We start from the raw sequence: 54761 nt of genomic DNA, 5'->3' as shown, positions 1-54761 counted from the left end.
CAGATCGGCGCCGTCGTCGGCGCGCAGCCGTTCGGCGGCGAGGGGCTTTCCGGCACCGGGCCGAAGGCCGGCGGGCCACATTATCTCCGGCGCTTCCGCAAGGGGCCGGAGGCCGGCACCCATCTTGCCGAAGGCCGCAAGGTGACTGCGACCGAGCTCGCCGACAATCTGCCGGACCCGGCGTTTGGCGGCTGGTCGACGCGGCCGGATCGCGTCGCCATCCTGAGGAAACATCTGCGCGGCAAGGGCGCCGCGGCCATCGGCGCTGCAGCCGCCGTCGATTTCGGCCAGGTCGACCTGCCCGGGCCGACCGGTGAGGCAAACACGCTGTCGCTGTCGCCCCGCGGGCGCGTGCTCTGCCTCGGTCCCGACGCGGATACGCTGCTTGCCCAGGCGATCCAGGCGCTATCCGCCGGCAATGCGGTGCTCGCCGTCGCGCCCGGCGCGCCGGCAGCGCTGTCGGCGCTGACCGGCAAGGGCCTGCCGCTGGCGGCCATCGACGGTAGACCGGACCCGGTCGAAGCGCGCTCGCTGCGGGTCGATGTCGTGGCCTTTTCTGGCACGCCCGAGGCCGCGCGCATCGTGCGCAAGGTCATCGCCGAGCGCGCCGGCCCGATCGTGCCGCTGGTCAGCGAAGTCTATTATCCGGCCGCCTATGCGCACGAGCGCGCCGTGTGCGTCGACACCACGGCGGCGGGCGGCAATGCCAGCCTGCTGGCTGCGGCCTGAGGGTTTCGCTACGGCTCGCTCATCGCGGGCAGGGGCGGCGCCGACTTTGGTGCCCGCATGAGGACGATCGTTACCTAATACCGAGCGGCACTTCGAACTGCCAGGCCGAGCGACCGGCTCCGTCTGGAATAGGGGGAAACGGAGAAGCCCGGCGGACTGCGTCGAGTGCGGCCTTGTCCAGCGCGGCAACACCCGAACTGCCCGTCAGCCTGGCCGACCGGACGCTGCCGTTCGAGCCGACGGTAAAGGCAACGGTAGCCGTGCCAGTGGCGCGCGTGCGTGTCGAATTGAAGGCCCGCACCAGCTTTGACCGGATCTTGCCGGGATAGTTCGTGACGGCTGCATTGCCGACGCCTGATTTGCCGCCCCTGCTGGCGGTCAGGATCTTGCCGTCCTTCTTGCCGTCGGCCGTGCCGCGCGCGACATCCGTTTCGTCACGGCCGCCGGAGCCGGTCTTTCTCTTCTTGGAATCGGCTTTGGCAAGTGCCTTGGCCGCCTTCTTGCGCAGGGCCGGCTTTTCAGGCTCGTTTGGTTCGGCCTTCTTGGCCGGCTTGTTCTTTGCGGTTGCCTTCTTCGGCTGCTTGGGCTCCGGCCTGTTCGGCTTCGGTTCTTCCGCCGCGCCGACGGTCTCGGTCGTCTGAACTGTTTCGGCTGGCGTCGGATCGGCTGGTGCCGGTGCGCTTGTCTCGGCAGGCTCGGCCGTTTCGGTGGCGCTGACTGGCGGCGGCACGGCATTGTCGTCGGCAGGCACCAGCCTGTCGGTCGCAAGAATGTCGGGCGATGGGTCCTGGCGCGCCGGCTGCGCAGGTGCCGGCTCTGTGCGATCGGCAAGTGCAGTTTCTTTGGCGGCCTCGCTGACCGGCTCGACCACCTCGATGTCCGACGTCTTCGCCGCGTCAGTGACCGGCTGGAGTGTCTCCTCAGCCGCGGTCGCCTGCGCCTCGACCGTTTCGACGGGCTTGGCGTCGAGCATGGTCACCATCGTTACGTTGGCCACTTCCGGGTCGTCTCCGACATCGCCGGCCGCCTGCTGCGGCTCGGCGCCGAGCAGCATTTCGCCTTGCTGGTCGGCACCCTCGATCCTTGGCCGGTCGTCCGGCAGCGTGAGAAAGGCCAGCGCCACGGCTACGTGGAATGCGCAAGAGCAGGCGATCGCGACCGTCCAATTGCGGCGCCGCTGCTTCTGTCGTGCCTGCCGCAATGGCTCCACTGGTACCGCAGTCAAGTCGCCGTCGGCATCGGCGATGTAACTGTCTTCCGGCCTGTCGCGCGGCGAAACACGCGGCGCCCCGCGCGGGATGGCGAAATCCGGATCGTCCGGCTCCGGCGGCAGCAAACCGGCTAGCGGCCACGCCACGGTGTTTCGCGCGAATGCGGGTTCCAGTCCCAAATTCAGACCCCGAAGGCGATGCCGGTCCTGGTCTGCGTCTTCAGCCCGCGCATGCAGGCATTCGGCTCGGCGCCGGCGCATTCCGTGGCGCTGTTGATCAACACGCGGCTAACCTTGCCGCAATCGGTGCCGGCAAGGTCGAAACGCGTCACCTTGGTCTTGCCTGACGGCAGCTCCTTGAAATCGAGCACGGTCAGCCGATCGACGACACCGGCCTCGTTGAACAGCGCGATCTCGAATGCCGCCTTGGACAGACCGGCGCCGAGATTGTTGGTGACCACGAAGGTCAGGCGGCAGCCCTTGTCGGAAGGCTGCGCGCCGTTGAGCTCGAGGAGAAGCGCCGGCGCTTGCTGTTGTGTCCATGCCGGAGGCGCCGCAAGCGATATTGCCAGCACCGCGGCGAACAGACGAAGGGATGCCGTCATGCTTGTCATTGTCGTCAGCCTCCAAACCTCATCGTCGCCGCCAGCTTCAGGGTGACGCCGGGCTCGTAGACGACACTCGTGGTCGACGCGTTCAGCGGGTTGGCATATTTGACGTCGAACAGATTGTCGGCGCGGAAATCGACCTTGAAATTGTCGGACGCCTGATAGCTGGCGAAGGCATTGACCAGCGTATAGTCCTTGGCCACCGCGTTGCCCTGCGGCTTGCCGTTGTATTGCACCTCACCGCCGATGGTCAGCCTGTCCTCGAGGAAGCGAAAGCCGAGTTGCCCGGTGACCTGGGAGGAGGGGACGGTGACTAGGTCCGCCCGTTCGCCTTCATAGGAAATCGTGTGGCCATCGGTGAACGAGGCGGAAAGGCCGGCAAAGCCCCACGCTGCGTCGTAGACGCCCTCCATCTCGAAGCCGTGAATCTTGGCCTTGGCGAAATTCTGATACTGGAAACAGATCGGTATGCCCGGACCGAACGGGCAGCCGCTGGTAGGGTCGAACGCCGATAGAGTTACGCCTCGATGTAATCGTCGACATTGTTGTTGAAATAGGCCGCCTTCAGTCGCAGCGCGTCGTCGGCCTGGATGACGCCGTTGGTGCTGTAGTTGACGCCGAATTCCACGGTCTTGCCGGTTTCGGGCTTGAGATTGGGATTGGGGAGGAACGGGAAGCTGACGCCTGCCGGATGATTGCCGCTGATCAGCGTCTCCGACAGCGACGGAGAACGGTAGCCTTCCGCATAGGTGCCGTAGAATTGCAGCCCGGAAAGGCTGGCGGTTTCGAAGGGCGAAATGCCCACTGTGATGCGTGGCGACAGCCGGTTGCCAGAGGTTTCGCCGACATCGCTGTCGAGCTTGTAGCTATCGTAACGCAGCCCGGCGATGACCTCGAGCCAGTCCCAGGTGAGCTTGTCCTGAACGTAAGCGCCGGAGACGTTTCTATCGCCCGAGGGCGTGTAGAAACTGTCGCCGCCCGCCGTGCCGCCTGTCTCGACATCGTCGGCAACCCAGTCGCCGCCATAGGTCAGCTCATGCGCAATGCCGACGGTCTCGAATCTCGACGTGTTCCAAATGTCGATGCCGGAGGTGCCGATGTCGAACGTCGATTTCGAACCCGCCGGCAGAACCACAGGTAGGCCGGTGACCGGATCAAACCGGTTTTGCGCGACAAGGGTCGTCAGATCGAGCTTGGTCTTGTTGTAGGAGGCGTTGATGTGGAGATCGAGCCAGCTCTTGTCTTCGTCGGTGATGTTGTAGCGGGCCGTGAAGGTATTCGCCTTCAGGTCGGCGTCGTTCACCGGCGCGCTGCCGCTGGTCTCGGTCCATCCGTCGTTCGAGCCGATCCAACCGAGCTTCAGCTCGCTGTTTTCGCTGGGGCGGATGGTCGTCTTGAGCAGGCCGCTCAAGACATCGAAGCCAGTGCCCGCTACAGTGTCGCCGCCGCCATACTTGTAGTCGTCAAAGTCGCGGTAGACGATGTTGCCGAGCACGTCCCAATTCTCGTTTATCCGGTACGCGCCGGTGGCGCTGGTGCTCCAGCCTTCGCCGTTGGTTTCGTAGCGCCCGGTCGCGGATGCCGCCCAGGTCTCGTCCGGCTTGAGGAAATCCTGAGCATCCTTGGTGTCGAAAAAGACGACGCCGCCGATCGCCCCGGAGCCGTAGGTATTGGCGACCGGGCCGCGGATCACATCGATGGATTTGATCAGTTCGGGATCGATGTAGAAGGTCGATTGCGTACCGTGATCCGAGCGCTGAAAATTCTGACGGGCGCCGTCGACGATGACGGAGACGCGGCCGAAATCCTGCAGGCCGCGGATGTTGATGCTGGAACTGACACGCCTTGCGTCGGCCTGGACGGCGACACCCGGCACACCGAACAGCATCTCGTTGGGCGTCGTCGCCATGCGGCGCTCGAGCTGTTCCTCGTCGACATGACTGGCTGAAGCAAGCGACTCGATCGCCGTCTCGCCGGTACGGCTGAGGATCAGGATCTTGTCGAGCAGCGTGGTACCCGCCGGGGCCGGCTTTACCTTTTCGGGCTGTTGAGACGGGTCAGTCTGCTGCTGGTCGGCTGCCGGTTGGGCGGCCTGCTGGGCGCCGGCCGGTGTGGCGAGCAGCGGGATCGCCGCCGCGCCGGCCAGCAACGCGGCCATTTTGCTTGCCATAGACCCCATTTTGCTTGCCGTCGACCAGTGTGCCAGGCCGCTGCCCGCCAGCCGTCCCCAATTCGCCAACCCCATGCTGGAACTCCAAGAATCCATGTTCGATGCTGGCTGGCTTGGGGCTCGCTGGCATTTTTCATCGCGTCCGGCGTCTTAAATGTTGACTCATTTACTCCGGTATTGCACTGCTAGATAACATGACCATTCGAGTCAAGAATTGAATCGGCATTTCACGCAGGCGCCGAGCCAGATGCCCGGCACAAAACAGGGAGCGAACCCATGAACACGCACAATCCCAGCGACTTTCGCTATCGCGTCCGCCGTTCCGACGAAAATTCCGTCCGTTTCGACCGGGTCCAATCGGCCGTGAGAACGCTGTCCAGCAACACGCTGTTCCAGGGCGAGCACGAGATCGGCATCGAGCATCATGGTGCGCTGTACCGGCTGAAGATCACCCGGCAGGGCAAGCTCATCCTCAACAAGTAGGTGGTAGAAATGGACCAGCGCGTAAAACCCGCCCCGCACGAGATCCGGCGGGCACGGGCAGACAATCCGAAAATGCGCGAGCGCGACCTCGCCGCCCAGCTCGGTATTTCGGAGGCCGAACTGGTCGCCGCGCATTGCGGCGACGGCGTCGTGCGCGTCGAGCCGCGTGTCAACGACCTTTTGACTGGCCTCGAAGCTGTCGGTGAGGTGATGGCGCTGACCCGCAACGAAAGCGCGGTGCACGAGAAGATCGGCGTCTACGACAAGGTCGTCACCGGTAATCACAATGCCATGGTGCTCGGCGAAAACATCGACCTGCGTATTTTCCCGAAAGTCTGGGCGCACGGCTTTGCCGTGGAAAAGCGCGACGGCGCCGACATCCGACGCAGCCTGCAGTTCTTCGACACCGCAGGCGAGGCGGTACACAAGGTGCATCTCAGGCCAGCATCCAACCTCTACGCCTATCAGAGGCTGGTGGCCGGGCTGGAATCGCCGAACCAGGAACCGACGGTGGCGATTTCAGCGGGCGTGCCTGACGACGAGACCGAGACTGCGGACAATTCGGCGAGCGTCGACGATCTGCGCGACCGCTGGAGCCAGCTGACCGACGTGCATCAGTTCTTCGGCATGTTGAAGACACTGAAGCTCAGCCGCCGCCAGGCGGTGCGCTTGGTCGGCCAGGATTATGCCTGGCTGGTCGATAAGGATGCGGTGAGCGCCATGTTCAACCACGCCGCTGCTGGCGCCATGCCGATCATGTGCTTTGTCGGCAATCGCGGCTGCATCCAGATCCATTCCGGCCCCGTCGCCTCGATCAAGCCGATGGGACCATGGCTCAATGTGCTCGACGAGACCTTCCATCTGCACCTGCGGACCGATCACATCGATGAGGTCTGGGCCGTGCGCAAGCCGACCAAGGACGGCCATGTCACATCGCTCGAAGTCTATGGCGCCGACGGCAAGATGATCATCCAGTTCTTCGGTAAGCGGCATGAGGGCGAAAGCGAGCGCGAAGACTGGCGCTTTCTGGCCGAAAACCTGCCGCGTATCCCAAGCCCGACCGCAGCCTGAGGAAACGATGATGGTTCTATTCTCCAGGCTGGCATCGGTCTCCAGGTCGGCGCTTGGTCCTGCGGCCGCTGTTTTCCTGGCGTTCGCCGTGCTGATGCCGGCTCAGGCCGCCGAAGGCATCGCGACTTTCGCCGACCGCTCAAGGATCGTGGCCATCGGCGGCTCGATCACCGAGATCGTCTACGCGCTCGGCGAACAGGATCGCCTTGTCGCGCGCGATTCGACCAGCCGCTATCCGCAAGCGGCGGCGGAGCTGCCGGATGTCGGCTACATGCGCCAGCTGTCGCCGGAGGGTGTGCTGTCGGTCAATCCGTCGGGCATATTGGCACTGCACGGCAGCGGACCGAAAGAAGCCGTCGACGTCTTGAAGAAATCAAGCATCCCGTTCATCGAGGTGCCCGAGCGCTATGATAATCAAGGCATTCTGGAAAAGATCCACATCGTCGGCAAGGCGCTCGGCACCGAGGCCAAGGCCGATGCGCTGGCGGTCCAGATCGACGCCAGGCTGAAGGCAGCCGAAAAGCAGACCGCCTCGATCAAGGAGCGCAAGTGCATCCTGTTCGTGCTGTCGATGCAGGGCGGCAAGCTGCTTGCCGCCGGCAGCGACACCGCAGCCGACGGCATCATCAAGCTTGCGGGCGGCATCAACGCCATCGACGGCTTTGCCGGCTACAAGCAATTGTCGGACGAGGCAGTCATCACAGCCAGGCCCGACGCGATCCTGATGATGAACAATGCCGGGCCGGCAACCGCGGATGACGAATTGTTTTCGAACCCTGCCGTGGCTTCGACGCCGGCGGGTGCCGCCCGCAAGCTGATCCGCATGGACGGCGGCTATCTGCTCGGCTTCGGCCCGCGCACGGCCGACGCTATCCACGACCTCGCCGTCTCGCTCTATGGCGGCCAGGTCACGGATTGAGCGCGATGGCGGATCATTCGATCGCTGGTGCGGCGGGAATTATGGTGACGGCCGCCGAGGGTGACCGCTCGCGGCGCGCCCGCCTCGTCATCGTGCTGCTCTGCGTCGGGCTGGCTATCGCCGTGCTGTTGTCGCTGACCTCCGGCGCATCCGATGCCTCGGCCATCGGCGTCATGCACAACTGGCTGTTCGGCGCGTTGCCCGGCGACGCGGCGTTGAGCGCCCGCGACGGCCTGATCATCCATGACATCCGTCTGCCGCGCATCATTCTGGGCGTGCTGATCGGCGCATCGCTTGCCGTCTCCGGTGCCGTCATGCAGGGGCTGTTCCGCAATCCGCTGGCCGACCCCGGCCTGATCGGCGTTTCGGCGGGATCGAGCCTCGGTGCGGTCGCCGTCATCGTGCTTGGCTCGACCATGCTGGCGCCGCTGACTTCGGCGCTCGGCACGATGGCTCTGCCGCTGGCTGCGTTCTGCGGCGGGCTGGCGACGACATTGCTGCTCTATCAGGTCGCGACACGGCAGGGCCGGACCTCGGTCGCCACCATGCTGCTCGCCGGCATCGCGCTGGCGGCGCTTGCCATGGCGCTGACCGGCATCCTGATCTTCATGGCCGACGACCGGCAATTGCGCGACCTGACCTTCTGGCAGCTCGGTTCGCTGGGCGGCGCCACCTGGCAGAAGATCGGCTCGGTCGGACCGGTCATCGTGCTGGCGCTGGCGGCAATGCCGTTCCTGGCGCGCGGCCTCAACGCGCTGGCGCTCGGCGAGGCCACGGCCGGCCATCTCGGCATTCCGGTGCAGCGGCTGAAATACACCGCGATTGTCGGCGTCTCGGCGGCGGTCGGCGCGTCGGTCGCCGTCAGCGGCGGCATCGGCTTCGTCGGCATCGTGGTGCCGCATCTGCTGCGCCTGCTGATCGGCCCCGACAACCGTTACCTGCTGCCGGCATCGGCGCTGCTCGGCGCCGCGCTGCTGCTGTTGGCCGACGCCGTTGCCCGCACCATCGTTGCCCCGGCCGAATTGCCGATTGGCATCGTCACCGCGGTCGCCGGTGCCCCGTTCTTCCTGTGGATCCTGCTGCGCAAGCGCGGCGTCATCGACCTGTAAAAGGGGCTCTTATGATCGAAGCGCGCGATGTCTCGGTGGCGATCGGCGGCAAGCGCATTGTCGCCAATGTCGATTTCGCGGCGCGGCCGGGCGAAATCGCGGCCATCGTCGGCCCCAATGGTTCGAGCAAGACGACCTTCCTCAGAGCACTGTCCGGCGATCTTGCTTATTCGGGAGAGGTCACCGTCAACGGCCGCAATCTATCCGCGATGAAGCCGGTCGAGGCGGCGACGGTGCGCGCGGTGCTGCCGCAGGCGGCGACGCTGTCGTTTCCATTCACGGTGCGCGAGATCGTCAGGCTCGGCCTGGTCGGCGGGCGCTCCGGTGTGCTGCCCGGCGAGGACCAGCGCCTGCCCGAACGCGCGCTGGCGCGCGTCGACCTCGACGGTTTCGCCGGCCGCTTCTACCAGGAGCTGTCCGGCGGCGAGCAGCAGCGCGTGCAGCTTGCCCGCGTGCTGTGCCAGGTGTGGGCGCCGGTGCTCGACGGCAAGCCGCGCTATTTGTTCCTCGACGAGCCGGTGTCCAGCCTCGACATCAAACACCAGCTGATCATCATGGACATCGCGCGTGATTTCGCCAGATGCGGCGGCGGCGTGGTCGCCATCCTGCACGACCTCAATTTGACGGCGATGTATGCCGACCGGATTTTCGTCATGCATCGCGGCAAGCTCGCGGCTACAGGTTCGCCGCAACAGGTGCTCAGCGACGAGCTGATCGAAAAGGTCTTCGATTGCCGGCTGAAGGTCGGCGTGTTGCCGGCCGCAAACATGCCATTCGTATTGCCGCAATCGGCAGCTTAGGCAATCAGAGAAATCAGGCGGCCGGCGCCCTTTGCACCAGCATGTCGATGCCGAGCAGGTGTCGCACATTCGGGCGCGCCGCCACCAGATCGGCGATCGTGTAGCGCGACAGCACGGCGAAGAAGGCGTTGAGCGCTTCGCGCAATGCCGAATTCAAGGCGCAGCTGTCAATCAGCGGGCATTCGGCGGCGTCGTTCTCGAAGCACTCGGCCATGGCAAAGCTTTCCTCCGTCACCCGCACGACATCGAACAGGCTGATTGATTCGGCCGCGCGGCCGAGCCTGACGCCGCCATTCCTGCCGCGCACCGTTTCGATCAGGCCGTTTTCGACCAGCGGCTGCAGGATCTTGAACAGGAAAAGTTCCGAGACCGAATAGGCGGCGGCGATCTCGGGGATGCGGCTCAACCGCTCGGTGTTGGCGGCGCAATACATCAGAATGCGCATGGCGTAGTTGGTCTGACGGGTAAGCCGCATTGTGTCCTCACATAACAGTGGTTGGCGTCAATATGGCCTATAGTTTGGAACAATTCCAGACTGGCGCTGCATAATAGATGAATTCCGGCGTCAAGTTTGCGTGCACGATTGCGCGCACCGGAACCAGCGGCGCGCTTTCTGGGGCAGGCGACACTAGATAAGTTCGCATACACGATCAGGAGCGGCCCATCATGTCACGACCAGCCCCGGCATTTGCATCCGTCGCGTCCGTCCGGTTCGACGCCGATGCCGACGCCAAGCTTTCGGCGCTCAGGCGCACCAAGTTCGTCGCCGCCGCAGCACTTGCGTTTTGCGTGCTGGTCTTTGCGGTGGCGAAATCGCTCGAGAGCCGGCATGCGTGGTTGGGCTTCGTCGCCGCTTTCGCCGAGGCGGCGACGATCGGCGGGCTGGCGGACTGGTATGCGGTGGTGGCGCTGTTTCGGCGGCCGCTTGGCCTGCCGATCCCGCATACGGCCATCATTCCGGAAAACCAGAATCGCATCGCCGACAATCTCGGCCGCTTCATCGAGGTGAATTTCCTGGCGCCGGAACCGGTGCGCGAAAAGCTCGCCGAGGTCGACTTTTCCGCGCTGGTCGCGGACTGGTTGGCCGACCCGAACCGCGCCGCCGACCTGTCGCGCTTCGTCGGCCGGCTGGTGCCGCAGACGCTGGCGGCGGTCGAGCAATCCGGACTGCGCGGCTTCTTCACCAGCCGTATGCTGGAGCAGATCGAGAAGGTGCCGCTGGCGCCGCTCGCCGCCGAGCTGCTGTCGGCGCTGACCGACGACCGTCGCCACCAGAAACTGTTCGACGAGTTCACCAAGGTGGTCGGCCGCTTCTTGAGCGACGAGCAGGCGCTGGCGACGATGCGCGAGAAGATCCGCGAGGAACTGCCGTCGCTGTTCAACCTGTTTCGCGCCGACGCCTATCTGTTGAAGAAGATCGTTGCATCGGCCGGCTCGCTGCTCGATGAAGTGCGCGCCGATCCGCACCATCCGATGCGAGCCGAATTCGACCTTTTCGTCGGGACCTTCGTCGAGCGGTTGAGGACATCCAAACAATATGCCAGGCGCGCCGAAAAGCTGAAGCGCGATTTCCTTGCCCGGCCAGAACTCAGCTCGCTGGCCGGCGATATGTGGGACAGCCTGCGGCTGTTCATCGAACAGGACGCCAAGGCGCCGAATTCGATGATCCGCGACCATCTCGCCACCATGTTCGTCGAGGTCGGCCGCCATCTTGCCGACGACGCGCAGATCAGGGCCGACATGAACCAGGGGTTCATCGTGGCGCTTGCATCCTTCGTCGAAAGCCAGAAGAGCGGCGTGTCCAAATTCATCGCCGACCAGGTCAAGCGCTGGGACCTCGCGCAACTGACAAGGCTGATCGAAATGAACATCGGCAAGGACCTGCAATATATTCGCTTCAACGGCATGATCATCGGTGGCCTTGCCGGGCTCGTGCTCTACACCGCCGAACGGCTGTTTCTCGTCGGCTGACTCGTCCGAATGGACCGCTGAGCTTTGCTGCACTATCTTCCGTGCAGTGGTGGCGTTCACGGCAACAGGGGGAGAGAACCAGCATGGCAAAACGACCGGAGTCCGAGTCCTTCATCGACATGTTCAGCAAGTTCGGCCGCGACCTGAAGCTGCCGAATGTCGACGTCGAGGCGATCCTCGCTCACAACCGCAAAAACTTAGAAGCGCTGGAGAAGTCGGCCCGGGCGAGTGCCGCCGGAGCGTCGGCGCTGTTGTCCAGGCAACGCGAGATGCTGCAGGACACGCTGCGCGAAATCACCGACATGGCACAAAACTACAGGGCGCCCGGCAATCCCCAGGAAATGATGGAGAAGCAGGCGGCGTTCGCCAGGAGATCCTTCGAGACCGCGCTGAAGAATGCCGGCGAGATGGCCGAACTGGCGAGGGCGTCCGGCACCGAATCGATCGAAATCCTGCGCAGCCGCATCAAGGAGGCGATGGAGGAGATCCGCGCCGGCCACAACAAGAAGTAAGCTGTTCCCCGGCAGCACACTTGCCGGCGGCAAAGACCGGCGGCTCGGCCGAAGATTATGCGCTGGAATCGCATTGGCGAATTGACAGGGGCGGCCCGTCGTGGTCCGGAACAGGCAAGCGATCGGGAAAGCAGGAATGACGCAGATACGGCCGAGGACGCCGCCGACCTTCGAGCAACTCAGGGCGATGGCCGGGCAGGAGTTGGGCGTCTCGGACTGGACAGTGGTCGATCAGCACCGCATCGACCAGTTTGCCGAATGCACTGGCGATCATCAATGGATCCACGTCGATCCGGAGCGGGCGAAGCGGCAAAGCCCGTTCCGCACCACCATCGCGCATGGCTATCTGACCCTGTCGATCATCGGCGCGCTGGCGCTCGAGATGGGCATCGTACCCGAAAACACGCAGGCCGCCTTCAATTACGGTTTCGACAAAGTGCGTTTCGTGGCGCCGGTCAGGGTCGGCTCGCGGATCAGGCTGCGCACCACGCTCTTGTCGATGGAAGACAAAGGTCCGGGGCAATATCTGATGAAGGCTGCCAATACGGTCGAGATCGAAGGCGAGCAGAGGCCGGCGCTGACCGCCGAGACGCTCGTCATGCTTTATGCGCGCCGCAAGCGGGCCGGCACCTGAGAGTTCAGCCTCAGTTTTGCGGCAGCGCAATCAACGCGACATCGCGTCTTCAAGCGCCCTGAAAATCCGGTCGCCTCCCGATTGCGCGACGTTGAAGCGCATGTAACGGCTGGCCGACCGGGACAGGCTGAACGCATTGCCCGGCGCAAGCACGACATTGGCCGACAGAGCGTGGCGGGCGACATCTGCGGCATCTATCCCCTCCGGCAGCCTGCACCATAAAAACATGCCGGCCGGCTGATCTATCCATGGCATGATGCCGATCGCCCTGAGGCGGGTGCTGCTTTCTTCCATGGCGCGCGAGAGCCGCGCGCGCAGCAGATCGACGTGCTTGCGATAGAGACCGTCCTTCAGCAGCGCCAGTACCAGTTCGGATGCAAGCCGACCGCTGCCAAACGACGTGGCGATCTTGAGATCGGTCAATCCTTCCATCCAGTCGCGAGGAGCGGCGATGAAGCCGCAGCGCACCGATGCCGACAGCGTCTTGGAAAAGCTTCCGACGTGGATGACCCGGCTGAGCCCGTCGAAGGCCGCCAGCCGGGGCGCGGGCGTGTGTTCGAAATCGGCGAAGATATCGTCCTCGATGATTGTCAGCCCCGACTGGTCGGCGAGCTTCAGCACCCGATGAGCAACGACCGGCGACAATATCGCGCCTGTCGGATTGTGGAGCGCCGAATTGGTAATGTAGAGGCGCGGCCGATGCTCGTTCAGTGCCTGCGCGAACAGCTCGATGTCCGGACCCGAGCGCGTGTAGGGGACGCTGATCACCTTGGCCCGATGGGCGCGCAACAGGGCATGGAAGTTGAAATAGCAGGGATCGTCGACCAACACAGTGTCACCCGGTTCGAGCAGGAACCGGCACAGCAGGTCGATCGCCTGGGTGCCCGACTCCGTCAGCATGATCTGGTCCGGAGAGGCTTCGATGCCGTGCTCGGCCATGCGCCGCGCCAGCAGATGGCGCAGCGCCGGCAACCCGAGCGGCGTGCCGTAGTCGGTCAGCGCGGCATCGTCGGCGCGGGCCATCGTCCGCAGCGCGCGGCGCAATCCGGCCTCGGGCATCCATGACGCCGGCAACCAGCCGCAACCCGGTTTCAGGACGCCGTCGCCGGCTTCCAGCGATTGGCGCGAGACCCACAGCGGGTCGACAGCACGGTCAAGCCTGGGGCCGATCTCGGCCAGCGACAGCGGAGCCAACTGTCCGGCGGCATAGAAACCCGAGCCTGGCCGCGAGCGGATCATGCCTTCCGCCGCTAGACGCTCATAGGCTTCGACCACGGTGGACTTGGAAACCTGCATGGCCTTGGCGAAAGCCCGGATCGAAGGCAGCCGCATTCCCGGTGTCAGGCTGCGCGCGGCGATCCTGTGCCTGATCGTCGCCATGACGCTTTCGACAAGCGTCCGGCTGCCCTCATCTGTTGTCGTCTGCTCATCCATCCGTACTGCTCAGCCTACCATGACGGTTTTGTCAAACTGTACCTCATTGTCTCTGGCGGAGCCATACGCCCGGCCCGATAGAGGGCGAAAACGAGCGGAGCATCAATGGACAAGGCGGCAAGTGGCTGGGCGGCGAGTGGCTGGGTCAACGGGTTCATAGGCGTGCTGATCTTCAGCGGTTCGCTTCCGGCGACGCGCGTGGCGGTGATGGATTTCGATCCGGTGTTCGTAACGGTCGCCCGTGCGGCGTCGGCGGGCATCCTCGGCCTGGCGCTGCTGCTTCTCTTTCGCCAGAAGCGCCCGGAGCGGCGAGATCTGCTCCCGCTGGCGATCGTGGCGCTTGGCGTCGTGGTCGGCTTTCCCCTGCTGACGGCGCTGGCGCTCAAGCACATCAATTCGGCTCACTCGATCATTTTCGTCGGCCTGTTGCCGTTGGCGACCGCGATCTTCGGCGTGGTTCGAGGCGGTGATTGCCCGAAGCCGGCGTTCTGGCTGTTCTCGTGCCTCGGCAGCGTCCTTGTCGCCGGTTTTGCAGTCACCCAAGGCCTGTCGGTCTCGCCGCTCGGCGACATCTTAATGCTGGCCGCCATCATCGTGTGCGGATTGGGCTATGCGGAAGGAGCGGCGCTGTCGCGCAAGCTCGGCGGTTGGCAGGTGATCTCGTGGGCGCTGGTGCTGTCGCTGCCCGTCATGCTGGCGCTGACGTTCATCACCATGCCGCCGTCGCTCGAAAGTGCCGGCAGGGGCGCCTGGATTGGCCTGGCCTATGTCTCGCTGTTCAGCATGCTGATCGGTTTCGTGTTCTGGTATCGCGGCCTGGCGCAAGGCGGCATCGCTGCGGTCGGGCAGTTGCAACTGCTGCAGCCTTTCTTCGGCCTTGGGCTGGCGGCAGCGCTGCTGCATGAGCAGTTCAGTCCCGCCATGATCTCCGTCACCGCCGCCGTCGTGCTTTGCGTCGTCGGTGCCAAGAGATATGCGAGATAGGTGCGCCAGCATACTCTTGAACTCGATACCATCGCGTCCAATTGATACCAAGAGCTGCCGACCTGGCGAAACGACGCCTCTGAGGCGCCGAATCGGCCAGCGTGACGCAAGAAGCGAGGTGGCCTGCATCGGCGTGGAGGAAAGGTACAATTTTGGTGCCTGGGGTCCAGAAGATAGCCTTGTCCTCCGGTGGTGAGGTGGCCGTCCGGACGGCTGGTGACGCTTCCAAGCCCGCGCTCGTGCTGCTGCACGGCTTTCCCAGCTCCTCGCGGACGTTTCGCGACGTGATTGCCCCGCTTTCCGGCAGCGTCTATGTCGTGGCGCCTGACCTGCCGGGCTTCGGCGCGTCCGATCTGCCGCCCGAGCGATCGTTCGACATGCTGGCCCGCGCGATTGACGAGCTGCTCTCGCGTCTCAACGTTGGCCGCAGGTTTCTCTATTTGCATGATTTCGGAGCCCCGGTAGCGCTTCATCTCGCCATGCGCGCGCCGGAACTCGTCGAAGGCCTCGTTATCCAGAATGCCAATGCCCACCGCTCCGGCTTTGGTCCGCAATGGGCAGACACATTGGACTTCTGGGCTGCGCCGAATGCTGCGAACCAGCAGGCCGCCACCGCCCATCTGACCCTCGAGGGAGCCCGCGACCAGTACGTCGCCGGCCTGCCAGCCGAGATCGCGGCGCAGATCGATCCAGGTAATTGGATTGAAGACTGGCGGGTCATGTGTCTGCCGGGACGACTTGATCTGCAGAAGGCGCTCATTGCCGACTACGGCCGATATGTCGACCGGTTCGGGGAAGTGGCTGATTATCTGGCGAAGCATCAGCCCCGAGCGATGCTTTTTTGGGGTCGCCACGATGCCTTCTTCGACGTTGCAGAGGTTCAGTCCTGGCTTATGGATCTTCCCCGGATGGAGGCTCACGTCTTCGACGCAGGCCATTTCCTTCTGGAGACGCATGCGCTCAGGGCTGCTGAACTGATGCTGGAGTTTGTCGCTGGCGGCTCAGCTAAGCGTGCTGGCCGCGGCGATCAGAAATAATCGCAAGGATCAGCGCCGCCACGACCAGGGCCGTCGCGACCTGGAAGGTGACCTGCATGCCGCGTGCGGCTGCCGCAGATGCCAATATCTGCTGACCGGTGCCTTCGCTTCCGCCAGCCGATGCGAAGGCAAACACCGCGCCCATCACCGACGCACCGGTGATCAGGCCGAGATTGCGCGACAGATTGAGCAGGCCGGAGACGACGCCGCGCTGGTCGGATGCCACATCGGTCATCACGGCTGAATTGTTGGAGGTCTGAAACAGGCTGTAGCCGGTACAGACGATGATGATTGGTACGACATAGCCGGCAATACCGAATTCCGCCCGCGACAGAGCAAAGGTACCAATAGCGAGATCGAACAGGCCGACGATCATCATCCGGTGCGCCCCGAAACGATCGACCAGGCGTCCGGCCGGCAGTGCCGCCAATGCGGTAACCAGAGGGCCGGTCGACAGGACCAGCCCGACCATGGCTGCGTTCAACCCAAGTGCGCGCGACAGATAGAATGGCGCGACCACCAGCGTCGCCATCATCACGGTGGCGACGATCAGGTTCATGGCAAGGCTTGCGTTCAAGGCGTGATCGCGGAATCTGGCAGGTTGAATCAAGGGGTTCTCGGCCCTTGTCTGCGCAATGACGAACAGCAGGCCAGCCACGGCGGCGGCAATCAGCAAGCCGACATTGAGAAAACCAAAACTGCCGCGCCCAAGGGTCATGGCGAGCGCATAGGCGGCCAACGTCAGAGCGAGCAAAGCCGTGCCGATCCCGTCGAAACCGCGCCGATCCGGTTCCGCTGTCTTTCTTCCGGCCGGCAGGACGCGCCAGGCGAGCGCGAAGGCCAGCGCTCCCAACGGCAGATTGATGAGGAAGATCGCGCGCCAGCCGAGGCCGGCGATCAGCAGTCCGCCAAGCGAGGGGCCAAGCGTGGTGCCGATCGCCGACATGGCGCCGAGCAGGCCCATGGCGCTGCCGGTTTTTTCCCGGGGAACCGTGTCGGCGATAAAGGCCAGCGTCAGAGCCATCATAACGGCCGCGCCGAGCCCCTGTGCCGCCCTTGCGGCGATCAGCAGCCAGAGCGTCGGCGCGAGCCCGCAAAGCACCGATGCGAAGGTGAACAGGGCAATGCCGCCGAGCAACAGCGGTCGGCGGCCGAATATATCGGCGAGCCGCCCGGCGCTGACGATCAAGGTGGTGATGGCGAGCAGATAAGCCAGGACAACCCATTGCACGAGCTGGAACGATGCGCCGAACGCCTGCATCAGCGATGGCAGCCCGACGCTGGCGATGCTGGTGGCGAGCGACGACAGCAGCGTTGAAAGCGACAGACTTGCCAATGCCCATCGGGCCGAGCGGGCGCTCACCGGGGCAACTTCGTTCCAAGTCTTTTCAGCGATCGATGCCAAGGTGAACTCCTTTGCCGACAGCCCCAGGATCGGAGCTGCCGCAAGCTATTCCCCGGCTTGATGTGGCGGAAGACGCAGCACTTGCATTTTATTCGTGCATTGAACGCCACGTCACGATTGAACTGTGCTACGGTCCCTCCATGTCGTCGCCCGATCTCAATCTGCTTGTCGCCCTCGATGTGCTGCTGACCGAGGGCAGTGTGGCGCGCGCGGCCGGGCGGCTACGCCTCAGTCCCTCGGCGATGAGCCGGACGTTGGCGCGGTTGCGCCAGGCGACAGGCGACCCATTGCTGGTTCGGGCCGGCCGTGGCCTGGTTGCGACGCCGCGCGCACTGGAATTGCAGCAACAGGTAGGCCGCGTCGTTCAGGATGCGGAAGCTCTCCTGAGCCCGGCCAGGCTCCTCGACCTCTCTGCTCTCGACAAAGTCTTCACGCTGCGCGCCAACGAAAGTTTCGTCGAGGAGTTCGCGCCGCGTCTTGTCGCCCGCATCGAAGCGGACGCGCCCGGCGTGCGGCTGCGTTTTGCGCCGAAATCCGACAAGAACGACATGGCGCTGCGCGACGCTGGGATTGATCTTGAAATCGGGGTTGCCGGTGAAACGAGCCCTGAAATGCGCATTCAGGCGCTGTTTCGCGACCGCTTCATCGGTGCGGTGCGAACGGGACATAGACTGAGCGAGGGCCTTGTGACGCCGGAACGCTATGCCGCCGGTCGCCACATCAGCGTTTCGCGGCGTGGCCGCGAAAAGGGCCCGATCGACGAGGCATTGAAGCCGCTGGGCCTCGAGCGGACGATTGCGTGCATGGTTTCCAGCTTCTCGGCCACGCTCGCCATGGCGCGCGCCTCCGATCTGATCGCCAGCGTCCCCGAGCGGCACACGCTGGGCGCGCGCGCATGCATGTACAGCTTCCCGTTGCCGGTCGATGTTGCCGAGGTCACCATCTCAATGCTCTGGCATCCGCGGCTCGATGCCGATCCGGCGCAGCGCTGGCTGCGAGCCTGCGTGCGGGAGGTCTGCGCCTCTTTTCGTTAATCTAGAATCTAGTCACCACGCCGATGCCGATGCCTTCGAAGCCGCCCATCGCCATCAAAGCGGCCGGCGCCTCCTCGAGGCTGATCTTCTTGCCGACCAGCAGTTCGGGTTTGAGCTTGCCGGTGCGGATCATCTCCATCATCGCCTGGTAGCGAAACGCCTGCATGCCGTGGCTGCCGCGGATTTCGAGCTCGAAGGCGATCACCTTGTCCATCGGTATCTGCGGCCTTGCGTGGTCGCCGAGCATCAGGCCGACCTGCACGTGGCGCCCGCGGCGGCGCAGGTTCGCGATCGAATTGAACGAGGTACTGGGGTGGCCGAGCGCGTCCATCGACATATGCGCGCCGCCATTGGTGATCTGCTTGACCGCCTTGACCACGTTCGGCGTCTTTGCCGCGTTGATCGTCGCCACCGCGCCGATCTTTTTGGCGAAGTCCAGCTTCTCGTCGGTGAGGTCGATGGCGACGACATTGGCGCCCATGGCGCTGGCGATCATGATCGCCGACAGGCCGACGCCGCCGCAGCCATGCACGGCCACCCATTCGCCGGGGGTCACGCGGCCCTGATCGACGATGGCGCGGAACGAGGTGACGAAGCGGCAGCCGAGGCTGGCGGCAGTGGCGAATTCCATCTCGTCGGGCAAGCGCACGAGATTGGTGTCGGCATGGTCGATGGCGACATATTCGGCGAACGATCCCCAGGCGCTGAAGCCGGGCTGGAACTGATGCTCGCAGACCTGGTGGTTGCCCGAGGTGCATTCGAAGCAGCGGCCGCAGCCGACGGCAAACGGCACAGTGACGCGCTCGCCGCCCTTCCAGCGGGTCACCTGGCTGCCTGCGGAGACCACGACGCCGGCCAGTTCGTGGCCCGGCACATGCGGCAGGCGGATGCCGTCGTCGTGGCCCATCCAGCCATGCCAGTCGCTGCGGCAGAGGCCAGTCGCCTCGACCTTGATGACGACGCCTTCCGGTGCCGGCTCCGGATCGGGAACGGTCTGGATCGTTGGCGTTTCGCCGAACTTTTCGAAGACGACGGCTTTCATGACAAGGCTTTCATAAGTTTCAATTCAATAACGGCGCATTGGTCAGGCGGTTGTTCGGAGTTAGCTTGATGCCGGCGGCGTGTCGAGAAGCGGTTGCCGCTTTCGAAACCACTCGCTCGCTTCAGGATCCCACGGCCAGATGCCTTCGGTCGTAGGATAGATAAGCTGCATAACCCGGAAGCCCAGGCCGTCGTAGAACCAGATGTCCCAACCGAAATGTTCAGGGTAGTGCTCCACATGGACCGAGCCGAACTGACAGTCGAAGCCGCCTATGAAACCAGACGATCGCTGCCCGATGCGGAAAATCTCGCCGTTGCACACCCGTCTGCAGTATTGGTTGATGACAGACTGGGAAAGCTCTGGCTTCAGCCCGACAACGACCAGTTCAGGAGCATTGAAATTGTGCTCTATCCCCACCGAGTAGCTGAAAGGCGGATGCTCGCCTTCTTCCAGCACATACAGAATGTGGCAGCCATATTCTTCGATGTCGGCGAGCGTTTTCGCTTCATCTGGATCTTTGGCTTCTCTATTCGGCATCGATCTGGTTCTCCGGCGCGGCCTTCTGGAACGCCGGCAGCGCCATGCAGGCGGCATGGATGCGCGAGATAGTCGGGTAGGGCGTCATGTCGACGCCGAAACGGGCATTGCTGGTGACCTGCGCGACCAGGCAGATGTCGGCCAGCCCCGGCGTGTCGCCGTGGCAGAATGTCTTGGTCTCGGGCGAGGAAGCCAGAATCTTTTCAAGCGGCTGGAAGCCTTCGTTGACCCAGTGCCGGAACCAGTTGACGACATCCTGGTCGCCGGCGCCGAACAGTGTGCGCAGCGAGGTCAGCACGCGCAGATTGTTCACCGGATGAATGTCGCAGGCGATCATCTGCGCCAGCATCCTGACGCGAGCCCGGCCGGGTGCATCCTTGGGCAGCAGCGGCGGCTCTGGCGTGGTCTCGTCGAGAAATTCGATGATTGCCAGCGACTGCGTCAGCAGCGTGCCGTCGCCCAGGATCAGCGCCGGCACCAGCCCTTGCGGATTAACCGCGAGGTAGGCGGGATCCAGATGCTCGCCGTGGCGCAAATGATGCGGCACGTACTCGTAGGCCAGGCCCTTCATCTCCAGCGCGATCCGCACCCGGTAAGAGGTCGAGGAACGGTAGTAGTTGTGAAGGATGAGGTCGCTCATCGGATCACGGGCCCGGTTGGCCAATAGTCAGTTCGATTTCGCCGATGCCGTCGACGCCGCCGGTGATCTTTTCGCCCGGCCCAATGGCGCCGACGCCAGCTGGCGTTCCGGTGAAGATCAGGTCGCCGGGCCGAAGTTCTACCGCCTCGCTGCAAATCGAGACGATGTCGGGAACCGGCCAGATCAGTTCGGCGAGGTCGCCGTCCTGCCTGATCTCGCCGTCGACCGCGAGCCAGACGCGACCCTTTTCGAGATGACCGGATTTTTGCGCCGGGACCAGCGGGCCGCAGGGCGCTGAGCGGTCGAAGGCTTTCGACCAGTCCCACGGCCTTGCCGCCTTTTTCGCCTCGTCCTGAAGGTCGCGGCGGGTCAGGTCGACGCCGACGCCGTAACCCCAGACATGGTCCAGCGCGCGCTCGCGCGGTATGCGAAAGCCGGCTCTGCCGATCGCGACGACCAGCTCGATTTCGTGATGCAGGTTTTGGGTCAGCGGCGGGTAGGGGATCGTGGTGCCCGAACCGACTGCCGCGTCGACCACCGCGTCGCCCGGTTTGGTGAAGAAGAAGGGCGGGTCGCGCTCGTCATTGCCGAGCTCGCGGGCATGCGCGGCGTAGTTGCGGCCGACGCAGAAGATCCGGCGCACCGCAAAACGCTCCGGCGAGCCTGCGACGGCTACCGACGGGGTTGCGGGCAGGGGAAGGACGAAGCCGGTCATGCACTGTCTCTGTTTCAGCGGATCTGTCCCCCGCACATTCGGCCGATTTGGGCGGACGGGCAAGGCATTGGATGGCGGAAGAGCCAGGCCTGTCGCATGGCGCCGCGGAAATCATGGGCACATTCTGCTTTAGCAAGCCAGGATGGCAATGTACTATTTGCCAATAAGCTGGCCATGGTTGCAGGACTATTCTAGGCCAGACCAAACCGAAATGAAGCTGATGACCGATCGCGCCAGGTTCCTGATCATTGACGACCATCCGCTGTTTCGCGAGGCGCTGCACAGCGCCGTGCAGATGGCCTATCCGGAGGTCGACACGGTGGAGGCGCGCTCTATTGCCGAGGCGCTCGAGCTTCTGACGGATGCCAAGCCGTTCGACCTGGCGCTGCTCGATCTCAGTATGCCCGACGTGCATGGCTTCGACGGACTGCTGCAGCTCAGGACGCGTTATCCGCGCCTGCCGGTGGTCATCGTCTCCGGCTATGAGGAACCGAAGATCATTTCCGAGGCGCTGTCCTATGGTGCGGCAGGCTTCATCCCGAAATCGGCGCGCAAGAGCGATCTTGCCGCGGCCATCCGCTCGGTGATGGAAGGCGCGATCTATGTTCCTGGGAGTTATGAGGGCCGGCCGCCCGACGCCAACAGCACCGACCGCGCCGAGATGGTGCAGCGCCTGGCCACGCTGACGCCGCAGCAGCTCAAAGTGTTGCAGATGCTGCGCCAGGGCCTGCTCAACAAGCAGATCGCCTATGAGCTGCAGGTCGGCGAGACCACCGTCAAGGCGCATGTCTCCGAAATCCTGCGCAAGCTCAACGTCTACAGCCGCACCCAGGCGGTGATCGAGGTCTCGAAGCTCGACAATGCCGAGCTGTTTCGGGACCATGCGGGGTTTTGATCTCACGGTCGCCTGCGAACAAAGATGGACTCTTCACCCCTTCTGTTGTTCTAAATTTTCATCAAAAAAAACCGAACCAAGATAGAAGATTCCAGCTTTGTTATATAAATGAATACTTCCTCCATCGTGCAGGCGAAGACCACGGTCGGAATCGCTGTCAAACGTTTTATCGTAGTTGAATCCGACAGAGTTAATCATTAGATATTCCACAACGTTACTCATTTGTAATAGTTTTTTGGAAATTCTTTCGCTATCAAGCTTTGGAAGCCTGATCTCGCCCTTACTGGTTTTCCCAGGATATAAGCCGTAGTACCGAACAGTTTTCAATTCGTTTGTTTCGTCTAGTCCGACCTCGAGGTCGTCGAAGCACATTATATTCTCCCCTTTCTCCCAAAAAGGGTCGGGACCAAGCGCCCGATTGATGGCTTCCGGCACTGACGTTTCATCAAGTTGGTACACAGCCTCTCCTCGAAGAATGCGCCAAAAGGGAGATGTATAGTGTTCAACTTTTTTCTTATTGCTGTTGGTCATTGTTTTGTTCGGCACACCCTTCATTGCCCCCTTGTTCCCCGGCAGCGTCGTTCTTGGCCTTGTCCGCGACGGTTTCAATCACTGCAATTCAAAATCGGTGACAGGTGCACCATGTTTCTTTCGTCGCCTGCCTCATTTTCGTGGGTTCACGGCTTTGCCGATTTGCACCGCAACCCGGTCAGCTGCGTTACCTAGTGCGGCAGACCGGGAACGATAAGGCGGGCGAGGCGAGCCGTGCAGTCGATCTACGGACAACGACGGCCGGGCGAACAGTAGAAAAGTGCACTGTCACCGTAATTTCTAAGGTAGGCGGCGATCCCTCGGGGAGGTCGTCAGTTATGTCTTCCCATCCGACGGGCAAGTCGAAGGTGATGCCGTAGAACTGCACTATCATTGTGGTTTCCCGGGTCCTCTCAGTCGCGCATGGCATGCCCGGCATAGTCAACGGCACCGCGTCGGCGCGCATAAGCGTCACCCTTGTTATCCGGTTTGCATGAGCGTGATATGAGATATGTATTGAATGATGCGCCTCGTCGAAGCGGTCCCAACGGCCGTATTCACCCAAAAAAGGATCTCTCCGTGCCGCGCCGCTTTTTGAGGGCACGCCCAATATACGCAGCACGTCGTTGCGGCTGAGTGAAAAGGAAATGTCCAGGAGGCTTCGATCCAAATTATCAGCCTCTATGAATATGGTGTCTATTTTTTCATCGCTATCGCAGATGAAGGAAAATCTGTTACGCGCAGAAACGTAGTCTATGCGGATTTCCGGAAGATCATTGTCAACAGTTCGTTTGAATTCCCAGGACTCAAACGGCGGTGACGTCAAAGGAGATGACGCCGGTTTTCCCAAGTAGTCGAGGATCGCGTTAGTCATTCTCTAAGCCAGCAGATGTGCCAGCAACGCCCTCAGCTGCGCTGGCTTCAGCGGCTTGCGCATCAGCTCGATGCCGGCGGCGCGGGCGGCCTTGGCGACTGTCTCCGAGCCGTCTGCGGTGACGATCAGCGCGGGCACGGCGCGACCGAGATAATCACGGACCTCGGCGATTGTGGTGGTGCCGAGGTCGCCGCCGTCGAGATGCTGGTCGGCTATGACAATATCTGGCAACCAGTCGGTATCGCCAAGCATGTCGAGCGCGTCACCGGTCGAAGTGGCGGGGCGCACCAGGCATTGCCAGCGCTCGAGCAGGGAGGTCATCGCCTGCAGCACGTCGATGTCGTTCTCGACCAGCAGCACCTTTGTGCCGAACAGGCCGTAGCCACGCGGCCGCTCCATCTCGGCGGTGCTGGCGATTAGATCGGCTGCGTCGCCGATCCCGACCGGAACGTCGATATGGAAAATCGTGCCATGTCCGACCTTCGACGAAAACGTGACGGGATGGCCGAGTGCCGCGGCGATGCGGCGCACGATGGCCAGCCCCAACCCCAGCCCGCCGGCGGCAAGCCCGGCATCCGTCGGGATCGCGCCGCGATGGAATTCCTCAAACACCGCCTCGCGCTGGTCGTCGGGGATGCCGCAGCCGGTATCGGCGACGTCGATGCGGATCGTGTCGCCGCGATGCCTGGTGCCGACCAACACGCCGCCCGAGCGGGTATAGCGCAGTGCATTGGACAGGATGTTCTGCAGGATGCGGCGCAGCAAGGTTCGGTCCGAACATACGAGCGCATTGACCGGCCGGAACTTCAGCGTCAGCCCCTTCATCTCCGCGACCGGCTGAAAATCCGAGCGCAGAGACGAAAACAGCGTCTCCAGGCTGACATCGGTGATGTCGGGCTGCACGACGCCGGCATCGAGCTTGGAAATGTCGAGCAAGGTGCGGAGCAGGTCCTCCATCGTCTCAAGCGATCGCTCGACCTGGCGGACCAGGTTTCTGCCTTCGTCGCTGGTCTGTACTTCGGCAAGCGCCGAGACCGACAGATGCGCGGCGTTCAGCGGCTGCAGCACGTCATGGCTGGCGGCCGCCAGGAACCTGGTCTTGGACAGGTTCGCCAGCTCGGCGTTTTCCTTGGCCGCGTTCAAGTCGATGTTCGACTGCTCCAGCCGGCGCAAGGTCGAATGCAGCTCTTCGGTGCGGTTGCGCACCCGGTTCTCGAGCGAAATGGCGGTCTGGAACAGCGAAAAGGCATTGCCTTGCTGGTCCATGGAACGCTCGACGCGGCTGATCAGCGCGGCGTTGATCTTCTTCAGCCTTTCCAGGTCGTCGATGTTCCTCAGCGGCATCCCGGATTTCCTACTCCGCCGCTTCGGCCGCGTTGCGTTCACCGAAGGCGATGCCGGTAAAGGTCTGGTTCAGATGCATCGAACGGTACTGTTCGCCATAGGTGCCGAAGCCGAGGACGTTGTTGACCTTGTAGAGTTCCGAAATCTCGCGATAGACTTGGCGGTTGCGCGCGTCGAGCCGGCGCAGCACGCAGTCGAAGCCGAGGATCAGGTCGATGCCGCCAAGCCTTTCGCTGACGTCGCTGAGCGCGGCGCGGGTCGCCTCGACCATGTCCTTGGGCTGGGCGACGGCAAGCACGACACCATCGTCGATGGCGCAGAAGAACGACAGCGAGCCGTCCGCGTGCATCTTCTGGATTGAACGGCAGTAAAATTCGCCGCCCACTTTCACCACCACCGGGTGCGAGGCAAAACTCAGTGGCGTCAGCATCTGCGCGACGACGCCGACCGAGGCGGCATATTCCTCGGCGGCATTGGTGGCGTTGAATTCGCGCACGATGCGGTGGTCGGGATCGGATGCCGTCACCACCAGCTTCTCGTCGGTGGGAACGAAATTGTCGGTCTTGAACACGTGGAAAGGAATTTCCGTGGTGATCAGCACGATGATGGCGCTGTCGGAGGTCACTTTGCCGTTCGAGATCAGCCGCGTTGTTTCGAATTTCAAATCATCGCCAGCCGACCCGCCGATCAGTGGAATATCGTCGAGCCCCCAATGGATGGCGGAGGTCACCGCTTCTTCGGCATAGGACAGCCCGTCGATCAAGCAGAGCGCGAAAGTGGTGTCGGCTCGCTCGTGCCCGAGGCGCTCGCGTAACGAACGCCTCAGCGCCTCGACTTCGCCGGTAATCCCGTCCATGCCGGATGAGGACAGATTTTCGACCATGGTGCTGGCTGCCGAAAACGATGCGGAGGGAAACAGCATAGCCAGGATCTGGCCTTCCTCCAGCCCTTTGGGCGTTATCTCACCGGCCGTCGAGCAGCCGGCATAGTGGAGCGCCGGCGCGTGGGTCTTCAGCGCTTCCGACAGGGCGACGGCCTCTATGAGACGTTGCGAGAAAAACAGGAGGGCAAACCCGGCGTCGATGGCCATTGCTTCCGCTGCCACCGCCCGGGCGAACGCATCCGCGTCAGATTGGTCGGTGGTGAGCACCGAAAGGCCGCATGCATAGCGCGTCCGTGACTTGGCCAGCGGCTTCCTCCTCCATTTCCTCCGACGCTTTTTTTGTGCGCGTCTGGCGCGCCGGCGTCGAGGTCATTGTTGTCTTGAAGCGGTGCTTTGGCAATGAGCCAACATGATGGATTTGAAGTTTCTGCCGTTTGACGGCGTCCGCGCAGCCGCTCACAGACGGAAGGCGACATCGCACCGCGATGGCGGTGGCTGCCGCCAACGCCTGAGACTGCAGACCGTCGTTTTGGGAAGGGGCCTTGATGGCCCCTTTTTTGTGCGTCCCGTACTTCGGCGTGTCGTTATCTCGCACTTGCACAAAGTTTTAGTGCATTGCAATATGGCTGAGAATGCGGCCTCCAGCCCGCCTGTCGCAGAAGGGACCGGCATGACGGACATCTCCGCGACGCGTCTTGTCGTGTCCAGGCCTGTCGCCGACAGCTCGGCAAGAACCAGGCTTGCCTATCTCGACGGCTGGCGCGGCCTGTCGATCGCGCTGGTGCTGATCGGCCATTTCTTCCCCGTTCCCGCCATCAATCTCGGTGTCCTGGGCGTCGAATTCTTCTTCGTACTCAGCGGCCGGCTGATGGCCGAGATCCTGTTTGTCGAACATTATCCGCTGAAGAAATTCTTCAAGCGCCGGTTCTCTCGCATCTATCCGGCACTGCTGGTGTTTGTCGTTGCCGCGATGGTTGCCTTGTCCGGCACATTCATCGCCTTCAAGTGGAAGGCGGCGCTGACTGCGCTGACGTTCACTTACAACTACGCCGGAATTCTCGTCACCCGCGCCGGCGCGCTCGACCATATCTGGTCGCTCTGCGTCGAAGAGCACGCCTATATCATCCTGGCGCTGATCAGCGTCGTCGTTTCGAAGCGATCGCACGTCATCCTATTGCTAGGTGCATTGTCGGTGCTGGCCATGGCAAACGGCGCCATCTCCTACCGGGTGTTCGCAATAGGCTACGAGGGCGCCTATTGGCGCACCGACGTGCACATCGCCTCGATCCTGCTTTCGGCGGTGATATGCCTGCTCAAGGCCGACGACAGGCTGCCGGCGCTGCTCAAGGGGCCGCATGTCGCCCTGGCGGCCTCAGTCGTGGCTGTGCTCCTTTTCATGGCTGCCGTGCCAACCCCGATCCACTATCTGGTCGCGGTGCCGCTGCTGGCACTCGCCGTCAACTCGCTCGACTTCAGCAGCCGGTACCTGACCGGGTTTCTATCCTCCCGGCCGATGACGATGCTGGGGCTGTGGTCGTATTCGCTCTATCTTTGGCAGCAGCCCTTTTATCAATTCGTCGACATACAAGGTAGTTCGGCGTGGCTGACGCTGGTGGCGGCGTTCGCTTGCGCTCTGTGCAGCTACTACATCGTCGAAAAGCCGGCCCGCTCCTGGCTGAACCGCAATTGGTAGGGTGAATAGCGCCCGCCGTTCAGCCGGCGATCCGTCTTGCATAATACCGCACGGCTTTCTTGCCGCCGTGGATTACCGCGTCGCCCACTTCCACAAAGCCGAGTGCGGTATGGAAGGCGTCCGAAGCCGGATTGGGTGGCTCGGCATTGACTTCGCAGGTGACGATCGCCTGGCCGGCGCGTGACGCCTGCTCGAACAGATCCTCATACAGCCGGCGGGCATGGCCGCGGCCGCGCGCTTTGGCGTCGACCACGACACGATCGACATAGACGAACCGCGGATAGCGCTGGCGAAACCACAGGAAGTTGGGGCTGTCGTAGCTGGCGTCCTGATGGAAGGTCATGATGAAGGCTTCGAGCGTGCCGATGCGGCGCGTGTAAAACGCTTCGCCGAGCAGGAAGGAGAGGCGCTCGGGTTCGAGCCATGACAATTCGGCAGCATGCTCGTTGTTGAGCGCGAGGATGGCGGGCTCATCCTGCGGCGAGACCTGCTCGATCGGGAAATGCGTTTCAATCATGTTTTCTTCTGTCATCCGGCATCATGTCCGGGCAGCGGCGATGGTTGCCGCCACCATCGCCTCGTCGGTCACGGTGTTGCGGTATTCGCGGTCGAGGTCGGTGCCGCCCATGCCGACTTTCGGATTGCGGTAACGCATGGCGCTCGGCACGTCCTTGAGCGCGGCGAAGTGCATTTCGCTCAACCCGGTTTTCCTCCGCACCTTGCCGATGTTCTCGGGATCAAGCCCGCCGCAGCCGAGGATGATGATGCGGTCGCCGGCCTGCCTGACAAGATCGGCGAGCAGGTCAGCGCCCTCGAGCGCCGTGTCCCGCTGGCCGCTGGTCAGCACGCGGCCGACCTTGCAGCGGATCAGCGCCTCCAGTGCCTCTGTCGGGTCGCGGGTCATGTCGAAGGCGCGGTGGCAGGTGACGTTCAAGTCCCCCGCCGCCTTCACCAGTTCGCTCATGCGCTGCTCGTCGATCATGCCGTCGGCGTTGAGGCAGCCGACGACGACACCGGCGACGCCGAGCTCGGCAAGCGCGCGGACATCGGCGAGCATCGAACGATATTCGGCTTCGCTATAGAGAAAATCGCCGCCGCGCGGCCGCACGATGACGTGGAACGGGATCGTCGCTAATTCAAGCGCCGTGCGCACGGTGCCGAAGCTCGGCGTGATGCCGCCTTCGATCAGGCTGGCACAGAGCTCGACACGGTCGGCGCCGGCGGCTTGCGCGGCCAGCAGGCCGTCTATGCCTTCGACGCAGATCTCGATCAGCGGCAGGCGAGGGCGTTCGGTCTCGGTCATGGGCGATCCGTCGATGATTTGGCTGGCCAGCGGTAGCATCGGGTCTGGTGCGATGAAAGCCCGAAGTGTTGGCTCAATGTGCTTGCGGGCGCGCCTGCCATTCCGCCGCTTGACACATTCATAACTTAAGCGTTATACGTAACTCATAGCTGATGGGTTATTGGTTCTCATGGAGAGCGCGTTGTTGAATAGCCCAGCCAAACCGCAAACAACGGGTCCGAAGTCATGACTGAAGCAACCACAATCGAAACCAAATCCATTGTCGTCGAGCGTCTGATTCCGCACGCGGCTGAAAAGATATGGCGCGCACTGACCGTGCCGCATCTGGTTGCCGAATGGCTGATGGAGAACGACTTTGCGCCTGAGCAAGGCCATCGCTTTACCTTTCGCGCGACGCCGGTGCCTGGCTGGTCCGGCGTGACGAACTGCGAGGTGCTGAAGATCGAGCCGCCACGCCTGCTCGCCTACAGCTGGGGCGACGGCACCGAATCCGACAGCGGTCTGAAGACCGTGGTGACATGGTCGTTGACGCCCGAAGGTACGGCGACGCGGGTGCGCATGGAGCATTCCGGGTTCCGGTCCGAGGACGAGCGCGGCTACATCGGCATGGGAAGCGGCTGGCCGCGCATTCTCGAGCGGCTTGAGCGGGTGACTGCCTCGCAAAGCTGAAGATCCCGGCGCTCGCCTTGCCGCAACGCGGCGGCCGGCGAACTGACAGAACCAAGAAATATCGAGACCCCGGATGTTCGTCGTCCGGGCTTGAGAAAACACGTCCGAAGGAGACCACTGTGCAAGCACGATTGAAAAACCCGGTGATGCTCATTCCCGGCGCCCTGCAGGCGCTGCTCGCGCTGGACAAGTCGACGGAAACGGCTGACCTGTCCTATGTGACGCGCAAGCTCGTCCATTTGCGCGCCAGCCAGATCAACGGATGCAGCCTCTGCGTCGACATGCATGCGCGCGAATTGAAGAAGGCCGGCGAAAAGGACGAGCGCGTCTTCACCGTGTCCGCCTGGCGGGAGACACCTTATTTCACCGACGCCGAGCGCGCCGCGCTGGCGCTGACCGAGGCGGCAACCCGGTTGGCCGACCGGCCGGATCCGGTGCCGGACGCGGTCTGGGACGAGGCAGCCCGGCACTACGACGAAAAGGCGCTTGCCGCCCTGGTCGTCCAGATTGCCCTGATCAATGCGTTCAACCGTCTCAACGCAACTACCAGGCAGATGGTCGGCGCCTGGGGCTGAACGGGGCCGGGTTCCCGCAAAGCCACATCAGATCCGCAGCTTGTGAGAATTCGCGCGCACGAAGTCGATGAAGGCCCGCAGCTTCGGCGGTACGAGGCGGCGGCTCGGATAATAGAGGTGGAGCGGCTCGTAAGCGGGACAGAAAGGCTCCAGCACCTTGACCAGCGCGCCTGAGGCAAGAAGCGGCGCGGCGAGGCCCTCGACCGCGAAGGCGAGGCCAAGCCCCTGCGCGGCGGCGGTAATGCACAGCGGAAGCGTGTTCACGACCAGACATGCGTCCGGCGTGAATGCGACTTCGCGTCCCTCCACGATGAACTCCCAGGGCGAAATCGTGCGGGTGCGGGTGAGAGCGAATGCGATGCAGCGATGGGCGGCGAGGTCGGCCGGCCGCTTCGGCGTGCCGTTGCGCGCCAGATAATCGGGGCTGCCGACCACGACCATCTGCAGGGGTCCGCCCAGGCGCGCGCCGATCATATCTTTCTGGAGAAGCTCGCCGATGCGCAGGCCGGCGTCGAAGCCCTCGGCGGCGATGTCGACGAAGCTGTCGTCGAAGATCAGGCTAAGCCGCACTTCGGGATAAGCATCCATGAACGGCCGCATCAGCGGTTCGATCAGCAGCGGGGCGGCGATCCAGGGCAGGCTGAGGCGCAGCGTGCCGGCGGGACGGTCGCGGGCCTCGCGCAGTGCCGCACCAGCCGCCCGGATATCTTCGGCTGCCGGGCGCACATGATCGAGGTATTGGGCACCGGCTTCGGTCAAGCCAACGCTGCGGGTCGTACGGTTGAGCAGCCGCACCCCCAGGCGCTCCTCGAGCCCCTTGACCGCCTCGCTCAACGAGGCCGGAGCGACGCCGAGCTCGGCTGCGGCGCGGGTGAAGCTCCTGGCCTCCGCAACTTTTACGAAGGCGACGATGCCGCTGAATTGGTCGAGGCGCATTGTAAGGTTTTTCCAAATAGCCCTGTCGAACCCTACTGGTTTTTCCGGCGAACAAAAGGCGTCATGTTGGGCTCGACGAACGGGCCTCGCTGTTGCGACGGCTCGAACTGGCAAGGAGACAGGACCGATGACCAGGCTCGCTTCACTCGCCGCCGGCGCCCTTCTGGCGGTGTCTGCCGCCCCGGCGAATGCCGGGCCGCTGGAGGACAGCAACATCCAGCTCATCAAGGACTACTACGCAGCTTACGCGAGCGGCAATCCCGAGGCCGTGCGGCCCTTCCTCGCGCCTGACATCGTGTGGCGCATTCCCGGTCATCATCCGCTCGCCGGCGACAAGCGCGGCCGGACGAGGTGGTCGCCTTCTTCCGCGGCCTGGCCGACGGCAAGTTCAAGGCGGAGCCGATCTTCTTCCAGGCGCAGGGCGACCTCGTCGTCGATGTCCATCGCGGCTGGTCGAATGTCGGCTCAGGTCCCGAGATCGACCAGCTCTACGCGCTGATGTTCCGCATCAAGGACGGCAAGATCGCCGAGGCACAGAATTTTTTGACCGACATGTATCAGTCGGACGCCTTCTACTGGGCTCATTACCCGCTGACGCCATTGCCCGGCCGACTGGCTGGCGAGCGCTGGGACGGCGGTCTTTCTCGCAACGCGCCGCGCTTCTCACTCCAAGCCAAAGGAGACTTGCGATGCTTAAAATCCTGACACTTGCTGCAGCAACCGCCGTGGCGCTCGCCGCCTCCAATGCCTTCGCCGCACCGCGCATCGAGCGCGTCGCTTTCGCCTCGAACGGTGAGCAGATCATCGGCGAGCTCTATCTGCCGGAGGATTTGGACGCGGCGAAACCTCGGCCCGCGCTGGTCGTCACCGGCGCCTGGATGACGGTAAAGGAGCAAATGCCGGCCCGCTACGCGCGCGAGATGGCCGACCGCGGCTTCGTCGCCTTGACGTTCGATTTTCGCGGTTGGGGCGAAAGCGGCGGCATACGCCGCCAGTACGAGGATCCTAAGGCCAAGATCGCCGACATCGAAGCAGCGGTCGCCTATCTCGCGAGCCGGCCCGAAGCCGATCAGGACCGCATCGGGGGGCTCGGCATTTGCGCCAGCTCCGGCTACATGGTCACCGCTGCGGCCGAAAACGCCGCGATCAAGTCGGTCGCCCTCGTTGCGCCCTGGTTGCAGGATGCCGAAGTGGTCGAGCAGACCTATGGCGGCAAGCACGGCGTCGCCAGGCTTGAAGCCACGAGCGATGCGGCCGAGGCCGCGTATCGCCGCACCGGCAGACAGGCGTTCCTGCCGGCCGCGAGCCTGACCGACGAGCGCGCGATCATGTTCAAGATGCCCTATTACACCGAGCCCGATCGCGGCATGATCCCGGCCTGGCGCAACGAGGCCGATCCGGCCTTCTGGCGCGGCTGGCTGAGGTTCGACGCCATCCAGGCTGCCCCGCGCCTGCACCAGCCCTTTCTGATGGTGCATAGCGAGGCGGCAGCCATTCCCCAGGGTGCGCACAAGTTTTACGCGCGGCTGACCAGCTCCAAGCAGGAGCTGTGGCTCGACAACGTCACCCAATTCGATTTCTACGATCGTGCCGCGCCGGTGAAGGCGGCGAGTGATGCCGTCGCCGCGCACTTCCGCGCGACGCTGGGCAGTGCGGGGGAGGCGGGACAATGAGCTTCGTCACCCGCCGGCATGTCCTGATCTCGGCGGTTTCCGCTGCGATGATTTCCGCCATCTCGGCGCCCGCCTCGAGCGCATCGGGAGATGCGCTGACGGTCGAAGACAGGATCGCAATCGCCGAGGCGGTTGCCGGGATCGGCCTCTATGCCGATCTGCGTGAATGGAACCGGGTCAGATCCTATCTCGCGGCCCGCGTCACGACCGACTATACCAGCCTTTTCGGCGGCGAGGCGACAACCAGCGACCGCGACGCGCTGATCGCCGTGTGGCAAGGGCTGCTGCCGGGCTTCGACGCCACCCAGCACCTCATCACCAACATCACCGTCGAAGGCGCGGGCAATGACGCGGTTGCACGCAGCCATGTCCGCGCAACTCACTGGATCGGCGCCCGGTTCTGGACGGTCGGCGGCAGCTATCTCCACCGGCTGGTGCGGACGCCGGAAGGCTGGCGCGTCAACGCCATTGCCATCCATCGGTTGTACGAGGAGGGGGATCGCGCCGTTCTGGCCGCCGCTGCCGACCGGGCGAAAGCGGCGGAGTGAATTCGGACGTTGCTTGCTGCAGTGCCCGACGACCGCAGCTACTGGCGCAATACCGTGTTCTTGGTGCCTTCTTCAACCTGATCGATGACCAGCAGTTTGACGGGATCGGCGCCGACATTGGTCGCTTGATGCCATTGCCCGATCATTTCGATGATGAAATCACCTGTTTGATAGGTGTTGCTCTTGCCGGTCTCGACATTGGTCACCTGAAGCGTGCCGGCCTCGACATAGGCATAGCGCGGAAACGGATGCTTGTGGACCGGCAAGGTCGCGCCCGGCGCGATCTGATAGGCCGAGACCAGGACCTGCACGTTCTTCTGGGGCAGCGTAATCGGCTGGCCGGACGCGGTCTCGGTGCGAGAGGCAAGCGGGGTCACGACAACCGGGGTGCCGCTGGCATCCAGCGCCTGGGCCCTATTTGCAAACAGTGCAGCCGCGAGCAGCAGCGTCGATGCCAAGATTTTTCGCATGATTCCCCCCGAGCTGCGTCAGCATTGCGCAGCACGCATTGGCGCGCAAGCTGTCTGTTCAGGAGCGCCTATCCCGCTCTTCTAAATATGCCCGGCGTCATGCCATGCATGGCCCGGAATGTACGGGACAGATGGCTCTGGTCGGCGAAACCTGCCGCGATGGCGGCGTCGGCGAGGCCAAATCCCCGTTCGATCAGCGCGCTCGCCCGGCGCAATCGCCGGTCGCGGATATAGGCCGCCGGCGTGAGGCCGATCGCCTTGTTGAAGTCGCGGATGACCTGGAACCGGGTTACGCCGGCCGCGCCTGCAAGCCGCTTGAGGTCGAGCTGCGAGCCAAGCTCGCTTTCGACAAGATCGCGGTAGAGCGAAAACCTTCGCCGTGAACTGGAGCTTTCGAGCTCCTCGGGACGCCCGTTCCAATCGCCATGCCGAACGATCAGCCGTCGCAGCGCCACGAACAGGGACGTCTCGGCCATCGTTGTGTCCGGGGATGTCGAGCCCTGGTGTGCTGCCGCCAACGCTGCAGCAAGACCACTGTCTTGGATAGTCGCGCGCGAAAAGACCGGAGCGCCATCGCGGCCGAGTTCGCGGGCAAGCGCGGTCATCAGCGGCACCGAAGGATAAAACGTCCGGTAGGCCCAGCCTTCGTCCGCGCCGCGTTCGCCGTCATGCCACTCCTCTGGATTAACGACGGCAATGGCGCCTGCCGGAGCAAGAACGCTTTGACGGCCGATGCGAATCCGCTCGCAGCCGAAGGTGATCAGGGCGATCACATAGGTCGGGTGCGTGTGCAGTTCGTAGCGGTGCTGGGTGAAGCGCGCCTCGAACAGGCCAAGGTCGGGGAAGCACGGATGCCGCCAGTATTTCCCGGTCTCTGCCGCTTCGTTTGTCCTTGCCATGGTCAATCCGGTTCAAGACGCCTCTCGTCCGGCCTTGTATGCCTGGCAGGATCAAATCGCGCCGCCTTTGTCGGCGTGAAAGGAGGCATCATGCTGCATAATGACCGCATCGCCGCGCTGACACCAGACGTCATAGGCTGGCGGCACCATATCCATGCCAATCCGGAGCTCGGATTCAATGAATACGAAACGGCGCGTTTCGTTGCAGAGAAACTACGCTCCTTCGGCCTCGACGAGGTGCATGAAGGGATCGGCGGCACCGGGGTCGTCGGTGTCCTGCGCAGCGGTGGTGGCGCGCGCGGCATCGGCCTGCGCGCCGAGCTGGACGCGCTTCCGGTGCTGGAGAAAACCGGCTTGCCCTATGCCTCCAGGAAAGAAGGAGTAATGCATGCCTGCGGCCATGACGGCCACGCCGCCGTGCTGCTCGGCGCCGCCAAACTGCTCAGTCAATCCCGCACCTTCGACGGCACCGTCGCTTTCATCTTTCAGCCGGCCGAGGAGAACGAGGGCGGCAGCATGCGCATGATCGAGGACGGCCTGTTCAAGCGCTTTCCGGTCGAGGCGGTCTATGCAGTCCACAACTGGCCGGGCGTCAGGCTGGGGACGATCGCCGCCCGCGTCGGGCCGCAAATGGCGGCCGTGGATAATTTCGAACTGACCTTCGAGGGTCTTGGCGCGCATGCCGCGATGCCGCAGTTCGGCGACGACCCGATCCTGGCCGCCGGCGCCTTCGTGCAAGCCGTCCAGCGCATCGTCAGCCGCTCGGTCGACCCGCAAAGCGCGCTTGTCGTCAGCCTCACGCAGATCCATGGCGGCAATGTCGGCAACATCGTGCCGGGCAAGGTCTGGCTGCAAGGCACCTGCCGCTTCTTCGAGCCCGGCCTTTCCGACCATTGCGAGAGGCTGATCGGCGAGATCGCACAAGGTATTGCCGCCGCGCATTCGCTCAAGGCCAGGCTCGATTACCGGAAGGGCTATCCGCCGCTGATCAACACCGCGGACGCGACGGCCCGCGCCGTCGAGGCGGCGGCATCCGCCGTCGGCCGGGAGAATGTCATGACCGAGTTCAGTCCCAGTCTCGGCTGCGAGGATTTCGCTTTCATGATCCGTGAGGCGAGCGGCTGCTATGCGTGGATCGGTGCCGGCGAGGTCGGCCCGGGCGAAGGCCTGCACGGCGACCGCTACGTCTTCAACGACGAGATCGTGCCGACGGTAATGCGCTATTACGTCAACCTCGTCGAGCAGACGCTTCCGCGGGCCGGTCCTTCTACAGCAGTTTTTCCGGCGTGATCGGCAGCTCCCGGATCCGCTTGCCTATAGCGTCGAAGACGGCATTGGCCACCGCAGCGGCAACGCCGGTGGCGCCGAGCTCGCCGATGCCCTTGCCGCCAATCGGGCTGGCATGCTCGTCCACCTCGTCGACGAAGTGGATAATGATATCGCCGGGAATGTCGGCGTTGACCGGAATGGCGACCCCGGAAAGGTTCTTCGACAGGAACCGTCCAAGCACCGGTTCGTGCCTGCTCTGCTCCATCGCCGCCATGCCCCAGCCCCAGATGATGCCGCCCGTCATCTGGCTGCGTGCGGTGCGGGGATTGACAATGCGGCCGGCGCTGTAGCTGCCGACGGCGCGACGAAGCCTGAGCAGGCCGAGCCCCGGATCGACACCGACCTCCATGAAGATCGCGCCGAAAGTGCGCATGGCGAGGCCTTTGCCATGCTGCGCCGGATCGAACGAGCCGGAGCCGATGATCTCGCCGATGTCGGTATGGCTCATAACATCGGCGATCGTCTGACCGCCGGCAGCGCCTTTGCGGCGAATCTTGCCGTCTTGCATCTCGACCTCGTCCGGCAGCAGATTGGCAAGACGGGCAAGCTGCGAACGTGCATCTTCGGCGGCTGCGAGCACCGCCGCGCCCACCCCCATGGTCGACGATGAGCCATAGGTCGGACCCGCCTCCGGCAGCTGTGTATCGCCCATTTCCAACTCGATCTTCTCCATCGGCAGGCCCAGCACGTCGGCTGCGATCTGCGGAAAGATGGTGAGTGTTCCGGTTCCTATGTCCTGGGTGCCGGTGCGGATGAGCACCGTGCCGTCCCTGTGCAGCCTGACCTCGGCTGCAGGCGTCGGGTGGCGGAAACAGCCCATGCTGCAGGTCGCCATGCCGTAGCCGATCAGCCAATCGCCGTCCCGTTGCGGCTTGCGCGGGCGCTCGCGCCAGCCGAACAGGCGGGCGCCTTCCTCATAAGCCTCGCGCAGCTTCTTCGATGACCAGGGCCGGCCGGTGGCCGGATCCGTGTCCGCATGGTTGATCAGACGCAGGTCGAGCGGATCGACGCCCAGGCGGTGGGCGAGCTCGTCCATCGCGCTTTCGAGGGCCCAGGTACCCGGACCCTCGACCGGCGCGCGCAGCGCCGTCGGCATGGCGACGTTTGCGCGCTCGACGCGCTGGCTGAGACGCATGGCCGGCGTGGCGTAGAGACCCTTCGAGGCCTCGGTGGCGAACTCGACGAAATCGTCGGTCACGGTTGTCAGGTTGACCACGTCCTGTTGCACGGCGGTCAGCTTGCCCGACCTGTCCGCCGCCAGCACGATCTTCTGTGCCATGCGCGGCTGGTAGCCGAGGCAGGAATAGGCATTGGCGCGGCTGAGCGCCAGCCGGACCGGGCGCTGCATGATGCGCGCCGCGGCGGCGGCCAGCACCTGATGCGGCCAGATCCAACCCTTACCGCCGAAGCCGCCGCCGGTATGGCGGGAAATCACGCGGACCTTCTCGGCCGGGATATTCAAACGGGCGGCAAGCACCTGGCGGACACCATAGACGTGCTGCGTGGCGTCGTGCAGCGTCAGCTCTCCGTCGTTCCACTCAGCGAGCGTCGCCGAGGGCTCCATGGCGTTGTGATGGCGCGACGGCTGCAGGTAGACGGCTTCGACCATGGCGGCTGCGTTGCTAAGCCCGCGGTCGACCTCGCCCTTCGTAAACGTCGGCTCCAGGAACAGAAAGCCGCTCTCCCTCGGCACGACCGCAGCCTTGTCGATGGCGGTCCACTCCGGCGGTGCCGGCAATTCCGGCTCGGCGAACTCGTAGCGCAATGCGACGCGGCGGGCGCCGGCTTCCGCCGCCTCCAGCGTCTCGCCCAGCACAATGGCAAGCGGCTGGCCCTCGTGGCGTATCTCGTTGCCCTGCATGGGCATGAAGCTCTGCGCCGCCGGCGGGCCTTCGGCCTGCTGCATCTGCGTATCGGGCTCCGCCCTCGGCGATGCGAACCGGCCGAATTTGGGCATGTCCTCATGCGTGAGCACACGCACGACGCCTTTCTCGGCGAGCGCATCGTCGACGGCGATCGACGTCACGCGGCCGGCGGGAACGGGCGCGGTCACCAGCACTGCATGGAGCAGATCGGGAGCAAAATAGTCGGCCGCATAGCTGGCGCGGCCGGTAACCTTGACGCCGCCGTCAGGGCGGGCAACAGGCTGGCTGATCATCATGACGGCATCCTCGCTGCTCTTTCGATCGCCCGCAAAGCGGCGGTCTTGGCCAGTTCGATCTTGTAGGCGTTCTGCGACAAGGGACGCGCTTCGGCGAAGGATTGCTCGATGGCGGTGCTCAACGCCTCGCGATCGCCGAGTTCGGCACCGGCGAGCTGCTCCTCGGCGGCGCTCAGGCGCCACGGCCGCAGCGCGACGGACCCCAGCGCCACGGCAGCCCGACGGATGGTTTGGCCGTCCATCTCCAGCACCGCGGCGGCCGAGACGATGGCATATTCGTAGGATTCGCGCTCGCGCACCTTGAGGTAGGCCGATCGCGGCGCCGCTGCCGGCAGCTCGATTGCCGTGATCAGTTCGCCTTGCTGCAACACATTGTCTGCCTCGGGCCGCGTGTCGGGAAGCAGGTGGAATTCGGCTGCCGGAATACGCCGGCCGCCGCTGCGGTGCGCGGTGACGACGACCGCATCAAGTGCTGCCAGCGCCACCGCCGGGTCGGATGGCTGGGTGGCGACGCAATCTTTGGTCCAACCGAATATCGCGTGATTGTCGTTGATGCCATGCAATGCCGAGCAACCGGAGCCGAGCTGACGCTTGTTGCATGGCAACTGCTCTTCGGCACGGAAATAGGCACAGCGCGTCTTCTGCAGCAGATTGCCGCCTATCGTTGCGAGATTTCTCAGTTGCGGCGACGCCGCGTTGAGGATCGCCTGGCTCAACACCGGATAGTCGCGCATGACCAGCGCATGCTGCGCGACGTCGTTGAGATGCGTCAGCGCGCCGATCTTCAGGCCGCCGCCGGGCAGTGCCTCGATGTGATCCAGCCCGTCGAGGCGGGAGATATCGATGATCCGCGTCGGCCCGGCAATTCCAAGGCGTAGCCAGTTGAGCAATTCGGTGCCGCCGGCGAGAAAGGCGCTATCCGGCGCGGCACCTGCCGCGATCGTTTCGCCCAGGCTGTCGGCGCGCGCATAGACGAATGGGGTCATTGGCTCACCCTCCCGGCCGCCGCGCGCACCGCCTCGACGATTTGCGGATAGGCCGAGCAGCGGCACAGATTGCCGCTCATCCATTCGCGGATCTCGGCATCGGAGCCGGTATGTCCCTCCTCGATCAGCGCCGCCGCCGACATCACCTGGCCGGGCGTGCAGAATCCGCACTGGAAACCATCATGATCGATGAACGCCTGCTGCACGGGATGAAGCGCATCGCCGTTTGCCAGGCCTTCGATCGTCGTGACCTCGCGTCCCTCGGCGGACACGGCAAGTATCATGCAGGCATTCACACGCCGTCCGTCGAGATGCACGGTGCAGGCGCCGCACTCGCCGAAATTACATCCCTTTTTCGTTCCGGTCAGATGAAGCCGCTCGCGCAGCAGGTCGAGCAGCGTGACGCGGGGATCGAGATCGGAAAGGCTGTGATCCTCTCCGTTCACCCGCAACCTCAATAGGTGCCGATCGTGGAAGTTCATGTGGGGTACCTCGAAGCACATGCCGTACTCGCCGCAAGGACTCGTCCAGCAAGCAGCCGCCCACCTGTTGAGACGAAATAGGGCGGGCGATTCCGGGGGAAAGACGCTGTCATGCGCCGAAAGAAAAAAACGCGCGTTTGAGATTTGCGGCGGAAAGGTTTGCACGACCTACGACCGCTCGATCCCCCAAGCCCTTCGATCGGCTGTCGAACGCACGACGGTCGGAGCCGGCAGTCCCATCGACCGGCCGGGCGAGGTGAGGACTCGCCACGACCAGGAGGCACATTGGAATGATTGCGCCTTGGCTCGCGTTCATCGTTTCCGCTGGCGTCGCGCTTGCGCTGGCGTGGTGGCCATACTGAGCATGGGCCTGCTCAATTGTGTTTTGACTATTTGGCTGCACAGGCGCGTAAAATATCAGGTTCGCCCAGTCGGGCGGACTAACTCAGGGAGGATAATGTTATGAAGATGAATCGACGTAATGCTCTCGCCCTTGGTGCCACCTCGTTGTCGACCCCGCTATTGGTTGCATTGCCGACTCCGGTAGCGGCCAAGACCTACGGTCCGACTGATGGCAAAGAGATTTTTCCCGGCGTTCGGCTCGTCGAACTGGGAACACGAGACTCCCATATCAAGGGGTACAAGAAAATCGCGATGGAAGACGTCGTGTATCAGCCAAAGGGATCTAGCCCGCTGGGGGATGTCATGGCCGACGACATGGTCTGCACGGTCACTGAAGGCGAGCTGCAGGTCACGGCCGGGGATATGCAGTTCACGGCCAAGGAAGGCGATGTATGGAGCTGCGGCAAGGGTAGCACGAAGGAGGCTGCTACGAACAACGGGACAGTGGTCGCCGTGATGCGGGTGATTAACCTCAAGGCTGAATAAAGCCAAGTTGGCGATCGTGGGCGCAATCCGCGCCCGGGTGGAATCTTGCGGGTTAGCGATCTAACCGGCCAGCGTCATTCCAGTGCCAACGCCGATGGCAAGGCCCCATTAGAAGCTTCCCGGCCAGATCGATGGCCAAGACGCGGACGGCTGCCCAAACGTCTGCACGGGGCCCCTGATCGCGCTGGCAAGATCGTCAAACGTCGTTTCCATTCCTGGAGTCTAGATCGACACCGGGAATCTCTGAATTCCCCTGTTTGTTGTCCGCTAATCCACCATGTCAACGCAGCGGCTTCTTGCGCTTCGGCGGCCTGTACTTCTCGACCAGCCTGACCTTATCAATATCGAGCGTCACCGGCGGTCCCATGTCGATGGTCACCTTGCCGCCTTCCTCGTCTATGCGCGTGATCTCGCCGGCAAGCTCTATCTGCTGGCCTCGCTTGACCTTGGACTTGCTGTCCACGCTCGAATGCGGGAAGTTGTAGGAGAGGATTGAGACGCTGATACGGTCGTCGGCGACCCGCCTACTACCGTGGCCGTGATCGCAACCACGTCACCGATGCCAAATGCCCCGCGCCATACACTTGAGTCTGGAGCGGAAGGTGCCCTAGTCAAGATGTTGCTAATATATACGCGGCCTGCAAGCTTCGCCCTTGGCGAGGCGGCCCAGCGGCTTGGTTGCGGGTGGGGACTGGCAGCTAGAGGCCGCTGGGCCTTGACGGCCAGCGAGCTTAAGAGGAGGCCCTGTGCTGGCTGACCAAAACCTTGCGCTTATGGCAACGGAAAAGCATCATTCGAACGAACACTTTTCGTCCACGAGGAGGGAAGGGAATGCGGTCGGTGGCGCTCTCAATACCCATACACAGCCGGCCGTCAGCAGTGGTGACGATGGCACAGTTCGTGGAGCCGGTTGCCGTTAAAAAATGTCGCGTTCGCGGAAGATATTTCGAATAACGCACCCACCAAGAAAGCACGGCAACTGCTTTCCTTGTGCCTCGCATAAGGCATCAACTGAGTTAACCAGCTTCCTGGGCATCATTTGCCGATATAGGCGGCCAGCTCGTCAGGCGTTCCCATGGGAAAGGCCTGCTTCAGATGGTCGATAAATGCGGAGACGCGGGCGCTCAGCAGCCGCCGAGAGGGATACAGCGTCCACAGGGCGATGTCGGGCCGATCGAGATCCCCCCAATGTACCAGCGTTCCGTCCGCCAGATCATGACTCACCAGCGACACCGGCAGGCGTGCCGCGCCGACGCCCGCTCGCACCGCATCCCGGACCATGATGAGTGACGACAGCACAAGGACCGGCTCGATCGCGATTGTTGACCGGCCAGTGGGCGTCTTCACCGCCCAAGCCCTTCGATCGGCTGTCGAACGCATGACGGCCGGGGTCGCCAGACCCTCCGCCGGCCGGGAGAGGTGAGGACTTGCCACGACCACCAGTCGGTCACGCAGAAAGGCTCGCCCGACGAGGCTCTCATCCGGATCCGGATTGACCCGGATCACCAGATCAAATCCCTCTTCGATCATGTCGACGGCGCGGTCTTCCGTCGTGACCTCGAGCCTTACCTCCGGGTATTTCAGGGCGAAGCCGGCAGCGATCTTCCCCATCGCGGTCTGTGAGAACAGCACTGGGGCGCTGATCCGCAACCTGCCTCGCGGCCTTTCGCCACCTGAGGCGATCGCCGCCGCGGTCTCTTCGAGCTCGGACAGCAACCGCCCCGCGCGCTCGAAAAGCGCACGTCCTTCTTCCGTCAGCTTCAGCGCGCGCGCGCCACGCTCGAACAGCCGTAAGTCGAGACTCGCCTCTAGCTCCGCCACGCGTCGGGACAAGGTGGCCTTCGGGCGCCCGGCAGCGCGCGCGGCCTTACCGAAGCCCCCATGGCGGGCGACCAGATTGAAATCAGCAAGGGCAAGTAGATCCATGTGTTCCACCTGTGGGACGGCGTGTCCAGATATAACGCCTACCGACACAAATGTGGATCACTAATTTTCTGGGATGCCATACGGCTCAACTCAGGAGTAACCCCATGACCATTCTCGTTACCGGCGCGACCGGCAATGTCGGCCGCAACGTAGTCGAACAGCTCGTGAAGCGTGGCGCCAATGTGCGCGCTTTGGTTCGCGATCCCTCCAAGGCCAATTTCCCCGCTGGCGTAGATGTCGTGCAGGGCGACCTGCTCGACGTCGATTCCCTGCGCAGAGCTTTCTCCGGCATCTCCACCCTTTTCCTGCTGAACGCGGTGGTGGCCGACGAATTCACCCAGGCGCTGGTAGCGCTGGCCGCTGCCCGCGAGGCCGGCATCGAGCGGATCGTCTACCTGTCGGTGATCCACAGCGACCTCTACGTCAACGTGCCGCATTTTGCCGGCAAGTTCGGCGTCGAGCGGATGATCGAACAGATGGGGCTCAACGCCACCATCCTGCGGCCCGCCTACTTCATGGACAACGACATCACGATCAAGGCCGTGGTGACCGGCTACGGCATCTATCCGATGCCGATCGGAGCCAAGGGCGTCGCCATGATCGACGCGCGGGACATCGGCGAGATCGCCGCGATCGAACTCATCCGCCGCGAGCAGGCCGCAGCGCCGCTCCCGTTCGACCGCATCAACCTGGTCGGCCCTGACACGCTGACCGGCGCCGATGTCGCGGCCATCTGGACGGACGTCCTCGGACGCCAGATCGCGTATCCGGGCGACGACACCGCCGGGTTCGAGCAGAACCTGCGGCAGTTCATGCCGAGTTGGATGGCGCTCGACATGCGCCTGATGGCCGAGCGTTTCCTCACGGACGGCATGGTCCCCGATGCCGGCGATGTCGATCGGCTGACCGCGCTGCTGGGCCGGCCGTTGCGCTCCTATCGCGACTATGCGGCCGCAATTGCCGGCTGAGCCCCACCACCGACCTTCTGTCCAGGAGACACATCATGATTTACTCGACAGCTACCGTTCCTGTGAATCCCGGAGGCGAGACCAAGCTGACCCGTGCGCAGATATGGCAGGGCCTGGAACTGAAGGCGCGCGATGCCCGCCTGTTCCTGCCCGCAGGCCTCTGCACCCGTTGCGACGTCGTGGAGGAGGGCGCGACCCACTTCGTGCGCGAAGCTACGATCGCCGGTGCTGATCTGCGCGAGATCGTAACGCTCGAGTCGGAAAGCAAGGTCACCTTCTTCCAGGCGACCGGTCCACGCGAAGGCGCGGAAATCGCCTTCATAGCTAGTGGCCGGGTTATTCACATCAGAAAGTTGCGCCAACGGCAAATTGCAACCAGCTGGTGAGCGAGCTGCTTCATAGGCACAGACGACAACGCAAAGCCAGTCCGTCAAACAATCAGCCCGATACCCTCTCCAGCACCCTCGAAACCTGCTTCGCTGTCCATCGGCCGCCGCGTGACGCTGAATAGCGGCGAACCCAAAGGCTCCCCAACGCAACGTACCCCGACTACGCGCGTTCTAGTGAATGGGAGGGCGGCATAGCCGATCTGACGGGGGTGGCCTGATGACAAATCGGAGCAACAGGGATGGCAAAGTTTAAAGAAGCCCTTGAGCGCGGGAAGGAAGCTCGCCGTCAGCAGGAGGAGCCCGTCGGCGGCGCGGCGATGGGGAAGCGAGATGCCCCCATGGCGGACTTCAGCGAGCAAGCAAAGGCTTGGCTAAAGGACGTCGTGATTGCATCGCTGGAGGCGGCCAAGGCTGACGTGGCAGGCGAGGTGGCTGTCGACATAGACACCGCGCCACGCCGGCAGGTCAAAGCTTTAACCCCGTCGATTCGTTTCCAGATCTACAGTAAGCGAGAATTGGAGAAGGCGCCTAGAAGAACCTTTACGGTCAACGTTAAGGTGAGCGGGGCGGTGTCCGTATCTTCGCCGGGGATGGTGACGAAAGATGTGGGAAACATAGGGGATAGGTCCGACCTACGGGTCCGCACCTTAATAGCCGAACTGATCGAGGACGCTGCCAAGGGTACATAGCAAGGCTGTGCCCACCGGCGCCGTAAGGGAAACGGAGGGGGTACGGGGGTTCCTCGCGCGAGCCAGTTATCCGATCACCCCCTCGGGTTTTTGTACCAAACATTCCCCGCCCTCTAAGGAACAAATCCGCTCGCGAGGGGGTTCGGCCCTATTAAGCATGTAGGCCTGAACGTGGTCGAAATCGATAAAGCCAGACAGGAAGTTGTTGCCGAAGTTGTGCGGCGGTGGATCACTTCAGAGGTAATCCGCAATTACCTTCGCGCCATGCTAAATCTGCCTGTAGAACAGGAGCTGCCGGCTGAGCAAAAGCATTTGCTGCAGGAACTTGATCGGGCCGACAAAGAGTGACTGCATGGCGCTCCATTGGTTCTCCCCGCCGGTCCCTGTAAGGACCGAGGGTAGCGGTTCGACGCGCAAGGTCAGCAACGCTGAAGCAGCCGCTGAGGAACTCCTGAAGTGGACCAACCATGGCCTTCAGTGGGACCTCGCGGTGCGCGTTTGCATCGCCGTGATTTCCGACCAGATGGAACCCGAGGAGGCCCGCAAGGCATTCCTGGCTGCCGCTAAGGAGCAGGGGACGTTAGTCCCTCCATAAGGTGGAGGCCCGCCGCTCGTGAGAAAGGCGACGAACCCAGCAGGCGGCTGCATCCACGAAGAATCGACCGCTGCGATTTCTAAACTACAGAGCGCCTGCGTTTGTTCCATTATTGCGGACTACAACTGGGTTGGTCGGCAGGCTCGTCCCGCTCTAGATTCCCCTCATGGCAACCCATTGGTTCGTCCCTCCTGTGTTCGTAAGGACTGCGTCCGGTGATAGGCATGGCTGCAACAATGCGAGGGCAGCCCTTGAGCAGCTAAAGACGTGGACCCGGAGAGGACCTTGCTGGCACAAGGCGGTGACCCTCTGCCTGTCGGCTGTGGAGGGCGATCCGATTGACCCTCACGTGATACGAAAGGCATTTGAGGCTGCCGCTAAGGAGGCCAAGATGTATCTCTCCCCTGAGTAGTAGGTGTCATGGCTACCCATTGGTTCTCCCCTCCGGTCAACGTCAAGACCGTAAGCATCCGGTAGGGACCGCGGCGTGCCGATTTGAGGGGACAACTAGCTGTCGACTAGTCTCGAATGATTTCGCGAAGGGCCTCGATGCCGAAGTCGCTAAAGGCAGGGGTTGCGATTCCATCGATATCGTAGACCCACAACTTACCATCCTCAGGCTCGAGCTGGTCCGACAGGTCCCACAGCGGGTCTTCATCCTGGCCCAGGATTTGGGCGAGGCGCCGGATCATGAAGACGTGGGCGATCACTGCCATGGTTCAGGCGGCTGCAGCTTGCTGATCGGTCTTTCTCCATTCCCAATTGAAGCGCGTAGACGACACGAACTATCATCACCCGGTGTTGCAACCGGTACGAGTTTGCGACAGACTCAGTCCCAACAAGCCGGTCATCTGATGGACATCGCTCGAGCTCTATGGCACCAAGCAAGGGGAATGCGATGCGTGCATATTGGTTGATGCGCATTGCCGCGCTTGCTCTCAATGCCGCGCCGGCGGCAGGGGAACCTTCGGTCGAGCGAGGACTCTACATCTCCATCATCGGCGGCTGCCACGATTGCCACACCGAAGGATATAGCGAAAGTGGCGGCAAGATCGATCCGGCCAAGGCTCTCAAGGGAAATGCACTCGGCTTTCAGGGTCCGTGGGGAACCAGCTATGCGGCAAACCTACGACTGACGGCCGTCGACCTCACAGCCGACGGCTTCGTTTCATATCTTCGAGGCCTTGGGACTTATCCACCGATGCCAGGGTATAATGTACGGGCGATGAGCGATGAGGACAAGAAGTCGCTCTATCTCTATATCCGCACGCTCGGTGACGCAGGCGAGCGAGCGCCGGCTTTCGTGCCGCCTGGCGACAAGGTCCATACGCCTTATATCGTCCTCGCCCCGCCCTTGTCGCCGCCCGCCTGCACACGCGATTTCGATTGCGGTGTAGGAGAAGTCTGCGATCCCGGCGGCTCCGGGCAGTGCATGAAGAGATAACGCTCAGACCAGCTGGCCGCCATCGCGCACTGGCGTTCGCTGGCGACCAGCTCTACTTCGCCATCCAGGTCCGGGGAGCAGAGCGTCAACTTCCGAAATGAACCTACCGATCTAGCATTGCAGGAAACTGACCACTGCTGCCACCGGCCGGCCTTTCTCAAGACCCAACGACCTGGGGTCACCTAAGTGCGGAATCGCGTGGTCAAGGTGTACGTCCGTCACCCGCAGGCCCGACACCTCAGCGAGGCGGCAGCCGGTGCCATTCAGAATTGTCCAAATGTGTTGAAGGTCCGCCTTGGCATGGTACGAGATGCGGGCGGTTATGGCGGTGACCTCGTCCAAGGTGAAAGGACGGCGCTTGTCCTTGTCGGGCTCGGCCTTGTCCTTCGACGCGGCCTCCAAATTCATGAAGGGATTGGTGACGCCAGATAGGTCAAAGTCTCTTATGGCGTGGTTGATGACCGCGCGAACTACGTTCAAGTAGCGATCTACCGAAGACGCTTTGCGACCGTCAAGCATGTGATCCATGTGATCGCGGACTTCCATGGCATCCGCGCGCTTAATGCTTGCCAGCTTGCGATCCACTATCGCAGACAGCGCAGAAGGGTCGGGGCCGCACCAAAATGCGGCGCCAAGGGATCAGTGGCTGCTTGCGGCTGCGATGGCGGGATAATCCGTATAGCCCGCGGCGCCCCCGCCATAGATCGTAGCCGGGTCGACGGCCGCCAGCGGTGCGCGGGTCTCAAGCCTCTCCACAAGGTCGGGATTGGCGATGAAGGGGCGGCCGAAGGCGAACAGGTCGGCCTTGTCCTCGGCCAGCCGCGACGTCGCGAGGTCGAGATCATAGCCGTTGTTGGCGATATAGGTGTTGTTGAAGCGCCGGCGGAGCGATCCGAAGTCGAACGGTACGACATCGCGCGGCCCGGCCGTGGCGCCCTCGACGACATGAATGTAGACGATGCCCAAGGCATCGATTTGATCGACGATATAGTCGAACTGTGCCTGAGCATCACTGCTCGAAACGCCATTGGCGGGCGATACGGGCGAGATCCGGATTCCGGTGCGCGCGGCGCCGATCTCCTCGACCACCGCAGCCGCAACCTCCAGCATCAGACGGGCGCGGTTCTCGACCGAGCCGCCATAAGCATCGGTGCGGACATTGGCGCTGTCTTTGGCGAACTGGTCCAGCAGATAGCCGTTGGCACCGTGAATCTCGACGCCATCGAAACCGGCCTCAATGGCGTTAGCTGCCGCTTGCCGGAAGTCGTTCACGATCCCAGAAACCTCTTCGAACTCCAGCGCGCGGGGCTCCGAGACGTCGACGAAGCCATTGTTGACGAACGTCTTGGTCTGGGCCCGGATCGCCGACGGCGCAACCGGCGCCGCCCCGTTCTCCTGTAGGTCGACGTGCGAGACGCGGCCGACATGCCAGAGCTGCAGGAAAATCCGTCCGCCCTTGGCGTGCACAGCGGTCGTGACCTTGCGCCAGCCGTCGATCTGAGCCTGGGAGTAGATGCCTGGCGTGTCCTGGTAACCTTGTCCCTGCCGCGAGATCTGCGTGGCCTCGGAAATCAGCAAGCCGGCCGACGCGCGCTGGCCGTAATACTCCGCGGCGAGATCGCCTGGAACGAAGCCCGGTCCAGCGCGATTGCGCGTCAGGGGCGCCATCACAATACGATTGGAGAGGGTTAGCGAGCCGAGAGTATAGGGCTCAAACAGCGTTGTGCTCGTCATAGGTCACCTTTGTTTGTCCCCGCTGCGGCGGGGTCGTTTATCGAAATGGCTTCGTTGGTGCTCAGGCGACCGTGCGGTACCGCTCGGCGGGATGTTCGTTCCGATAGTTTGGAAGCATGGCCTGGCGCGCGGCCTGAAGCGCGTCCCACTGCCCGGCATCGGGAAGCGGCGGGATGGTCACCGGTTCGCGGCGGTCGAATCCGACCAGCGCCGCATCAACCAGATCGTCCACCTCCATCACGTTGGAAAGCGTGTTGACGTCGGCGCCGACGTGTTCCCAGATCTCCGTTCGCGTCGTGGCGGGAAGCACGGCCTGGACGTATACACCCTTCGGCGCGAGCTCGAGGCTGAGTCCCTGCGACAGAAACAGCACGAAGGCTTTGGTTGCGCCGTAGACCGTCATGCCGAACTCCGGCGCCAGGCCGACCACGGAGCCGATGTTGACGATCGCGCCTTCGCCCGCCGCCGCAAGGCGCGGGGCGATGGCACTGGCAAGCCGCAGAAGGGCGGTCGTGTTGAGCGCTACGAGCCGTGTAACGTCATCCGTGCTCTGCTCGATGAAGCTTCCGCCGATGGCCGTTCCGGCATTGTTGACGAGGATCCCGATGCGGGCGTCGTCGCGCAGCCTCGTCTCCACCGTTGCAAGATCGGTGGGCTGCGTGAGATCAGCCTGGACGATGTCGATCGCCACGCCGGTCTCCTGACGCAGGCGCGCCGACAGCGCCTCCATTCGTGCCGTGTCGCGGGCAACCAGCACGAGGTCGTGGCCGCGGCGCGCAAAGCGATCGGCATAGGAAGCTCCGATGCCGGTGGAGGCGCCGGTGATGAGGACTGACGGAATGGCGGTCATGGGATTGCTCTTTTCTCTGCAGGAACTTATAATCATGACGGTCATCATGATTGCAGATAAATATGATGACCATCATGTAAATGTCAACGGAGCCGGCGGAGAATTTTTAAATGAAGGTCAGCCGAGAGCAGATGGCGGAGAACCGTCGCCGGATTTTGGAGGTTGCCAGCCGGCTGTTTCGCGACAAGGGGTTCGATGCGGTCAGCGTGGCGGAGGTGATGAAGGCCGCCGGGCTGACCCATGGCGGTTTCTATGGTCACTTCAACTCGAAAGACGACCTGATTGCGCAGACCCTTGCCCATGTCCTCGCCGCGGACACAGGCGGAGGGCGCGGTCTTCGCGCTTATGTGGATGACTATCTTTCACCCCGGCATCGCGACAACTGCGCCGGTGGTTGCCCGACGGCGGGCCTTGCCGCGGCCATCCGCCATCAAACCCCGGCAGCGCGCTCGGCCATGACCGAAGGTCTTCGATCGCAGATCGACCGTATTGGCAAGGCGTTGCCGGAGCTGGATGCGGCAGACAGGCGCCGCGCGGCGATCGGAAGCTTTGCGGCGATGGTGGGGGCAGTGATCCTCGCCCGGGCGATTGACGACCCAGCGTTTTCCGATGAGGTGCTGGAACAGACACGTTCCTGGGTTGATGCCGGGATCAACCAAGTGTCAGCTAGTTAGCCCCGGCCGACCTGTTGTGCTGATTTATGAGACGGGACTTGTTCCCGACGATGTCGATCGTTCCCCGGCCAGCATTGCAGTCTGGGCGCGCCGCGGCTGGTTCTAGCGCGCCTTAGCGTACAATGAGCGCTAGCTCCCCGGGACCGACGAAGCAGCGAAATACGAGTTCGCCATAGCGCTCCGCCGAGACGCGCCACAGCCGCATCAAATGCGAAAACGTGATCGTGACCGCGCAAAAGCACTAGGCCTTGCAGGTGGGCGGCCGCCGTCGCTTCGGGATCGCGCCGTTGCTCTGGCGCAAGAGCGCGGCGAGGTGCGAACCCGCGATCTCATCAACATCGGCATCCCACGGTGCTATCTCTCCCAGATGTGCGAGGAATGGCTGCTCGTGAAGGTCGGCTACGGGCGGTATCGAGCGGCTGCATTGAAGGTGGCCTGACCTTCAGGCGGGGCGAATGCGCCATAGGATCGCGCCGCTTCGATGACCTCGCCAATCCGGCCTTCGGGGAGGGCGTCGATTGGGCGCGGTTTACGGCCGCTCTCGTGCCGTCCATCGCCCCACCAATGTTCCGCCGGGATAAGCAGCTCGCGTTGGACAGTCCCGTGGACGCTCTGTCGCCCAGTTGTACGTCACAGTGCGCGCGCTTGACCAGCCACCCCGGCCATAGCGCTAATGCCAAGCATGCACTAACATTCCAGCTTGACCCCCGTTGGGGCTGGCCAGTGATCTGTTCAAATTGGGAAGTACCCATGACCAATCATTGCTGTGGACCGGGCTATGCTTCTCCAGCAGAGGCGATGAGGGCACCTCGCGAAAAGCTGCTCTATACGATTGCCATCTACACTGGCACGGGCATTCAGAAGCCGGACTATTTGTGTACCATTGATGTCGACCCGGAGAGTTCGACCTACAGCCAAGTGATTTCACGTTTGCAAATGCCGGGTATTGGCGATGAGCTTCATCACATGGGCTGGAATGCCTGTTCGTCCTGCCATGGCGATGCGAGCATGGAGCGCAAGTATCTGATTGTGCCGGGTGTGCGCTCGACCAATCTGCATATTGTCGATTGCGCAACCGATCCCCGCAATCCGACACTGTTCAAGGTCATAGACGGCGCTGAAATCAAAACCAGGACCAACTTGTCGGCGCCGCACACAGTGCATTGCCTCGGCTCGGATATCATCATTTCCATGCTTGGCGACGCTCAAGGCAACGCCCCAGGCGGCTATTTGCAACTCAACAAGGAGTTCGAGATTGTCGGCCGTTGGGAAAACTCCATGGGCAGCATCAAGTTTGGTTATGATTTCTGGTACCAGCCGCGACATAACGTGATGGTCAGTTCGGAATGGGCCGCGCCCAATACCTTCATGCCTGGTTTTGACCTGGAGGAGGTTGGCCACCTGAAGTATGGCCGAGAGATACATTTCTGGGATTTTGAGAAGAAGGAACCAAAGCAGACATTCTATCTCGGTGAAGATGGCTTGCTCCCACTGGAAGTGCGATTCCATCATAATCCCGACAGCAGTCACGGCTTTGTCGGCGCGGCCCTTTCTGCAAACATCATCCATTGGTGGAAGGATGCGGCGGGTGACTGGCAATGGGAAAAAATTGTCGATGTTGGCAATGAGCCGCATCCCGAATGGCCGATCCCGATACCGGGCGTGATCTCGGTCATTCTGCTCAGTATGGACGATAGACACCTCTATCTGTGCAACTGGTTGCATGGCGACATCCGCCAATATGACATCTCGGACCCGCACAACGCCAAGCTCACCGGACAGGTGTGGATGGGCGGACTTCTCGGCCGTGCGCCCGAGATCAATGGCGTGAAAGTGACTGGTGGGCCTCAGATGATACAGCTCAGCCTCGACGGCAAGCGCCTTTATGTGACGACCTCGCTCTTCTCGACCTGGGACAATCAGTTCTATCCGGAAATCCGCACCAATGGCGGATGCATGCTGATGGTCAATTGCGATACGGAAAACGGCGGCATGGAAATTGATCCGCGATTTGTCGTCGATTTTGGCAAGGAACCAAATGGACCAAGCCGCTGCCACGAAACCCGTTATCCCGGCGGTGATTGCACGAGTGACATCTGGGTATGACCAGCTTCACCATCACCCTCGCCAACCAAGGCGGTGCAGCCTTTGAGGTCGATCACCGCAAGCCCCTCTTGCAAAGCCTGCGCGAGCAGGGCGTGGACCTGCCCTACGGGTGCAAGTATGGCGGCTGCATAACCTGCGCGGCCAAGATAATCACCGGCAAAGTCAGTCAAAAGGCCCAGCGGGCGCTGAACAATCGCCAGATCAACAATGGCTATATAATCCTCTGCGTTGCCCGCCCTATGAGCGACTGCACGCTGGAGGTCGGCGTTGAAAGCCACGACAAGCTCTATCGCAACCCCTTCCTAGATCCCTTGGCCGCACATGAATTGAAAGCCGATATTGCGACCCCGTTGGACACAAAGAAATGACCCATATGAATCATGATGAGCCCTATTCGGAGGCTTATCTGCAAGACATTCTGAAGTCGGTCAAAACCATTGCGATGGTGGGGGCCAGCCCCGACAAGACCAAGTTTTCCTATGGTGTTCTCAGGGTTCTGCACGAAACCGGCTATGACATGATCCCGGTCAATCCCACTCCAGGTCTGGATGAAATTCGAGGGCTCAAGGTGTACGCGTCACTGGCGGCCATCGACCGGCCTGTGGATATGGTTGAGGTTTTTCGCCGCTCCGAAGACCTGTTGGAAGTTGCACAGGAAGCCATCGCAATTGGTGCCAAGGTTCTGTGGAGTCAGATTGGGGTGCGCGATGACACCGCCGCCCTGTTGGCGGAGGAAGCGGGCTTGAAAGTGGTGATGAACCGCTGTCCCAAGATTGAGTTGTTCCGCCCCTTCTGGAAGCCGAAGTTGCACTTGGGAATATGATTGCAGGGTCACGGAATTCGGCGTTGTCGCGGTAGCTGACCTCCTTGGCCTTAGACGTTGATTGATTTGTGCCTGAGGTAAGATGCCAGATGGTCGCTGAGATCACGCGCGTCGTCGCCGGCGCCGTCGATCAGCGCAGACTTGCGGCGGCGCAGAAATTGCATCCCCATCAGGTACATGCCCGGATGTTCCGCAACGCCGCCGTCGTGACGGACGTGGCCTTTGCGGTCGAGGACCGGCAACTCCAGCCAGGAGTAGTCTGGCCGGTAGCCGGTGGCCCAGATGATCGTCCTGATCGCACCTCCGGTAAGGTCGAGGCCGAGCGGCGGGTTGTCCTCAACACGGGTCGGCGGCAGGCGATCCGGCGGCCCGACCGTAGCGTCAAGGCCGTTGGCGCGCGCCCATTCGTCGATGAGGTCGAGCAGCCGGGCCATCTTGAGATCGGAAAGCGCGCACATGTTGCGCAACGACCCCGCAAACTGGGCCTTGCCGTCTTCGGTGATGCCAGCGAGACGGCCAACGAGTCTGACGCCGAGGTCGACCAGCGCATTGAGGTCGAGGGTGGTGCGGTCGGGGGTGCCGGCAAGCTGCAGCGAAGGAACCCGTCGTGCCCGTCTGATGTCGTCTACCTCGTCGTAGCGCTCGTCGAGCACGCCGGCCGCGTCCATCCACCACTCCAGGTCCTTGCCGCGATAGACGCGCGGCGCCCGGATGTGCTCGCCCACCGACAGGGTCACTTGACGCCCCGAACGCTGCAGCTCCTGTGCGATCTGGGTGCCGCTCGACGAGGCACCCACCACCATCACGCCGCCGCCGGCGACCTGAGCCGGATTGCGGTAGGACTGTGCCGTCAGCATGGCGACCGACGGCGGCACGCGGACGGCCAAATCGGGCAGGCGTGCGATGTTGCACGCGCCCGACGCCAGCACGACAGTTCGGCAGCGCCACTCGCCGCGGTCCGTGCGCACGAGATATCCCGCCCCGTCGCTGCGAACCGAGGTAACGGTCGTATGTGTTCTGACTGGAGCCGCGATCGCCTTGGCATAATTCCCGAGGAAGTCGATCACTTCAGGCATCGTCCGGTAGCCGTCGGGGTCGTCGCCATCGTAGCGGAAGCCCGGCAGCCGGCTCTGCCAGTTCGGGGTGAGCAGCCGCAACGAATCCCATCGCTCGGTGCGCCAGGTATGGGCGATCTCGCCGCGCTCCAGCAGCACATGGTCGATAGAGCGCTCCGCGAGGCAGCGGCTCATCGCGAGCCCCGCGTGCCCTGCACCGACGATCACTGTGGTGACGGAACTAATCGCGCCCTCTCATCAGGAGAGTCTACGGCTCGAAGCGCCTTTCAATTCACCACGACCGTGACGTTCGTCGGATTGGTTACAATGTCATAGACAGCCGACCGCTTCTGTGACTGCGCGACGAGAGCCTCGATGTCCTCGGGCTTGGCGTCGGCGTCGATATTGTACTTCACCGTGATGCCGCTGAAGCCGTTGCGGACGTCGCTGTCGATGCCGAGTATGCCCGCTATATCCATGTCGCCTTCGATGGTCGCCTTCACCGACTTCAACTGGATGTTCCGGTTCTGGGCAACCGCGGCGATGCCGGCGGTCAGGCAACTCGCCAGCCCGACCAGCACGTATTCGACAGGCGTGGCGCCCTGATCCAGGGAAGCGAAGACCTCCGGATGGTCGGCATCGAATGCGAAGGTGGTCTTGCGATGCTGGTCCTGGCCGAGACCGTAGAAGCTTTCGACCGTCGAGTGGCTGTGGGTGCCATCCTTCCATTCGCAGGCCGCGCGCCACTTGAACTGCGCGGCCTCCGGGGCGTTGGTAAGCGCTTCTTTTGCGGCGAGCAGCGCCTCTACGTTAACGCCGTTGTTTGCCTGTACTTCGGAAGCCATAATTATCCTCCCTACCTTGCACTGGCTTAAAACCCGACCGATCCCACTGACCTCCTGATCAGATTTCACCAGGGGATGGCATGCTATGGGTAGCGAAGCGTTTCTTCAAGTTGTTTCCGTCGGGGATATGGTCGCCCCTTCGTGCACCGAGTTGCCCCTTGCAGGCTAAGGGTTGCCTGCGTGTCTGTCGGCGTTGGTTCCGCAGCCTGGTGCCAGGCCATAGGCATCGCGATGCAGTTCTTGAAGGTCGCCGGCAAGCTAGCGGACTGCATTTCCGCAGGGCGATCTTCCTGGCGTTGCGAACAGCTGGTTCGCCGCTGTTAACGGGCATTCAGAAGCTGTGAAATCAATTTCGGCTGCTGGCGCGACCACGACCTCCAGCGCGGTCAACTGCAATGTCTTCTGTGGATGGCTCCCGCGATGCAAGAGGTAATTCGACATTATGGCGCGTTGGTCGGGTGCAGTCTTCTGTCCGGCCTG

The 54761-nt window shown here is 62.9% G+C and carries 61 protein-coding genes and 2 pseudogenes (1 of these 63 running past the window's edge); 32 read left to right on the top strand and 31 right to left on the bottom strand.

The genetic code is table 11. The features are described 5' to 3' along the window. On the top strand, positions 1-729 hold the final stretch of the coding sequence (gene putA, locus NKH70_RS21515; RefSeq protein ID WP_353025951.1) for a bifunctional proline dehydrogenase/L-glutamate gamma-semialdehyde dehydrogenase PutA. Its footprint begins 2883 nt before the window's first position; 729 of the gene's 3612 nt are visible here — the last part of the coding sequence; its start codon lies beyond the left edge, outside the window; the stop codon is at positions 727-729. A 70-nt stretch (positions 730-799) separates the two neighbouring features. Here putA and NKH70_RS21510 read toward each other — a convergent pair whose 3' ends face one another. From NKH70_RS21510 to NKH70_RS21495, 3 genes and pseudogenes are all read right to left on the bottom strand, one after another. Further along, positions 800-2119: an energy transducer TonB family protein gene (locus NKH70_RS21510; protein ID WP_353025949.1), complete on the bottom strand. Its 1320-nt coding sequence runs from the start codon at positions 2117-2119 to the stop codon at positions 800-802. A gap of 2 nt (positions 2120-2121) precedes the next feature. Then, positions 2122-2553 carry a hypothetical protein gene (locus NKH70_RS21505; RefSeq protein WP_352913320.1) on the bottom strand — a complete coding sequence of 144 codons (432 nt, stop codon included), beginning with the start codon at positions 2551-2553 and terminating at the stop codon, positions 2122-2124. Positions 2554-2558: 5 nt separating this feature from the next. Beyond that, positions 2559-4705: pseudogene (locus tag NKH70_RS21495) on the bottom strand (TonB-dependent hemoglobin/transferrin/lactoferrin family receptor). A 288-nt stretch (positions 4706-4993) separates the two neighbouring features. Between NKH70_RS21495 and hemP the strand changes: the two are divergent. Genes hemP through NKH70_RS21470 form a run of 5 tightly spaced genes read left to right on the top strand, consistent with a single transcriptional unit; the run spans position 4994 to position 9099 of the window. After that, positions 4994-5200 (top strand): hemin uptake protein HemP, encoded by a 207-nt coding sequence (gene hemP / locus NKH70_RS21490; protein WP_352451949.1) that lies wholly within the window; start codon positions 4994-4996, stop codon positions 5198-5200. A gap of 9 nt (positions 5201-5209) precedes the next feature. Beyond that, positions 5210-6271, top strand: a complete 1062-nt coding sequence (locus tag NKH70_RS21485; RefSeq protein ID WP_352913321.1) for a hemin-degrading factor — start codon at positions 5210-5212, stop codon at positions 6269-6271. 10 nt (positions 6272-6281) lie between these two features. Next, entirely contained in the window at positions 6282-7190 is a 909-nt protein-coding gene (locus tag NKH70_RS21480; RefSeq protein ID WP_352721078.1) for a heme/hemin ABC transporter substrate-binding protein, read from the top strand. Positions 7191-7195: 5 nt separating this feature from the next. Continuing rightward, complete coding sequence (locus NKH70_RS21475; protein WP_352721076.1) at positions 7196-8299, top strand: FecCD family ABC transporter permease; 1104 nt, start codon at positions 7196-7198, stop codon at positions 8297-8299. Positions 8300-8310: 11 nt separating this feature from the next. Beyond that, positions 8311-9099, top strand: a complete 789-nt coding sequence (locus NKH70_RS21470) for a heme ABC transporter ATP-binding protein (protein ID WP_352721074.1) — start codon at positions 8311-8313, stop codon at positions 9097-9099. A 13-nt stretch (positions 9100-9112) separates the two neighbouring features. On the opposite strand, the gene rirA is transcribed toward NKH70_RS21470, so the two are convergent. Beyond that, positions 9113-9574 (bottom strand): iron-responsive transcriptional regulator RirA, encoded by a 462-nt coding sequence (gene rirA / locus NKH70_RS21465; RefSeq protein WP_352721072.1) that lies wholly within the window; start codon positions 9572-9574, stop codon positions 9113-9115. A gap of 191 nt (positions 9575-9765) precedes the next feature. On the opposite strand from rirA, the gene NKH70_RS21460 reads away from it, so the two are divergent. From NKH70_RS21460 to NKH70_RS21450, 3 genes are all read left to right on the top strand, one after another. After that, positions 9766-11070, top strand: coding sequence for a DUF445 domain-containing protein (locus NKH70_RS21460; RefSeq protein ID WP_352721071.1), 1305 nt, complete (start codon positions 9766-9768; stop codon positions 11068-11070). An 83-nt stretch (positions 11071-11153) separates the two neighbouring features. Continuing rightward, positions 11154-11582: a phasin family protein gene (locus NKH70_RS21455; RefSeq protein ID WP_352721069.1), complete on the top strand. Its 429-nt coding sequence runs from the start codon at positions 11154-11156 to the stop codon at positions 11580-11582. Between the two features lie 136 nt (positions 11583-11718). Continuing rightward, positions 11719-12216: a MaoC family dehydratase gene (locus NKH70_RS21450; RefSeq protein WP_352721068.1), complete on the top strand. Its 498-nt coding sequence runs from the start codon at positions 11719-11721 to the stop codon at positions 12214-12216. A 30-nt stretch (positions 12217-12246) separates the two neighbouring features. Here NKH70_RS21450 and NKH70_RS21445 read toward each other — a convergent pair whose 3' ends face one another. Further along, the gene (locus tag NKH70_RS21445; protein ID WP_352913325.1) at positions 12247-13650 is read right to left on the bottom strand and encodes an aminotransferase-like domain-containing protein; all 1404 of its coding nucleotides are present in this window, start codon (positions 13648-13650) and stop codon (positions 12247-12249) included. Between the two features lie 105 nt (positions 13651-13755). Here NKH70_RS21445 and NKH70_RS21440 point away from each other — a divergent pair, with 105 nt between their 5' ends. Both NKH70_RS21440 and NKH70_RS21435 read left to right on the top strand, forming a co-directional pair. Next, entirely contained in the window at positions 13756-14634 is an 879-nt protein-coding gene (locus tag NKH70_RS21440; protein WP_352913327.1) for a DMT family transporter, read from the top strand. Between the two features lie 179 nt (positions 14635-14813). Beyond that, positions 14814-15671, top strand: coding sequence for an alpha/beta fold hydrolase (locus tag NKH70_RS21435; RefSeq protein WP_353025945.1), 858 nt, complete (start codon positions 14814-14816; stop codon positions 15669-15671). Here NKH70_RS21435 and NKH70_RS21430 read toward each other — a convergent pair. After that, positions 15640-17076 carry an MFS transporter gene (locus NKH70_RS21430; RefSeq protein WP_352721062.1) on the bottom strand — a complete coding sequence of 479 codons (1437 nt, stop codon included), beginning with the start codon at positions 17074-17076 and terminating at the stop codon, positions 15640-15642. The two genes, NKH70_RS21435 and NKH70_RS21430, sit on opposite strands and share 32 nt — an antisense overlap. 140 nt (positions 17077-17216) lie before the next feature. Here NKH70_RS21430 and NKH70_RS21425 point away from each other — a divergent pair, with 140 nt between their 5' ends. Further along, entirely contained in the window at positions 17217-18110 is an 894-nt protein-coding gene (locus NKH70_RS21425; RefSeq protein ID WP_352721060.1) for a LysR family transcriptional regulator, read from the top strand. A 1-nt stretch (position 18111) separates the two neighbouring features. Here the strand turns inward: NKH70_RS21425 and NKH70_RS21420 are convergent, their stop codons facing one another. From NKH70_RS21420 to NKH70_RS21405, 4 genes are read right to left on the bottom strand one after another with little or no spacing between them, the layout of a single operon-like run. After that, entirely contained in the window at positions 18112-19152 is a 1041-nt protein-coding gene (locus NKH70_RS21420) for a zinc-dependent alcohol dehydrogenase family protein (RefSeq protein WP_352721058.1), read from the bottom strand. A gap of 60 nt (positions 19153-19212) precedes the next feature. Beyond that, positions 19213-19689 (bottom strand): DUF4262 domain-containing protein, encoded by a 477-nt coding sequence (locus tag NKH70_RS21415; RefSeq protein WP_352913332.1) that lies wholly within the window; start codon positions 19687-19689, stop codon positions 19213-19215. Beyond that, on the bottom strand, positions 19679-20329 hold the full coding sequence (gene maiA / locus NKH70_RS21410; RefSeq protein WP_352913334.1) for a maleylacetoacetate isomerase: 651 nt from the start codon (positions 20327-20329) through the stop codon (positions 19679-19681). Before maiA ends, NKH70_RS21415 begins: the two co-directional genes overlap by 11 nt. A gap of 4 nt (positions 20330-20333) precedes the next feature. Further along, complete coding sequence (locus NKH70_RS21405) at positions 20334-21044, bottom strand: fumarylacetoacetate hydrolase family protein (protein WP_352913336.1); 711 nt, start codon at positions 21042-21044, stop codon at positions 20334-20336. A gap of 211 nt (positions 21045-21255) precedes the next feature. Between NKH70_RS21405 and NKH70_RS21400 the strand changes: the two genes are divergently transcribed. Continuing rightward, positions 21256-21939: a response regulator gene (locus tag NKH70_RS21400; protein WP_292662956.1), complete on the top strand. Its 684-nt coding sequence runs from the start codon at positions 21256-21258 to the stop codon at positions 21937-21939. Positions 21940-21972: 33 nt separating this feature from the next. On the opposite strand, the gene NKH70_RS21395 is transcribed toward NKH70_RS21400, so the two are convergent. The 4 genes from NKH70_RS21395 to NKH70_RS21380 all read right to left on the bottom strand — a co-directional run bounded on the left by NKH70_RS21395 (position 21973) and on the right by NKH70_RS21380 (position 25778). After that, entirely contained in the window at positions 21973-22494 is a 522-nt protein-coding gene (locus NKH70_RS21395) for a hypothetical protein (protein ID WP_353025944.1), read from the bottom strand. Between the two features lie 163 nt (positions 22495-22657). Further along, positions 22658-23344, bottom strand: a complete 687-nt coding sequence (locus tag NKH70_RS21390; protein ID WP_352913338.1) for a DUF6392 family protein — start codon at positions 23342-23344, stop codon at positions 22658-22660. 3 nt (positions 23345-23347) lie between these two features. Continuing rightward, positions 23348-24688 (bottom strand): ATP-binding response regulator, encoded by a 1341-nt coding sequence (locus tag NKH70_RS21385; RefSeq protein ID WP_353025943.1) that lies wholly within the window; start codon positions 24686-24688, stop codon positions 23348-23350. Between the two features lie 10 nt (positions 24689-24698). Beyond that, entirely contained in the window at positions 24699-25778 is a 1080-nt protein-coding gene (locus NKH70_RS21380) for an FIST N-terminal domain-containing protein (RefSeq protein ID WP_353025942.1), read from the bottom strand. Between the two features lie 463 nt (positions 25779-26241). Here NKH70_RS21380 and NKH70_RS21375 point away from each other — a divergent pair, with 463 nt between their 5' ends. Continuing rightward, complete coding sequence (locus tag NKH70_RS21375; protein ID WP_352978311.1) at positions 26242-27264, top strand: acyltransferase family protein; 1023 nt, start codon at positions 26242-26244, stop codon at positions 27262-27264. Positions 27265-27283: 19 nt separating this feature from the next. On the opposite strand, the gene NKH70_RS21370 is transcribed toward NKH70_RS21375, so the two are convergent. After that, a complete protein-coding gene (locus NKH70_RS21370; protein WP_352978309.1) occupies positions 27284-27781 on the bottom strand; it encodes a GNAT family N-acetyltransferase in 498 nt (165 codons plus the stop codon). A 21-nt stretch (positions 27782-27802) separates the two neighbouring features. Then, positions 27803-28567 carry a copper homeostasis protein CutC gene (locus NKH70_RS21365; protein WP_352978307.1) on the bottom strand — a complete coding sequence of 255 codons (765 nt, stop codon included), beginning with the start codon at positions 28565-28567 and terminating at the stop codon, positions 27803-27805. Between the two features lie 225 nt (positions 28568-28792). Here NKH70_RS21365 and NKH70_RS21360 point away from each other — a divergent pair, with 225 nt between their 5' ends. Together NKH70_RS21360 and NKH70_RS21355 are read left to right on the top strand one after the other, a co-directional pair. Continuing rightward, a complete protein-coding gene (locus NKH70_RS21360) occupies positions 28793-29236 on the top strand; it encodes an SRPBCC family protein (RefSeq protein ID WP_023676417.1) in 444 nt (147 codons plus the stop codon). 119 nt (positions 29237-29355) lie between these two features. Next, positions 29356-29811 carry a carboxymuconolactone decarboxylase family protein gene (locus NKH70_RS21355; RefSeq protein ID WP_292662971.1) on the top strand — a complete coding sequence of 152 codons (456 nt, stop codon included), beginning with the start codon at positions 29356-29358 and terminating at the stop codon, positions 29809-29811. Between the two features lie 27 nt (positions 29812-29838). On the opposite strand, the gene NKH70_RS21350 is transcribed toward NKH70_RS21355, so the two are convergent. After that, positions 29839-30747, bottom strand: coding sequence for a LysR family transcriptional regulator (locus NKH70_RS21350; RefSeq protein WP_352913349.1), 909 nt, complete (start codon positions 30745-30747; stop codon positions 29839-29841). Positions 30748-31098: 351 nt separating this feature from the next. On the opposite strand from NKH70_RS21350, the gene NKH70_RS21345 reads away from it, so the two are divergent. The 3 genes from NKH70_RS21345 to NKH70_RS21335 are packed head-to-tail and all read left to right on the top strand — an operon-like array spanning position 31099 to position 32968. Then, entirely contained in the window at positions 31099-31452 is a 354-nt protein-coding gene (locus NKH70_RS21345; RefSeq protein WP_352913350.1) for a nuclear transport factor 2-like protein, read from the top strand. Further along, complete coding sequence (locus tag NKH70_RS21340; RefSeq protein WP_352913352.1) at positions 31437-32420, top strand: alpha/beta hydrolase; 984 nt, start codon at positions 31437-31439, stop codon at positions 32418-32420. The genes NKH70_RS21345 and NKH70_RS21340 overlap by 16 nt, the downstream gene beginning before the upstream one ends. After that, positions 32417-32968, top strand: coding sequence for a nuclear transport factor 2 family protein (locus NKH70_RS21335; protein WP_352913353.1), 552 nt, complete (start codon positions 32417-32419; stop codon positions 32966-32968). The genes NKH70_RS21340 and NKH70_RS21335 overlap by 4 nt, the downstream gene beginning before the upstream one ends. A 38-nt stretch (positions 32969-33006) precedes the next feature. On the opposite strand, the gene NKH70_RS21330 is transcribed toward NKH70_RS21335, so the two are convergent. Then, positions 33007-33438, bottom strand: a complete 432-nt coding sequence (locus NKH70_RS21330; RefSeq protein WP_352913354.1) for a cupin domain-containing protein — start codon at positions 33436-33438, stop codon at positions 33007-33009. Between the two features lie 68 nt (positions 33439-33506). Then, positions 33507-34337: an AraC family transcriptional regulator gene (locus tag NKH70_RS21325; protein WP_353025941.1), complete on the bottom strand. Its 831-nt coding sequence runs from the start codon at positions 34335-34337 to the stop codon at positions 33507-33509. A gap of 90 nt (positions 34338-34427) precedes the next feature. On the opposite strand from NKH70_RS21325, the gene NKH70_RS21320 reads away from it, so the two are divergent. Continuing rightward, on the top strand, positions 34428-35627 hold the full coding sequence (locus tag NKH70_RS21320) for an amidohydrolase (RefSeq protein ID WP_352913358.1): 1200 nt from the start codon (positions 34428-34430) through the stop codon (positions 35625-35627). On the opposite strand, the gene NKH70_RS21315 is transcribed toward NKH70_RS21320, so the two are convergent. The 3 genes from NKH70_RS21315 to NKH70_RS21305 are packed head-to-tail and all read right to left on the bottom strand — an operon-like array spanning position 35605 to position 39295. Beyond that, positions 35605-37827, bottom strand: coding sequence for a xanthine dehydrogenase family protein molybdopterin-binding subunit (locus NKH70_RS21315; protein WP_353025940.1), 2223 nt, complete (start codon positions 37825-37827; stop codon positions 35605-35607). The genes NKH70_RS21320 and NKH70_RS21315 overlap by 23 nt on opposite strands. Then, entirely contained in the window at positions 37824-38813 is a 990-nt protein-coding gene (locus tag NKH70_RS21310; RefSeq protein ID WP_353025938.1) for an FAD binding domain-containing protein, read from the bottom strand. The genes NKH70_RS21315 and NKH70_RS21310 overlap by 4 nt, the downstream gene beginning before the upstream one ends. After that, positions 38810-39295: a (2Fe-2S)-binding protein gene (locus tag NKH70_RS21305; protein WP_352468744.1), complete on the bottom strand. Its 486-nt coding sequence runs from the start codon at positions 39293-39295 to the stop codon at positions 38810-38812. The genes NKH70_RS21310 and NKH70_RS21305 overlap by 4 nt, the downstream gene beginning before the upstream one ends. A 462-nt stretch (positions 39296-39757) precedes the next feature. On the opposite strand from NKH70_RS21305, the gene NKH70_RS21300 reads away from it, so the two are divergent. Then, positions 39758-40183: a hypothetical protein gene (locus NKH70_RS21300; protein ID WP_353015191.1), complete on the top strand. Its 426-nt coding sequence runs from the start codon at positions 39758-39760 to the stop codon at positions 40181-40183. A 280-nt stretch (positions 40184-40463) separates the two neighbouring features. On the opposite strand, the gene NKH70_RS21295 is transcribed toward NKH70_RS21300, so the two are convergent. Together NKH70_RS21295 and NKH70_RS21290 are read right to left on the bottom strand one after the other, a co-directional pair. Then, positions 40464-40646: a hypothetical protein gene (locus NKH70_RS21295; RefSeq protein WP_353025935.1), complete on the bottom strand. Its 183-nt coding sequence runs from the start codon at positions 40644-40646 to the stop codon at positions 40464-40466. A 572-nt stretch (positions 40647-41218) separates the two neighbouring features. Beyond that, complete coding sequence (locus NKH70_RS21290; protein ID WP_352913364.1) at positions 41219-42109, bottom strand: LysR family transcriptional regulator; 891 nt, start codon at positions 42107-42109, stop codon at positions 41219-41221. Between the two features lie 104 nt (positions 42110-42213). Between NKH70_RS21290 and NKH70_RS21285 the strand changes: the two genes are divergently transcribed. The 6 genes and pseudogenes from NKH70_RS21285 to NKH70_RS21260 all read left to right on the top strand — a co-directional run bounded on the left by NKH70_RS21285 (position 42214) and on the right by NKH70_RS21260 (position 45162). Then, positions 42214-43077, top strand: a complete 864-nt coding sequence (locus tag NKH70_RS21285; RefSeq protein ID WP_353025933.1) for an SDR family oxidoreductase — start codon at positions 42214-42216, stop codon at positions 43075-43077. Positions 43078-43112: 35 nt separating this feature from the next. Continuing rightward, positions 43113-43391, top strand: a pseudogene (locus NKH70_RS21280) (AtaL-like protein); the annotation flags it as partial. A 314-nt stretch (positions 43392-43705) separates the two neighbouring features. Beyond that, positions 43706-44155: a hypothetical protein gene (locus NKH70_RS21275; RefSeq protein WP_352721015.1), complete on the top strand. Its 450-nt coding sequence runs from the start codon at positions 43706-43708 to the stop codon at positions 44153-44155. Between the two features lie 171 nt (positions 44156-44326). Further along, on the top strand, positions 44327-44503 hold the full coding sequence (locus NKH70_RS21270) for a hypothetical protein (protein WP_352978285.1): 177 nt from the start codon (positions 44327-44329) through the stop codon (positions 44501-44503). Positions 44504-44507: 4 nt separating this feature from the next. Next, positions 44508-44750, top strand: a complete 243-nt coding sequence (locus NKH70_RS21265) for a DUF982 domain-containing protein (RefSeq protein ID WP_352468750.1) — start codon at positions 44508-44510, stop codon at positions 44748-44750. Between the two features lie 166 nt (positions 44751-44916). After that, positions 44917-45162 carry a DUF982 domain-containing protein gene (locus tag NKH70_RS21260; protein WP_352468751.1) on the top strand — a complete coding sequence of 82 codons (246 nt, stop codon included), beginning with the start codon at positions 44917-44919 and terminating at the stop codon, positions 45160-45162. Positions 45163-45268: 106 nt separating this feature from the next. Here NKH70_RS21260 and NKH70_RS21255 read toward each other — a convergent pair whose 3' ends face one another. After that, the gene (locus NKH70_RS21255; protein WP_352721010.1) at positions 45269-45466 is read right to left on the bottom strand and encodes a hypothetical protein; all 198 of its coding nucleotides are present in this window, start codon (positions 45464-45466) and stop codon (positions 45269-45271) included. 182 nt (positions 45467-45648) lie between these two features. On the opposite strand from NKH70_RS21255, the gene NKH70_RS21250 reads away from it, so the two are divergent. Further along, a complete protein-coding gene (locus tag NKH70_RS21250; RefSeq protein WP_352468752.1) occupies positions 45649-46194 on the top strand; it encodes a hypothetical protein in 546 nt (181 codons plus the stop codon). Between the two features lie 111 nt (positions 46195-46305). On the opposite strand, the gene NKH70_RS21245 is transcribed toward NKH70_RS21250, so the two are convergent. From NKH70_RS21245 to NKH70_RS21235, 3 genes are all read right to left on the bottom strand, one after another. Further along, positions 46306-46779: a site-specific integrase gene (locus NKH70_RS21245; RefSeq protein WP_352721009.1), complete on the bottom strand. Its 474-nt coding sequence runs from the start codon at positions 46777-46779 to the stop codon at positions 46306-46308. Positions 46780-46833: 54 nt separating this feature from the next. Next, positions 46834-47928 (bottom strand): alkene reductase, encoded by a 1095-nt coding sequence (locus NKH70_RS21240; protein WP_353025932.1) that lies wholly within the window; start codon positions 47926-47928, stop codon positions 46834-46836. A gap of 61 nt (positions 47929-47989) precedes the next feature. Next, positions 47990-48778, bottom strand: coding sequence for an SDR family NAD(P)-dependent oxidoreductase (locus NKH70_RS21235; RefSeq protein ID WP_352721006.1), 789 nt, complete (start codon positions 48776-48778; stop codon positions 47990-47992). A 110-nt stretch (positions 48779-48888) separates the two neighbouring features. Here NKH70_RS21235 and NKH70_RS21230 point away from each other — a divergent pair, with 110 nt between their 5' ends. The 4 genes from NKH70_RS21230 to NKH70_RS21215 all read left to right on the top strand — a co-directional run bounded on the left by NKH70_RS21230 (position 48889) and on the right by NKH70_RS21215 (position 52381). Next, positions 48889-49452, top strand: a complete 564-nt coding sequence (locus tag NKH70_RS21230) for a TetR/AcrR family transcriptional regulator (RefSeq protein WP_292662551.1) — start codon at positions 48889-48891, stop codon at positions 49450-49452. A 378-nt stretch (positions 49453-49830) separates the two neighbouring features. Further along, on the top strand, positions 49831-51558 hold the full coding sequence (locus NKH70_RS21225) for a selenium-binding family protein (RefSeq protein ID WP_352978279.1): 1728 nt from the start codon (positions 49831-49833) through the stop codon (positions 51556-51558). Beyond that, positions 51555-51926, top strand: coding sequence for a 2Fe-2S iron-sulfur cluster-binding protein (locus NKH70_RS21220; protein ID WP_353025930.1), 372 nt, complete (start codon positions 51555-51557; stop codon positions 51924-51926). Before NKH70_RS21225 ends, NKH70_RS21220 begins: the two co-directional genes overlap by 4 nt. Positions 51927-51931: 5 nt before the next feature. Continuing rightward, positions 51932-52381, top strand: a complete 450-nt coding sequence (locus tag NKH70_RS21215) for a CoA-binding protein (RefSeq protein ID WP_352666082.1) — start codon at positions 51932-51934, stop codon at positions 52379-52381. A 50-nt stretch (positions 52382-52431) separates the two neighbouring features. Here the strand turns inward: NKH70_RS21215 and NKH70_RS21210 are convergent, their stop codons facing one another. From NKH70_RS21210 to NKH70_RS21200, 3 genes are all read right to left on the bottom strand, one after another. Next, entirely contained in the window at positions 52432-53664 is a 1233-nt protein-coding gene (locus tag NKH70_RS21210) for an NAD(P)-binding domain-containing protein (RefSeq protein ID WP_352978275.1), read from the bottom strand. Positions 53665-53723: 59 nt separating this feature from the next. Further along, the gene (locus NKH70_RS21205; RefSeq protein WP_095205037.1) at positions 53724-54281 is read right to left on the bottom strand and encodes an OsmC family protein; all 558 of its coding nucleotides are present in this window, start codon (positions 54279-54281) and stop codon (positions 53724-53726) included. A gap of 258 nt (positions 54282-54539) precedes the next feature. After that, on the bottom strand, positions 54540-54761 hold a 222-nt coding region (locus tag NKH70_RS21200; RefSeq protein WP_353025927.1), incomplete at its 5' end, for a hypothetical protein.

The sequence above is a fragment of the Mesorhizobium sp. M0991 genome (assembly GCF_040318915.1).
Lineage (GTDB): Bacteria > Pseudomonadota > Alphaproteobacteria > Rhizobiales > Rhizobiaceae > Mesorhizobium.
The sequence above is the reverse complement of the archived record's forward strand: the minus strand, read 5'-3'. Positions and strand labels throughout refer to the sequence as shown.

Bases quoted from the DNA above. Each gene is read 5' to 3' on its own strand.
- NKH70_RS21505 (WP_352913320.1), bottom strand. From the start codon at position 2,553: ATGACAAGCATGACGGCATCCCTTCGTCTGTTCGCCGCGGTGCTGGCA.
- hemP (WP_352451949.1), top strand. From the start codon at position 4,994: ATGAACACGCACAATCCCAGCGACTTTCGCTATCGCGTCCGCCGTTCC.
- NKH70_RS21485 (WP_352913321.1), top strand. From the start codon at position 5,210: ATGGACCAGCGCGTAAAACCCGCCCCGCACGAGATCCGGCGGGCACGG.
- NKH70_RS21480 (WP_352721078.1), top strand. From the start codon at position 6,282: ATGGTTCTATTCTCCAGGCTGGCATCGGTCTCCAGGTCGGCGCTTGGT.
- NKH70_RS21475 (WP_352721076.1), top strand. From the start codon at position 7,196: ATGGCGGATCATTCGATCGCTGGTGCGGCGGGAATTATGGTGACGGCC.
- NKH70_RS21470 (WP_352721074.1), top strand. From the start codon at position 8,311: ATGATCGAAGCGCGCGATGTCTCGGTGGCGATCGGCGGCAAGCGCATT.
- rirA (WP_352721072.1), bottom strand. From the start codon at position 9,574: ATGCGGCTTACCCGTCAGACCAACTACGCCATGCGCATTCTGATGTAT.
- NKH70_RS21460 (WP_352721071.1), top strand. From the start codon at position 9,766: ATGTCACGACCAGCCCCGGCATTTGCATCCGTCGCGTCCGTCCGGTTC.
- NKH70_RS21455 (WP_352721069.1), top strand. From the start codon at position 11,154: ATGGCAAAACGACCGGAGTCCGAGTCCTTCATCGACATGTTCAGCAAG.
- NKH70_RS21450 (WP_352721068.1), top strand. From the start codon at position 11,719: ATGACGCAGATACGGCCGAGGACGCCGCCGACCTTCGAGCAACTCAGG.
- NKH70_RS21445 (WP_352913325.1), bottom strand. From the start codon at position 13,650: ATGGATGAGCAGACGACAACAGATGAGGGCAGCCGGACGCTTGTCGAA.
- NKH70_RS21440 (WP_352913327.1), top strand. From the start codon at position 13,756: ATGGACAAGGCGGCAAGTGGCTGGGCGGCGAGTGGCTGGGTCAACGGG.
- NKH70_RS21425 (WP_352721060.1), top strand. From the start codon at position 17,217: ATGTCGTCGCCCGATCTCAATCTGCTTGTCGCCCTCGATGTGCTGCTG.
- NKH70_RS21420 (WP_352721058.1), bottom strand. From the start codon at position 19,152: ATGAAAGCCGTCGTCTTCGAAAAGTTCGGCGAAACGCCAACGATCCAG.
- NKH70_RS21415 (WP_352913332.1), bottom strand. From the start codon at position 19,689: ATGCCGAATAGAGAAGCCAAAGATCCAGATGAAGCGAAAACGCTCGCC.
- maiA (WP_352913334.1), bottom strand. From the start codon at position 20,329: ATGAGCGACCTCATCCTTCACAACTACTACCGTTCCTCGACCTCTTAC.
- NKH70_RS21405 (WP_352913336.1), bottom strand. From the start codon at position 21,044: ATGACCGGCTTCGTCCTTCCCCTGCCCGCAACCCCGTCGGTAGCCGTC.
- NKH70_RS21400 (WP_292662956.1), top strand. From the start codon at position 21,256: ATGAAGCTGATGACCGATCGCGCCAGGTTCCTGATCATTGACGACCAT.
- NKH70_RS21395 (WP_353025944.1), bottom strand. From the start codon at position 22,494: ATGAAGGGTGTGCCGAACAAAACAATGACCAACAGCAATAAGAAAAAA.
- NKH70_RS21390 (WP_352913338.1), bottom strand. From the start codon at position 23,344: ATGACTAACGCGATCCTCGACTACTTGGGAAAACCGGCGTCATCTCCT.
- NKH70_RS21385 (WP_353025943.1), bottom strand. From the start codon at position 24,688: ATGCCGCTGAGGAACATCGACGACCTGGAAAGGCTGAAGAAGATCAAC.
- NKH70_RS21380 (WP_353025942.1), bottom strand. From the start codon at position 25,778: ATGGCCATCGACGCCGGGTTTGCCCTCCTGTTTTTCTCGCAACGTCTC.
- NKH70_RS21375 (WP_352978311.1), top strand. From the start codon at position 26,242: ATGACGGACATCTCCGCGACGCGTCTTGTCGTGTCCAGGCCTGTCGCC.
- NKH70_RS21370 (WP_352978309.1), bottom strand. From the start codon at position 27,781: ATGATTGAAACGCATTTCCCGATCGAGCAGGTCTCGCCGCAGGATGAG.
- NKH70_RS21365 (WP_352978307.1), bottom strand. From the start codon at position 28,567: ATGACCGAGACCGAACGCCCTCGCCTGCCGCTGATCGAGATCTGCGTC.
- NKH70_RS21360 (WP_023676417.1), top strand. From the start codon at position 28,793: ATGACTGAAGCAACCACAATCGAAACCAAATCCATTGTCGTCGAGCGT.
- NKH70_RS21350 (WP_352913349.1), bottom strand. From the start codon at position 30,747: ATGCGCCTCGACCAATTCAGCGGCATCGTCGCCTTCGTAAAAGTTGCG.
- NKH70_RS21340 (WP_352913352.1), top strand. From the start codon at position 31,437: ATGCTTAAAATCCTGACACTTGCTGCAGCAACCGCCGTGGCGCTCGCC.
- NKH70_RS21335 (WP_352913353.1), top strand. From the start codon at position 32,417: ATGAGCTTCGTCACCCGCCGGCATGTCCTGATCTCGGCGGTTTCCGCT.
- NKH70_RS21330 (WP_352913354.1), bottom strand. From the start codon at position 33,438: ATGCGAAAAATCTTGGCATCGACGCTGCTGCTCGCGGCTGCACTGTTT.
- NKH70_RS21325 (WP_353025941.1), bottom strand. From the start codon at position 34,337: ATGGCAAGGACAAACGAAGCGGCAGAGACCGGGAAATACTGGCGGCAT.
- NKH70_RS21320 (WP_352913358.1), top strand. From the start codon at position 34,428: ATGCTGCATAATGACCGCATCGCCGCGCTGACACCAGACGTCATAGGC.
- NKH70_RS21315 (WP_353025940.1), bottom strand. From the start codon at position 37,827: ATGATGATCAGCCAGCCTGTTGCCCGCCCTGACGGCGGCGTCAAGGTT.
- NKH70_RS21310 (WP_353025938.1), bottom strand. From the start codon at position 38,813: ATGACCCCATTCGTCTATGCGCGCGCCGACAGCCTGGGCGAAACGATC.
- NKH70_RS21305 (WP_352468744.1), bottom strand. From the start codon at position 39,295: ATGAACTTCCACGATCGGCACCTATTGAGGTTGCGGGTGAACGGAGAG.
- NKH70_RS21300 (WP_353015191.1), top strand. From the start codon at position 39,758: ATGAAGATGAATCGACGTAATGCTCTCGCCCTTGGTGCCACCTCGTTG.
- NKH70_RS21290 (WP_352913364.1), bottom strand. From the start codon at position 42,109: ATGGATCTACTTGCCCTTGCTGATTTCAATCTGGTCGCCCGCCATGGG.
- NKH70_RS21285 (WP_353025933.1), top strand. From the start codon at position 42,214: ATGACCATTCTCGTTACCGGCGCGACCGGCAATGTCGGCCGCAACGTA.
- NKH70_RS21275 (WP_352721015.1), top strand. From the start codon at position 43,706: ATGGCAAAGTTTAAAGAAGCCCTTGAGCGCGGGAAGGAAGCTCGCCGT.
- NKH70_RS21265 (WP_352468750.1), top strand. From the start codon at position 44,508: ATGGCGCTCCATTGGTTCTCCCCGCCGGTCCCTGTAAGGACCGAGGGT.
- NKH70_RS21260 (WP_352468751.1), top strand. From the start codon at position 44,917: ATGGCAACCCATTGGTTCGTCCCTCCTGTGTTCGTAAGGACTGCGTCC.
- NKH70_RS21255 (WP_352721010.1), bottom strand. From the start codon at position 45,466: ATGGCAGTGATCGCCCACGTCTTCATGATCCGGCGCCTCGCCCAAATC.
- NKH70_RS21250 (WP_352468752.1), top strand. From the start codon at position 45,649: ATGCGTGCATATTGGTTGATGCGCATTGCCGCGCTTGCTCTCAATGCC.
- NKH70_RS21240 (WP_353025932.1), bottom strand. From the start codon at position 47,928: ATGACGAGCACAACGCTGTTTGAGCCCTATACTCTCGGCTCGCTAACC.
- NKH70_RS21235 (WP_352721006.1), bottom strand. From the start codon at position 48,778: ATGACCGCCATTCCGTCAGTCCTCATCACCGGCGCCTCCACCGGCATC.
- NKH70_RS21230 (WP_292662551.1), top strand. From the start codon at position 48,889: ATGAAGGTCAGCCGAGAGCAGATGGCGGAGAACCGTCGCCGGATTTTG.
- NKH70_RS21225 (WP_352978279.1), top strand. From the start codon at position 49,831: ATGGCTGCTCGTGAAGGTCGGCTACGGGCGGTATCGAGCGGCTGCATT.
- NKH70_RS21220 (WP_353025930.1), top strand. From the start codon at position 51,555: ATGACCAGCTTCACCATCACCCTCGCCAACCAAGGCGGTGCAGCCTTT.
- NKH70_RS21215 (WP_352666082.1), top strand. From the start codon at position 51,932: ATGAATCATGATGAGCCCTATTCGGAGGCTTATCTGCAAGACATTCTG.
- NKH70_RS21205 (WP_095205037.1), bottom strand. From the start codon at position 54,281: ATGGCTTCCGAAGTACAGGCAAACAACGGCGTTAACGTAGAGGCGCTG.